The organism is Jeotgalibacillus aurantiacus (assembly GCF_020595125.1).
Classification (GTDB): Bacteria; Bacillota; Bacilli; order Bacillales; family Jeotgalibacillaceae; genus Jeotgalibacillus; species Jeotgalibacillus aurantiacus.
The window spans coordinates 225,652-279,646 of sequence record NZ_JACNMS010000003.1; the positions used below are offsets into that span (position 1 = coordinate 225,652).

Here is a 53,995-nt window from a genome sequence, read left to right on the forward strand (position 1 = left end):
AATTTGCCGAGGAAACATCAGCAGCAAGTGTCAGTCTGAGCACTGCGCCGGATAACGAGAAAGCGCAAAGACTGTATGAGCGAAATGGTTATGTTCGGGATGAAGAATTCCTGCACTATGAACTCAAAATTTAAGGAGGGGACATCATGCCTTACGTAAATATTAAAGTAACAAGAGAGAACGGCGGCCTCACAAAGGAAGAGAAAGCGGCACTCGTAAAAGGTGCAACGGATCTTCTTCAAAACACCCTTGGTAAAAACCCTGCTTCGACTGTGGTTGTGATTGATGAAATTGAGACGGATAATTATGGGTTAGGCGGGGAACTCATTACGGAGAGAAGGAAGCGGGAGAATGGGTGAATTAACAAAAGTTCATTCTCCAGCTGTTTCCCGAGAAGCAGTGAAAATGAACGATCTTATCACTAATGAACAGGAATTAAGAGACTACCTCGGTGAGCCGAGTATCAATGCTACAAGTAAAGTCATTCCTTACATCGATGAACATGTGAAAGCATACATAGCAAAATCACCGTTTTTGACGATGTCTACGGCTGATGAAAATGGAATATGTGACGCTTCTCCCCGTGGGGATGCGCCTGGCTTTGTCCAGGTTCAGGATGAAAAGCACCTGCTGATCCCGGAGCGGCCGGGAAATAAACGGGCCGACTCGCTGATGAACATTTTGAAAAATCCAGGGATCGGTCTGTTATTTATGATTCCCGGGTTAGGCGAAACGCTTCGGATTAATGGCAAAGCGCGCCTGGTCAAGGATGCTGAATGGCTGGAGAAGATGGCAGTTCAGGGGAAAGCGCCGCTGCTTGCGATTCAGGTAGAGGTAGAGGAATGTTATATTCATTGCGCCAAAGCCTTTATTCGTTCGGGACTCTGGAAACCGGACTCCTGGCTTGAAAAAGAAGATTTGCCAAAGCCTTCTAAGATTCTTCATGCCCACACGAAGCTGCCCGACACAACACCTGACAGTATTCAAAAGAGGCTTGAGGAAGGGTATCGGGAGCGTCTTTATTAAAATTTTATGGATTCAGCCGGATCATGGCTGAATCCTTTTTTTATTGTAATGGGTGTTACTTTTTCAGACGACAAAGATGATTTGCCGCGAAGCTCATTCAGGGTGATCAGGAATATGGCTCCACGTCCAGGCGTAGCTGGATTGAAGGAATCATGTTCAGAAGTGAAGGGAATCTGTTTAAGAGTGAAGGAATCGAACCCATGGAATGAAGGGAATAGAGTGCGTGAAGAGGCTAGTGAAGGAATAAAGTGACGGAAAGAAGGGATTCAATTCTGGAAAGAAGGATAAAAAAACCAGAACGATTGAATACCTGAACTGAGTGAAGGAATCCCAGTGACGCGCCAAAAACACCCTATGTCCACCCCCGCACAATTTATTCCAAAACCCGTCACCAATCCACTCCTCTTTGCATTCACTAAACTAAACCAAACCATGCCCTCGTTAGAAGGAGGCACAGCGTATGTCGTATCCTTTATTTCCATTTGACCCGGGGAATAACATTGGCAGTAACAGCAGCAACAGTGGCAGTGGCCTGTCTTCCTCGAGGCTTGCGGTGGTGGCTGCTGTTCTGACAACGATAGCGGACGCGATTGGTACGGTTGCCGCAGTCCGCGCAGTAGAAGAGGAAATTCAAAGTAATATTGAAGACCAGCAAAGGCAGGATGAGCAAAATAGAATGCTGCAGGAGCTGCAAAATCAGATTGGAGAGCTTCAGAAGCAAATCGAATCATCGACTCAGTCAGGTCAATCGGCCTCGACGCCATCTTATTCAATTACAATTGAATCGCTCAACATCACACTTCCATCTTCTGAAGCCAACAATGATAAAAATACCTGAAGCGCCTTGGTCTGAAAGGAAGAAGCGGTGACGATTGAAAATTCTCTTTTAAACGGTAACCCTTTGACAGGCAACATAACAAGTTCGCCGCGGGCCAGCTCTTTTTTGATGGCCCATTTCGATAACAGAGTGACGCCAAGTCCGGATTCAACCGCTTCTTTGATCGCCTGCGTGCTACTGAAGATCATCATGTCAGATGGGGTAATATCAAGCTGCTTGAAAACATGCTCTGCTGCTTCACGCGTTCCTGAACCTTCTTCCCGGCAGATCCACAGCTGATCAGCCAGCAATGAAGCCCCCAGTCTTTTTCTTTGCGCTAAAGGATGCCTGGATGATGCGACAATTACCATTTCATCTTCGGAATGTTTAGCTGAGGTTAATACTTTTTCCTGTTTAAAATGACCCTCGACGATCCCGATATCAAGCTGATTGCGACTGACCAAATCAGCGATGTGAGCCGTATTGCCGATTTCAACGGATGGCTGTATATCAGGATAAAGCTGATGCAGCTTTGCAATAATTGGCGGCAGCACATATTCACCAAAGGTATAGCTCGCTCCGATCGTCAGTGGGCCGCTTGCCTGATTGGTGACGTCATCAACCAGCCGTTGCATGTGCTGATAAAGACGGTCCATTTCTTTTGCGTGATGAAAGACGATTTCACCAGCCTGATTCAACCGCACATATTTATTCGTGCGTTCGAGCAGTCTTGTACCCATTTTCTCTTCAAATGATCTGATATGCTGACTGACAGCGGATTGTGTCATGTGAAGCGTTTCTGCTGCTTTTGAAAAGCTTTTTTGTTCAGCGACCGTGATAAAGATTTGCATTTGCTGATCCATCGGAATCACCTCAATTATCATTTTACTTATTGTTATTATTATAAATATTAATTTTTCTTATGAACAGTTTAGGCGTATGATGTGCAATAGAGGAGTGACGCATCATGACGTTATCATCAAAACAGGCATGGCTTAGCGGCGTGCTTTTTACTTTTTTTATCGCCCTTCTCGGGTATTTACTTGCTTTGGTCCCAGGGTTTGACCGTGTGGGTCAGCTGGCTGGAGCGATTGTACTGGCGGTTTTTTACCGGCAGATTTTCGGTTATCCGGATAAAATCCGTTCAGGCATCACGTTTTCCACGAAACGCCTGTTGCGTGTGGCGATCGTGTTATATGGATTGAAGCTGAATATTGAAATTGTGCTGAATGACGGGCTGGGATTGCTCGTGCGGGATGCTGCTGTTATTATCTTCGCGATTTTTGCGACGATCTGGCTGGCGAAAAAGCTCCGTGCTGATCGAAGTATTTCGCTGCTGGTGGCGGTTGGAACGGGCGTTTGTGGTGCGGCAGCGATCGCAGCTGTAGCGCCGATTATCCGTGCAAAAGAAAGGGATACTGCGATCGCCGTTGGCATGATCGCTTTACTCGGCACGATTTTTGCGTTGGCTTATACATTGCTGCGCCCTATTCTTCCTTTAGATGATGTGCAGTACGGCACGTGGGTGGGATTAAGTCTTCATGAGATTGCCCATGTAGCGCTTGCCGGAGAACCTGCGGGTGAAGAGGGGCTGGCGATGGCGCTGCTTGCAAAGCTTGGGCGCGTATTTCTATTAATCCCACTTTGTCTAATTCTCGTTTACTGGGTCAACCGCAAAACAGAGGCTTCAGAATCTGCTGAAGCTAAGATTGTTTTTCCGTGGTTTTTAGTAGGATTTTTATTACTAAGTGTGATTGGAACGTATGTGATTGGACCCGTTATCCCGGTGTCCGACCAGGTATTAGCTTTCATTTCTGACCTTACTACATGGCTGTTGACTGCCGCGATGGTGGGGCTTGGATTGAATGTCAGTCTGCAGGACATTCGTGACCGCGCCATGAAGCCATTTTTAGTTATTTTGACAGTCTCAATCGTGCTATCTGTGTGGACTTATTTTATTGTGTGAATAATCGAAAAAGGTAGTGTATGGAAACCCTGTCCGTTACAATAAATGTAATGGACAGGGTTTTTTATGTGGAGAGGATGCTGTAAATGTGGATTGATGTGTTAGCAGATTTAGGTATGAGCATACAAATGTTTTTTCGCAGTACGCCGTCAGATGATGTCGTAAACCTGAACCGCAACATGCTGAGCCGGAGTGCCCGCTTTCAGTCTTATCTTCAGGAGCATTCGAAAAAGGTTGAGAAGGATGACGCGGTAAGATATGTGATTGGCAAAGCGAATCCGGATCGGGCTTTGAAAGATGAAAGGTATGCAGAGAAGCTTGAAAGGAAGCTGATTAAGGCACTTAAATGAGGTGAATCGGATGGGATGGGCTCTCTTACTTGCTCTATTTTATGCACCGATGTTTTATCAAATCCATAAGCGCCTTCGCTATCTGGAAAACCGTGTGGCGGAGCTTGAAGGTGAGAAAGAAGGGAGGGTGACTAAATGAAAATCCAGACAGAGGCAGTTCATGCATTAACGGAATCTTTGATCGGGAATCCGTTAGTGAAAGCCATCATTTTAAAAGGCTCGCTGGGAAGAGGAGAGGGAGACGATTTTTCAGATGTCGATCTGTATTGCTTTGTAGAGAAAGAGGATACGGAACGATTTCTAAAGGACCGTATCCGGCACCTTGAAGCTTATAGACCGATTCTTTTTTATGAGGATTGCTTTATTATCGCCCCTCAGATCATTGCTGTGTATGACAATCTTCTGCATGTTGATCTGTTTACAGTGACAGAGGAAACGTTTAAAACATCAGATTTTTTTGAGGTGCTGTATGACCCGCACGACATCATGGGTCCGTTTGTTTCGAGGCAGCATTTGACGCTATCTGAGGAAGAGTTTGAGGAGGAGGCTTACGGTGTAGCGTGGTTTCTTTTTCAATACAGAAAAGCCTGCAAGCGCGGCAATGACGTGTGGGCGGTTGAACTGTTACATGCGGCTACGAAAAGTCTGGCAAAGGTCGTGCTGCATCAATACAGGCCTGACCGGGCCCAGCTCGGATTGAAGTGTCTGGAGAAAGAACTTCCGGATGCTCAGCTCTCAGAGTTTCGTTCTATTTTGTCGAAGCTGACACCTGTTCATCATAAACAGGCAGCTGATGAGATTCTTTTATATTTAGAGAGAGAAGGCGACTGGCTGGAGGAGACATTGGGTGAGCGTTCGTACGCCAAACGATTTTTAATGAAAATACAGGAGGTGTTCCGTGAAGAATTCATCGTTGGACAACGGGAACAGCGCTAAGGTGCGCCTTGACCATTATTCAGACAAATATGCTGAAGATTTAAAGCGATATGTATTGCCTCCTGAACAGCTCCCGTTTACGGCAATGCCGCTTCGGAAATTGGAGGAGCTTAAGGCAGGTCAGCATCCAGTCGTAATCACAGCCGGGGAGCAGGCGGTTGGATTTTTCATTTTACATACGAATGAGTTTGTGAGGACATTAACGGATCATCCGGCAGCCATTCTGCTGGGGTCCTTTTCAGTGTCGGCTGATCAGCAAGGGAAAGGATATGGTAAAGCGGGCTTACGGCTGTTATCTGACTGGGTCAAGCAGGCGTTACCGGGTTATTCAGAGATCGTGCTCTCGGTGAACCTGAAAAACGACCGCGCATTTGATTTGTATTGCAAAGTTGGATTTCAAGACACAGGAAGACGGATCGGCGGACCCATAGGTGATCAGCGGGTGATGAGGATGGAGGTGTGAGGTTGGATCAAAGGGTGAAGGAGATCAGAAAAGAAGAAAAAGCCTATCATGACAAGGTTTACGAGGAATTGGTTTTATTTGAGCCTGGTTCCTGGCTTCGGAGTCCAGTTCGATCTGTTATTCAGACAGTAGATTTGTTTGAACATAAGAATATCCATGTATTGGATCTCGGTTCAGGTGTAGGGAGGAACAGTATTCCCATTGCACAGAAGGTTCAAAGTTCAGGTGGTATGGTGACGTGTGTAGACCTCTTGGAATCAGCAATTGTTAAGCTGCGTGATTACAGGCTTCAGTATGGAGTAGAGAATCAAATCAAAGGTTTTGAGTCCGCGATCGAAGACTTTAGGATCGATGAAAATACATATGATTATATTGTGGCAGTCTCGAGCCTTGAGCATTGTGCCAGTTTGAATGATTTTAAAGAAATCCTTTCTAATATGAGAGCTGGTACAAGAGAGAGAGGTATACACTATTTGGTGATTAATACGGATATGGAAGAGATTGATATGACCACAGGGAAACGGTTGAATGTCCAGTTAGAAGTCGATTTGTCTACCAGAGATTTAGATGCTATTTTGACGAGCGGTTATCAGGGATGGGATGTATTAGATCATCACATAAAAGAGTTAACGTTTGAAATTGAGAGAAACGGTCTGGCCGTTCAACTTAATACAAAGGCCGTTACATTTGTGGTGAGAAAACCATGAAATTCTACATCGCATCCGGCTTTCAAAATAAACATGCAGTTCAGCACGTAAGTCAATCACTGAAAACAAATGGCTGGATTCATACATATGACTGGACAAAAAATGAGCGGGCGAGCAGTTATGACATGCTGCAAGAGGTTGGGGAGCTGGAACGTGAGGCGGTTTTAGCGGCTGATTTGTTGATCGTGCTGTTACCTGGCGGGAAAGGAACACATATTGAAATGGGGCTTGCCCTTGCTCAAAGAAAGAAGATTTATTTAGTTGCGCCGGATGAACGTGCGTGGGATTTTGACCAGACCAGTACGTTTTATCATTTGCCGGAGGTTGAACGTTTTACGGGAAGTGTTGAGGAATTTATCTTTTACATGTTAGGGGATTTAAAATGAAGATTCTAAACTATGACAAACAATTCGAGCAGAGCTGGCTCAGATGCAGGCTGCTTTCTTATTTCTACTCTGCCTTTTATGAAGATGTTTTGCGTGAAAAACCGGGATTTTCAAATCGAACGATTGAGCTGATCGCGGTACAGGATGACGAGGTCATTGGGTTAATAGATGTGGTACTCGATGATCCTGAGAATAAGCTTACCTTTTTGAGAAAAGAACATGGTGCTTTTATCGCTACAATCGCTGTGCATCCTGATCACCAAAATAACGGGATTGCGCAGGCGTTATATGACGAAGCGATGAAGAGATTAGACCAATATGAGGGCTTGTCCTTTATTGAACTTTATACGCGTGATGATGAGGCGGCAAACCGCTTTTATGAAAAACAAGGGTTTATTCAGTCAGTGAAATATTATGATGTTTTTGGTGTAGAAAAGGGTCTGAGAAAACCAGTTAGCGTAAAGCTGGGAGAGGGAAGAGTGCTGGCCGAAAGTGATGGAAAACCGGTTGGATTTGCATTGGTGGACAGCATTTATGAAGCCTATGACGAGAAGGGTGTTGACCAGATAGACCATGACCGGGTTGTGCCGGTTTATGGGTATTTGAAGGAGCTTTAATCGACCATTTCATTCCTTGATGGGAGGCTTGGGTGATGAAGACACTGCGTGTTGCATCAATCATCGAGTGGAGAAAGTGGCTAGAGCAAAATCATCTAAATGAACGGGAGGTTTGGCTTGAAAATCCACGCATAGAAAATGGTTATATGCTTGATTATATTGAAACAGTGGAAGAAGCCATTTGCTTTGGCTGGATTGATGGCATTGCAAAAAAATCAGAAGAGGGTCACATGCTTCAGAGGTTCACTCCAAGGAAAAAGAATAGTAACTGGACTGAGCTAAACAAAGAAAGAGCCAGAAGGTTAATCCGCCTTGGAAAAATGCATCCATCAGGATATTCAGTATGTCCAAATTTAGATGAGAAGTCTTTTGTTATCCAGCCTGAGGTGTACAAAACAATAATCGAAGATGAACATGTAAAGAGCCGATTTGAAGCACTGCCTGACCTCTACAAGCGGGTGAGAATTGGTTATATTCAGGAATTCCGGCCGGGATATCCTGAGTTTGAAAAGAGGTTAGCAAACTTTATTCTTAAAACAAAACAGGGCAAAATGTATGGGAATTGGAACGATGGAGGGAAGCTGACAGATGAAAATTAATGGGATCAATCATCTATTATTCTCTGTATCAAATCTGGATGCATCTATTTCATTTTATGAAACAGTATTTGATGCAAAACTTCTTGTGAAAGGAAATACGACAGCTTATTTTGACCTGAACGGAATTTGGCTTGCGTTAAACGAAGAAAAAGAGATTCCGCGTTCTGAGATACATGAATCCTATACTCATATTGCTTTCAGTGTGGATGAGCAGGATTTAGAAGGTGAAATGAAAAGGTTGAAGGATCTGAATGTCAATGTCCTGGCCGGAAGAAAAAGAGATGACAGGGATCGGGAGTCGGTCTATTTTACAGATCCTGATGGTCATAAGTTTGAACTTCATACAGGCACACTGCAGGATCGGCTTGATTATTACAAACAGGATAAAAAACATATGAAATTTTATACATAATGGAGTGATGACATGACTTCGAATCATAAGTGGCGGGCTCCGGGTCTGCTTTTAACATCAACCGGCATCTCGTCACTGGGAGATTTTATTTATCTGGTTGCGATTAATCTGATTGTCTTTAATATGACAGGCTCGGCTGCGGCAGTTGCCGGGTTATGGATCGTTGGACCGCTGACGAACATTGTTATGAAATTCTGGACAGGTAGCTTCATTGATTACAGAAGTAAACGAAAAGTGATCATCACAACTTATTGGGTCAGAGCATTACTCATTGCACTGATTCCATTTGCACCAAATGTAATGATCGTTTATTTATTGTTGATTTTGTTAAGTGTAGCGAAATCATTTTTTGGTCCTTCCTCTGTAACTTACATCACCATGCTTGTTCCTCATACGATGAGAAAAAGGTTTAATTCAATCCGCGCACTCACGATGTCAGGGGCATTTATTTTAGGGCCGGCGTTGGCAGGTGTCATGATTTTGGTTTCTTCCGTTGATCTGACTATCTGGCTCACTTCCATTCTTTTTATGCTGGCAGCTTTACTGTTTATTGGTCTGCCTGACAAGGAGGAGATTGATCGGGCATCTATCCCGAAACTCACGCTGAAACAGGTTGGAGCTGATTTCAGTGTGGTGATGGAGTTTGTCAAAGCGCATTCTTATGTTGCGATGGTCTATATGAGCTTTCTCACAGTGATGCTTTTCACGTTTGCGATGGATGCGCAGGAGGTTGTTTTCTCACAGGAGGTGGTGGGGTTGTCAGAGTTTGAATACAGTATGCTGATCAGTATTACCGGGGTTGGTGCTATTGTTGGAGGATTTGTTCTTTCTGTGCTTGCTGACCGGCTGTCAATTCGGATGATGATGACGATCGGAATTTTGATGGTTACAACAGGTTATCTCGTCTATTCGTTTGCCTGGTCGTTCGCATCGATCGCAACCGGCTTTATCATTCTCGGATTTTTCATGTCATTCCTGAACTCGGGGATCGAAACATTTTATCAGAGTAATGTGCCCGTTGAGATCATGGGCCGTGTGACCAGCGTGTTCGAATTAATCCAGAGTGCTTTCCAGGTAATGTTTGTGTTACTGCTGGGACTTGCTGCAGATTTCTTTTCGCTACGGGAAGCCATTGTCACCGCTTCATTGCTCATGCTCGTGACTGCTTCAGCCTTTTCCATGCTCGTGTGGAAGCCAGGCTATACGTTTGCATTTGTGGAGGGAAATGAAAGGAGTTAACGAAGAAACGTTTATATGGTTTTAAGAAATTCGAGACGTGGTGACTTCAGTTCTTTCAGACGAATGTTTAAATGGATTTCCGACTTACGGCTGAAAAGAAACATTGTCAAATTTGATATGGTAAGGGTGAGGTGATCAAGATGATAAAAGGATTGTACGAAGCGCATTTACCAGTCAGTGATTTGAAGGTTTCGATTGCATTTTATCAAAAACTTGGGCTGGAGCTTGCGCATGAGCAGGAGAAAATTGCATTTATGTGGATTGTGAAGGGTGAGAGTTGGCTGGGGTTATGGGAGACGGAACAGGTGAAGATTCCTTATCATGCCTCTATCCGCCATGTTGCGTTTCAGGCTGAAAAAGGAGATATCCTGCGGGCGAAACACTGGCTGAATGAACGTGGAATGGAAGTCAGAACCATGTTTGGCTTTGATGAAACACGTCAGCCGCTTGTGCTGCCAAATAACCCGCAGGCACATGCTGCCATTTACTTTGACGACCCGGACGGAAACTCACTTGAATTGATTACGCCAATCCGGCTCGATGTTGAAGAGGATTTTAACATGATGAGTTTTGAGGAGTGGGAGGCAAGAGGTTGAGTGCTGTGATTACTTATCAAATGCAGGGGCCACGCGTGTGCAGTCAGATGAAGGAGGTCTATGAATCAGTGGGCTGGATGAAGCACACTGAGCTGCAGATTGAACGGGTATTTCAGGCGAGCACGCATTACATTCTTGCCAAACATGATCATCGCATTATTGGCTTCGGTCGAGCGCTGTCAGATGGTGTTTTTAATGCAGCGATTTATGATGTGGTGGTACATCAGGAATATCAGGGTCAGGGGATTGCGCAGGAAATGATGGAACGTCTCATCCATGAGCTTGGTGACCTGTCTTGTATTCATCTGATTTCAACCACAGGTAATGAAAAATTTTATAAGAAAACCGGGTTCCAAAAAGTGGTGACGGGAATGGCTCGTTATAGAGATCCACATTTAAAAGAAGAATATCTGGAAAAAGGAGAGCAAGTATGAACATAGAAGAGACCGTGAAACAGGCGGTTCAGTTACGTGATGAACGGAAGCTGAAAGAGTCTAATGAGCTGTTGATCCGGCTTGCAGAAGCCTATCCTGAGAATCCGGAGGTCCGTTATCAATGTGCGTGGAGTTTAGATGTGTTGGGACTTGAAGCCGCTGCAGTGCCACATTATGAAAAAGCGATCGAAGCAGGGTTGACTGGTGACCAGTTAAAGGGAGCTTATCTTGGATTAGGCAGTACTTACCGGACACTTGGGGCATATGATAAGTCAAAAAAAGTCCTGTCGGAAGGCATCAAACTTTTCCCGAATGAGCATGCCATACGCGTTTTTTATGCGCTAAGTCTATATAATCTCGGGGAACATCATGATGCGATGGAGCTTCTGTTGACCAGCTTACTCGAAACGACAAGTGATGAGTCAATCAGAGTCTATGAAAAGGCACTGACCTTTTATAAATCAAGGCTGGATGAGGTATGGACCTGATCATTCCTCATCCGGCTCTGTCCGTAAATGAATAAATGTGACAATCCTGCCGTCCTCAGAAAGCAGTTGCATAGAAAATCGATCATTGCTTTGAACCTCTCCAAGACTTTTACTCTCAAAAACGATGACCTGTCCAATAGATTCGGGATCCTGTGTTCTTTCCACTTCATCCGCATCAGAAGGCGCAAAGCTGAGCGCGTATTCGCCCGCATCTTCAATTGATAATAACTCCTGGCCTTCAGATGTTAAGTCAATAGTGATTACGGAAGCCTGATCCTCCATAAAGACCGCAGCTACACCTTCATCTGAAATATAATCATAAAGCAAATCATCTTCAGCTTTTTGATTTTCCCCATACGCCTCCACAAATGAAGCCAGCGACCCGCCAAGCTTGCCGTCCATAGAGACGGGCTCACTGCAGCCGGTAAGAAAAATGGAAAGCACCAAAAACATTCCCAAAATCTTCATGAAGACCTGCCCCCATTCTGTTAAACTGAAAAAGAGTACTTGTGGTTATTATTTCCTTTGTGGGAGATTTGAAACGCATCTTGAGTTGATTGCTTTAGGATTTTAAAGGGGTGGTGAAGTGAACCATTACATCCAAACGATGAGACAAATGATTGGCTCCTCAACACTGCTGACGGTTGGATGTGGTGTTTTACTGGAGGATGAGAATGGCCGGCTTTTGCTTCAAAGAAGATCCGACTTTTCTGAATGGGGCATTCCTGGTGGCATTCTTGAAATTGGTGAAACGTTTGAGGAGACAGTGAGGCGTGAGGTGCTTGAGGAAACAGGGCTTAACCTTGCAAAGATCAAATTATACGGTATTTATTCCGGTGTAAATGGATTCTCAGAATATGAAAATGGAGATAAGGTGTACAGTGTGCAAATTATTTTCCAAGCAACATTGAACAATCCCAAACCGGTTAAGAACCTTGAGAGTAAGGAGCTTGTCTTTTTTCATCGCGGACATCTGCCAGAAGGCATTAATCCTCATCAGGCACCGTTCATTGAAGATTGGCATTTGGGTGTGAAAGGGCCGGTGGTGAAATGACTGAGCAAGAGCTGAAAGAAATATTAATGATGACATTGAAAAACAAGGGTGAACTATCGGATAACCTTATTTTACATATGATTACTCATATAGGTTCAACGGATCCGGTTTTAAGGGATGAACTAATTTATCAGGTATTTGGTAAATACGTAACAGAAAATAGATTGAGTGATTCACAGCTGAATTTAATCACTGAGCAACTGCTGACACAGAAGAAGTTGCTGAGCGGAATAAATCAACCTGTCTCTGATGACGTATTTACCCGTTCATTCAGTGCGCTCGTTTTTGCGTTATTGCTAAAGCAGGATCATGAAAGCAGGTTCCTTTCTAAGGATTACTTTAAGCGGATCATCAAAGAGGTCCATGACTATGTTGTATTTGAAAATGATTTAAGAGGATATGTCCGGGATAAAGGCTGGGCTCATGCGGCAGCCCATGCAGCTGATCTGCTTAAGGCGATTGTTTTGCATCCGTTAACGGGTGATGGCGAGCTAAGGTTGGTAATCAAAGGTGTTGAGCATTTCTTAATTTTCGCTCCTGGTTATCATGATGAAGAAGAGGAAAGACTGGCAATCGCATTTTTAGCATACACAACAAGATTTGAGTTAGACGGATGGTTAATAGATTTGCAGGAGCTTATCAGAGAGGTGCTTTTTCATTCAGGTTCTCTACCAGATTTGGAGCGCTACCGTGTTAAAACGTCTTTAAAATTTTTTCTCCAGGCACTGTTTTTTAAGATAGATGAAGACTCAGCGAGATCATATCTTGAACATCAAATCGTTAATCTAATGAATTAGTGTACCCGGTTGATTGATTAATAGAAAGATAGATGCCAGCCGGAAAAATTCATTTCTGGATTCCTTCACCTTTTTTAAAGGATTTCTGGAACCTTTTCCAATCCTGCACGTACATATAGTTGGAATAATCAATTTATTTTAAGGAGGAATACATAAATGGAAATTTTAGCAGCGTTATCGATCATCATTCCGATTTTGGTCGTGCTTGCGATCATTGGTGCGGTTGTGTTTGTTTATTACAAGATCCGCTACAGAACGGCGCGTTCCAACCAGGCACTTATTATTACAGGACCTAAACTAGGTGATCCGAAGAAAGAGACGAATATTTTTACAGACAATGAAGGCCGTTCGATGAAAATCATCCGTGGTGGCGGGCATCTTCTCCGCATGCACCAGACAGCAACACCGGTTGAACTGACATCGTTTCAGCTGAAGCTGACAACGCCACGTGTTTATACAAATGGTGGTGTGCCGATCGTGGCTGATGCGGTTGCGATGGTAAAGGTGGCAGACACGCTGAAAGGGATCGCCAACTATGCCGAGCAGTTCCTTGGGAAGAAATCAGCAGAGCTTGAAGAAGAAATTGCAGAGGTACTCAGTGCGAATCTTCGTGCCATCCTTTCGAAAATGACTGTTGAGCAAATCAACGAAGACCGCGAATCATTTAACGCACAAGTAACAGAGGTTGCGCAAAAGCAGCTCGATGACATGGGGTTCCGTATCACATCCCTTGGGCTGACTGACCTTCGCGATGCTGACAGTGAAAATGGTTATTTAGAGAACCTCGGCCGTCCACGTATCGCAGAAGTTCGCAAGCTGGCTGAAATTGCAGAAGCCAATTCAGAAAAAGAAACACGTATTCAGCGTGCAAACTCTGATAAAGAGGCGAAAGAAGAAGAATACAAGCGCCAGACTGAAATTGCCGCTGCTCAAAAAGAGAAGGATCTAAAAGATGCAGCGATCAAGGAAGAAACAGAACGTGCCCGTGCGAAATCGGAGCAATCGTATACGCTAGAAAAAGCTAAGCTTGATAAAGAGGTTCAGGAAGAAGAACTGATGCTGGTCGCAAAACGAAAAGAAGAAGAGCTGAGAATCCAGCAGCTTGAGCGTTCACGTCAGGTACAGATTGAAGAGGAAGAAAACAAGATCCGTAAGGCGAAAGCCGATGCAGATTACTACTCTGTTACCCGACAGGCGGAAGCAGAAGCGCGTAAAGCGGAAATTGACGGGGAAGCCCAGGCACGTATCAAACGTGAAGCCGGTCTGGCAGAGGCTCAGGTTATTCTAGAGCGCGGTAAGGCGGAAGCCGAATCAAGACGTCTATTGACAGAAGCGATCGCAGAGCACGGTGAAGTCATCCTTGCCGAAAAACTGATCGACATGCTGCCGATTTACGCTGAGAAAATTGCGAAACCGCTTGAAAATATCGAATCCGTTAAAATTCTCGATACAGGTGGTGGGAACGGAGTCGCATCCTACGGAAAAAGCATCACCCAAACCATGGTTGAACTCCAGGAACCACTCAAAGAACTGACAGGGATTGACGTCTCCAAGCTCCTTTCCGACATGGTAAACCGCGGTAACACGCACACTGTGGTCAACAACAGTGGAGACACACCGGCTCAGAAAACAGTTACAACCCAAAAATCAGATGAAGCCGCAGCAACAAAGGATAAAGAGTAAAGTGTAGACTTAGGCGCTGTCCCAGTGTCTACACTAAAAAGCAGTCTTTCTCATGGAAGGCTGCTTTTACTCTATTCGCCTGACTTTCTTTAAATTAGACAGAATCGTTGTTTTCAAAGAGGCATAACTGCCAACCGCCGCATAACCATAGAACCAGCCCATAAAAATACCGGCAACCAGACTTTCGCGATGGGAAATAAAGATGGAAATCAGCAATGCAACCGCAAGTGCGATAAAAGGAACAGTAGGCTTAGATGGCTTAAATCTCATCTTAATCAGCTGAGTCAAAATCATGATAAGCGGAACCGCAATCACAGCATCCCAGATATTCGTATGAATCACAGGAAAGTCCATGTTTTCACCTTTTTATTAATAGCATGTGCATGATTAGCGATTTTATCCAATGACTATTCCCAAGGAGGTATTATGATGCAGGAAAATCACTTGGTAGCAGCAAGGCTTTGGGGGTTGTTTAGTATGATCGCAGGAGGTATTTTTCTCTTCTTCGCTCCTGGCATTGGTAGTGGAGTCGCAGACTGGTGGGTAGCACAAAGTAATTCCATGGGTTCGTTTGAATATGTATATCAGGGATATATTACCGTTTTTATCGTGTTCGGAGCGATCTTATTGGTTCTGGGTACCCTCATATGGATTACTTCTTTAGCAGTCAGTCTTTTTGGTCAGGAGCGTATGGAGCAGGAGGAAGAAAGTCGGGAAGAAACAGCATGACTAGATTCGATTCTCTTTTAACGTTCTTAAGATTTCTCCAACCGCAATCGCAATAAAACCATTTAAAATAGCAAAGAACGGGACGAGCATGTTCGTGTTACCTCCGGACGAAAAAAGGCTCATAATGAGAAAAAGAGCGCCAGCAGTGATAAATATACTTCCCAGTAAATAAAGTGCATTATGTACAAAAGTGGCCATGTCATCAACTCCTTGGTGTCAATTGGTAAAAAAATAATAACACAGTGAGGTAATACTGGGACAGACCAGATTAACAAAGCCTATCTAAAAACCAAAAATGCAGAACCACTTAACATGGGTTCTGCATTTTTCTATTGCGCAAGCTCATCACCAGTTGCCTCTATATGGGCTTCTCCCCAGCTGCACATGACATCAAGAATCGGCTTCAGTGACCAGCCGTATTCAGTGAGCGAGTATACGACCTTTGGTGGAACCTGGTCATAGACGGTGCGCTTCACAACACCATCCGCTTCAAGCTCGCGAAGCTGTTGGGTGAGCATTTTTTGCGTGATATTCGGCATCAGTTTTTTTAGTTCACTTGTTCGCTTATCCCCTTTGTCCAGGTGACATAGAATGACGACCTTCCACTTTCCCCCGATGACCTCGAGTGTGGCTTCAACAGGAATATTGTACGGCATATAGGTCTCCTCCTTTAATTTGTAAGTAGAATAGCACAGGCTAAATGCGTTGAAAAGATGATTGCGGTGAAACCGTCCGAAAGGCATGGTAGGGTACTTTTTGGTGCCTATCGCACTTTAAAGTACGTACTTCCCAAAAGAAATAAACGGGTTCATACTGACAATTGTTCAACATCACGAAAGGCGCCTTCGTGTTCATTTTCATAGGGAGGAATCAAATCATGACAACTAAAATGAATCAGCCTCCGCAGCAAAAAGGCGGAACGCTTGCTTTATTAGCACTAGCAATCAGTGCATTTGGCATCGGAACGACTGAATTTGTTCCGGTTGGTCTCTTATCATCCATTTCAGGGGATCTGCAAATATCTATTACATTAGCGGGATTATTGATTTCAGGATATGCGATCGGGGTAGCGATTGGTGCGCCGGTCTTAACGGCATTAACAGCCAAAATGAGCCGTAAAACATTGCTAATGGCCTTAATGGCTGTATTTATTGTAGGTAATGTGGCTGCTGCTATGTCAGACAGCTTTGCGCTGCTGATCGTGGCCCGCTTCATCACTGCATTTTCACATGGAATCTTCTTTTCAATTGGATCAACGATTGCAGCGGATCTGGTTCCAGCTCATAAACGTGCCAGTGCTATTGCTTTTATGTTCACAGGTTTAACCGTTGCCACTGTGACAGGTGTGCCGCTTGGAACGTTTATTGGTCAGGCATTTGGATGGAGAGCGACATTTTGGGGTGTGGCGATTCTTGGATTGATCGGGATGGCTGCCAGTGCCCTGCTTGTCCCGAAGAACCTGAAAGAAGCACCGCCATCATCATTTAAAGATCAATTAGCGATTTTGAGAAATAGCCGTTTAATGCTCGCGTTTGCCATCACGGCCCTTGGATACGGCGGAACCTTTGTTGCTTTTACGTATTTAACACCGTTATTGGAAAATGTCACAGGCTTCAGTGCGAAATGGGTCAGCGTGATTCTTCTTGCTTATGGTGTAGCGGTTGCGATTGGAAATATGATTGGCGGAAAAGCAGCAAATCGCAATCCGTTAAAAGCACTGCTTTGGATGTTTGTTTTTCAGGCAGTCGTGCTCGTTCTATTAAGTTTGGCAGCACCATTTAAAGTAGCGGGTCTGATCATGATCTTCATGATGGGGTTATTTGCTTTTATGAATGTGCCGGGTCTGCAGGTGCTTGTTGTCGATCTTGCTGAAAAATATGTACCATCAGCCGTCAACGTCGCATCAGCCCTTAACATAGCAGCATTCAACGTCGGGATCGCCATCGGTTCCTTCGTCGGCGGACTCATCGTCGACGGAATCGGTCTCATTCATACTCCCTGGATCGGTGCTGTTATGGTAGCGGGTGCCGTATTACTGACAGGAGCATTGCGCAAAATAGAAAGTGCAACAAGTAAAGAGACCAGAGTTTACGGAAGAACGGGAACAGACTCTGCTCTACGTGAATGACTTAATCACAGTCGCAGTCTTATATTGAGCATAGCTGCTCAGGTTTTCTAGAAAAGTATTCAGATCATCGTGGCTTGTGAATCTCGTTTCAAGCAGATAACAGGCTTCCCCGGTGGTTTTGACATGCTGAACAATGCTTGTTGACTGCTTTTCGATAAAGGCAAGATATTTTGTGTGATCAGGGCTTTGGGTAAATACCTGGATAAAGGCATGAACGGGAAAGCCGAGCTTCTCGTAGCTTTTTCGCACTGTGTATTTTTCGATCATGCCCTGATCCTCAAGTTTTTGAACACGCGCTGTTGCCGCCTGTCCGGTCAGGTGAACTTTCTGACCAAGCTCCTTCATGGTGATCCGGCTATTCCGTTCAAGCTCTTGTAAAATGAGGTAGTCTGTCTGGTCCATTCGATAACATCCTTTCAAAAATCAAGTGAAATCAACACATTACTTGATTTAGATTATGTACAGCATCCTTCATTAAAGTTTATCCTAAACAGGAACAATCCGAAAAGGAGAAGTGATGAGATGAAGCTGACGCACATTCGTAACGCAACGCTCGTAGTGGAATACGCGGGAAAAACGATTTTAGTGGATCCGTTTTTTGCGGAAAAAGGTTCACTGCCGCCGTTTCCGAACACACCGAATCAGGATATGAACAATCCGACTGTGGATTTACCGGTTAAGGTTGAGGATCTGTCAAAAGCCGATGCTGTGATCGTCACGCACCTGCATGCCGATCATTTTGATGACGCAGCAAAACAGATTTTGCAGAAGGAAACACCTGTTTTTGCGCAAAATGAAGCCGATGCTAAAGTGATACAGGAAGCCGGTTTTCAGCATGTTTCTGTTCTGGGAGATCGTTCAGATTTTGAAGGGATTCAGCTGAGTAAAACTGCAGGACATCACGGAAAAGGTGAGATTGAAGAGCGAATGGGAGCTGTATGTGGTGTTGTGTTCAAACATCAGGATGAACAGACGCTCTACATCGCAGGTGATACCATCTGGTGCGATGAAGTTGAAGCGGTATTAAAGGAAGTGCAGCCAGACGTAATTGTTTTAAATGCAGGTGCTGCGCAATTTCTTGAAGGCGGACCGATTATCATGGACCAGCACGACGTTCAAAAGGTAATCGATACAGCACCATCGGCAACCGTGGTCGCAGTCCATCTTGAAGCATTAAACCATTGTGTGCTGACACGTGACCAACTAAAAACACACATCCCGGATGAAAAACTCCTTGTCCCAGAAGACGGAGAAGCCTATACATTCTAGAAAAAGCACCGCTGCGGCGGTGTTTTTTTGTAGAGTTAGGGACAGACCCCCAACTCTACACACTATGGTACAATTATCCAAAGGATGTGATCGGATGAAGGCGGTTTTGTTTGATTTTGATGGAACGCTTTTGGATCGGGATGCTTCTGTTAAGAGGTTTGTTGCTGATCAATATGATCGATTGCCGCAAGTGAATATGAAGGTTGATAAAGATACATATATGAACCGTTTTATTGAATTGGATGCTCATGGATATGTGTGGAAAGATCGGGTTTATGAGCAGCTTACAGAGGAATTTCGGATTGAAATGACTGCAGATGCATTGTTGCAGGACTATTTAAAAGAATTCCCGAATCACTGTGTTCCTGTCAAAGGGTTGTATGAAATGCTGGAACATTTAAAAAGGAAATCTTATAAAATCGGCATGATTACAAACGGCTATGGGGATTTTCAGATGGCAAATATTCGTGCGCTTGGGATTGAAGGGGCATTTGATGTCATCCTGATTTCCGAATGGGAAAAGCTCCGGAAGCCCGACAGCCGTATCTTTCTGCGCGCACTTGAAAAGCTTGATGTGGAAGCTGAAGAGGCTGTGTTTGTTGGGGATCATCCTGAAAATGATAGTCAAGCAGCGAAGCGTGTTGGGATGAAAGCTGTGTTGGTTCAGAGTGCATTTCGACAGGATGAAGATGCGGGTGATGTGATAATGGATTTGAGAGAGTTGGAGGAAGTACTGCGTAAAGGTTCTTGTGGAGCATAATTAGTCCCAAAACTGGTCTTCTACACAAACCTAAGCGGGTTCTTGCAACTATCCCTATTAAATTGGAAATCATTAAAGATGGTGTAAATAATGATGTTGAAAAATAAAAACTTTCTCGTATTATGGCTGGGACAGCTGGCGACGATTTTTGGTAACCGTTTCAGTGATGTCGCAATCCCGTTAATTGTGTTAGAGCTTACAGGATCACCTTTGCAGGCAGCGCTCGTAGCGGTCTGCATGCAGGCACCTTCTTTTTTGTTCGCTTTGCCTGCCGGTCAGTGGATTGAAGGTAAGCTGAAAAAGTACGTGGCGATTGGGGCGGAGTCTATCAGCTTTCTTGTCATGGCTACACTTGCTTTTCTGGTCTGGGAAGATGGTTTGACTACGGGTGTGCTGGCTGTGGGTTTATTTATATTGGGTGTCTCCACCCTTTATTTTCGGATCGCTTTTAGTGCGATGATACCTGGTATTGTTGGTCGGGAAAATCTCTTGAGAGCCAACACTTATTTTGAAGGGGCGGATGCTGTCAGTACATTTGCAGGTCCGGTGCTCGCCGGAGGAGTGCTGACTTTGTATGGCACTGCAATGGCTTTATCCATTGATGCATTAACCTATTTGTTATCGTTATTCGGTGTCATACTTGTTGTATTTAAAGAAAAGAACCAGACAAGGCGTATAAAGACAAAGGTAATCGCTGAGTATAAGCTGTCTTTGAAAAGTATTCGGTTTTTATTCGCCAATCCATACCAGCGATTCATCTCACTTCAGCACATACTCCTTAATTTTACGACAGTAACGGTTACGCTGACAGTCATCTTTTTAACGGATCAGACGCTAAATTTTACGCCATTTGAAATCGGCATCGTCTTATCAGGAGCTGGTATTGGAAATATCATTGGAGTGTGGCTGATGGTACAGGTGGAAGGTTACTCCTGGCGAAGGCTATATAGCACGCTGCTCATCATATCGGGTCTCGGGCTCGTGCTTGTTTTCAGCGGATTGTCAGTGTGGCTGATGGCACTCGGTATGCTTATCTTCGACGGAGCGCTGTCGATGGCTTTTGTGGTTAATGGTTCAGCTCGTCAGGCTGTCACGCCGGATGCTTTTTTAGCGAGGCTGGCAGGTGGAAGTATTCTGCTGAGTGGCATTGTTGTGGTCAGCGGACAGCTTTTCTCAGGAAGTATATCAGAAGCGGTCTCACCTGTGATTCCGTTAATAATCTGCAGCATACTTCTATTAACCGGAGGACTTTATGCACTTCGTTTTCGCTATGGACGTGGTGCTGTATCTACACTTACTCCGGTTCATTCAGGTTTGGAAAATAAGTAATGTGGAGAGGTCACAATGAAGATAGAGACAATGAAATATATCCATTTAGAACAAACAGATCAGCTTTTTTCAGAATGTCTCCGCGATCTTTTAAATCGCGAGGGACTGCGTCATGATCAGCAGCTTTTTGATGAGGAGGTCGGGCGGCTTAAGCGAATGGCGCGTGATTCTTTGGAGGGTGAGCAGATAAGATTTTTTGCAGCTTTTGATGGGGATTCGGTTGTCGGAACGGTTGCGCTGTTTGAACCGGGCGAGCTGATGAAATGCGGATTGACACCTGAGCCTGGCAGGTTAGAGGTTGGTTGCGTTTATATCCACCCTGATCACCAGAGGCAAGGGGTCGCTCAATCCTTACTGGCATTTGCAGAAGAGGAGCTTTTACGTCTCGGGCACGACTTTTATTATCTCGATGCCGGGTTTAAAAGCTCTCAGCAATACTGGGTGAGTCGCTTTGGGAATGCAGATGTGTTGCTGAGGGACCACTGGGGACAGGGAGCCCATCATATGATCTGGAAAAGATGGCTTGGTGGGGGAGAAGTACGCTCATTTGGATGTGATGGAAAAGTGAGCGTGAATGAAGGGATTCGTGGAGTGGAATGAAGGAATCACCGGGCCTTGTGAAGGGAAAAGAGTCCGGCCAAGAGGTTTTGATGGAATTAATTTTCCATAAGAGTGAAATCATTTTTGAAACGAGTGAATAAAAATTTCAAACGATCGAATAACTCCCCCGAGTGAAGAAATTCCGCAAACATGTCCCACTAAAAGAAATTGGGGTCCGTCTCTATCTAAGACAGACCCGTTTCACATTGTTACCCCGCAATCATTCCACCATCAATAATAAATTCAGAGCCTGATGAGTAGCTGGATTCATCTGAAGCTAAGAATACGCATAGTGCGGAAACTTCTTCGGGTTCCGCTTGTCTGCCGAGTGGGATGCCTGCCAGCATTTGCTCGAGTACGGCTTCGAGTTCCGGTGTCTGTGTCATCGGTGTTTTGATGATGCCTGGATGGATGGAGTTGACGCGAATGCCGTGCGGTCCGAGCTCAACGGCTGCTGATTTGGTCATACCGCGCACTGCGAATTTAGATGCATTATAGGCTAGCGTCATGGCCTGGCCCACCATTCCAGATATAGATGAAATGTTAATGATGGAGCCTTTGTCAGCCTTTTTCATGGACGGGAGCACTGATTTCATCCCTAAAAATACGCCCACTTGATTGATGTCGATCACTTTCCGGTAGTTTTCGAGGCTTAGACTTTCAAGCGGCTCCTGGATCACGATTCCGGCATTGTTCACCAGAACACTGATCGGCCCGAAATGCTCCTCGGTTTTATGAACGATATCTTTCCATTCTTCTTCACTGGTCACATCGTGCTTGAAAAATACACAATGATCGCCTAGTGCATGTGCTGTTTTTTCACCCTCTTCTGTCAGCACATCTGTAATCACGACCTTCGCACCTTCTGCAATAAAGGCTTTGGCATGTGAAGCACCCATTCCGCGGGCACCACCTGTAATTAACGCGACTTTACCATCAAGACGTCCCATTTTTGAAACCCTCCCTTAATGTATTCGCTTTTTTTACAGCACGCCTGCCGAAATTTGTCGAATGCAGAAATGCTGTGTACTTATAGTATAATAAGAAATAAGAACGGGGACGATAGGCCTGTCATTTGTTATTCTACAGTTTGGCGTATTTTGTCGAATAAAATAACGGGAGGCGCACTGATGAACAATCTTTATCCGGACAAACGTGTCGTGCGGACACGTCAAAAAATGATGGATGCTCTTTTGCGGACGATGCAGGATCTTACCTTTGATGAACTGACGGTGACGCGTCTGACTAAACTGGCAGGTGTTGATCGCAGTACGTTTTATCACCATTACGACAGCCTGGACCATCTGATTGAACAGACCCTCTCCTATGAATTGACCCGTTTTGTTAAAGCTTACCGTGAGCCGTATGTGAACCTTCCATCCTTTCAATTAAAGGATTTATCATCTTCAGAAATAACGTTGTTTCGATCAATCTATGAACGTCGGGATTTTTTCACTAACGTTGTTTACTCATCTCTCCTTCCAGTCTTTCAGCAAAAACTCTCAGAAGCTATTCAATCCATGATTTTATCTGATTATCAGCTGCAGGCAATCGACATTGATCAGCAGCTCTATTCCATTTATCATTCAACAGCCATCACAGGACTCATCACACACTGGATCCAAACGAACTATCAGAAAACACCGGCTCAGATGGCTTCTCAACTCTTAAATATCCTCCGCTTTCAGCCCGACTGCACATACATCGTTAAGCCGCTGCTGCCGCCATCCATGCTTGAAAAAGCGAGATTTATCCCATTTGAATAACTGAGAAAGGAAAGAAAATGGTCTGTCTATAAGTCTCCCGTAGACTTTAGGGACAGACCCTTTTTCTACATAGGAAAAAAGCCTATTTTTAGAATTGTGCGGCATTTTCCTTTCGCTCTCCTAAAAAATACTGTTATAATGCATAATTATGAAAGCGCTTTAATAAAGGGGAGTGAGGATTTGGATACGGTTAAGAGATTGTGGGAAAGGTCATGGGATAGTCATGACCGGATTAAAGAACTGCTTTTATTTAGAATGAATATGAACCCGGGTGGTCCGAAAAGTGATGATCCGGATCGTATGGCGAAGGCGTCAGGTAAGCTGACTGGTACCTTTAGACAGCCATCACCTGAGGGAAGGGATTATTCAGCGAAACAGAAAGTCGGTCTATTTCTTGGACCTGCCTTGTTTATTATTTTGTTGCTGTTTTTCCGGGCGGAAGGGTTATCAGCTGAAGCACTTGGTGTTCTGGCCGCAACAGTATGGATCGCGACTTGGTGGATCACAGAAGCGATTCCCATTCCGGCAACGTCATTGCTGCCGATTATTCTGTTTCCGCTGGTCGCGGGTGTTGGTGTTGGTGATGTAACCCCAAGCTATGGAGATCCGCTTGTATTTTTATTCCTTGGTGGATTTATTATTGCTTTGGCTCTGGAGCGTTGGAATCTGCATAAACGAATTGCGCTCGGCATTATCTCATTTGTCGGGACAAGCACAAGCGGCATCATGCTTGGCTTCATGGCTGCAACAGGCTTTTTGTCTATGTGGATTTCAAACACGGCAACAGCGATGATGATGGTGCCGATTGGAACGGCCATCATTTTTCAAATGTCATCCCTAATTGATGATGGTTCTGTGAAGGATGCAGAACATCAAAAAAGCCTTTTTGCTAAAGGACTTATGATCGCAATTGCTTTTTCCGCTTCGATCGGGGGAATTGCAACCATAATCGGAACGCCGCCAAATACGATCCTGGCAGCCCAGCTCCGTGCCATTTACGGCATTGACCTGTCATTTGCCCAGTGGATGCTGTTTGGGGTTCCATTTGCCGTCATTATGATTTTGTTTGCATGGGTGTATTTAGTGAAATTTGCTTTCCCAATGACGCTGAAGAACATTCCTGGTGGAAAAGAAGTCATTAAAAGAGAGCGTGAAGCACTGGGGAAAATGAGTGCGGATGAAAAGATGGTCGCGGTTGTGTTCAGTGCGACTGCCCTTTCGTGGATCTTACGTTCGTTTGTGTTACAGGAGTACATCAGTCCGGCGATTGATGATACGATGATCGCCATTGCCGGAGCCCTTGTCCTGTTTTTAATTCCTTCTTTTCAATATCAGGGAGTCAAACTGATGAACTGGGATACCGCCAAAAATGTACCGTGGGGCATTCTGCTGTTATTCGGGGGAGGTCTAGCGATTGCAGGCGGATTCGGTTCATCAGGTCTGGATGTGTGGATCGGGGAACGCTTAACGGTCCTTGATGGCGTCCAGTTTATTGTGATTATTACTGTTGTATCGCTGGTTGTTGTATTCTTAACTGAAATTACGTCCAACACGGCTTCTGCCACGATGCTGATGCCGATTATGGCTGCATTGGCGCTCGCTGTTGATGTGCATCCATTTGCCGTCATGGTTCCAGCTGCCGTTGCCGCATCATGTGCATTTATGCTGCCAGTAGCCACGCCGCCAAATGCCGTGGTGTTTGGATCAGGCTATTTGAAGATGATGGATATGGTCAAAGCCGGGTTATGGATGAATCTTTTCGCGACAATCGCACTCGTTGGCTTTGTAACACTGCTGCTTCCGCTAGTGTTTGGCATAGATCTTACGTCGTTCCCGGATTCGTTGAGGTAGAGTGCGGGAGTGTTTCACCGAATTTTGCTGCTGGTTCGTAAAGTGTTAAGTGTGTTTCACAAAATGATAGCTATGGTTCGCAAGATTATGTACTCGGTTCGAAAAATATTAAGATTGGTTCGCGGGATTGTGAAAATAGACCTATGCGGGATGCGCTATGAATAACCAGCACAGCTTGCAAAATACTTGCGGCCGATTTCGATGTGAGGTTGGAATGAGAATTTGTGAGTTAGCGGGTAAAGTTCATGAGGTTAGCTGCCGGGTTTGTGAGTTCCGGTCACGATTTCGTGAGCTTCTCGCAGAATTTGTGAGTTCAGTGTCAAATGGACTATACGGGGCCGACAGTTTTCTGTCTATAAACAACACAACCCATCTAACAAAGCCATCCTGCTAAAGGGTGGCTTTTACATTGGCCATAAAATCCTTTTGAATAAAAGATTTCCAGCATAATGAAAATGGGGATTATAAAGAACGGACTTTTGTTGCATGAGACATATAACAAGCAGACTGGTCAGACCAATTTCTGAACGCAGAAGCAAGATGATATTTTATTGAAATAACATCCAAAAATAAGTTTTCGGAAAATTTAAAAATATTGTTGACGCAAAAATATGGTAGCGCTTACAATCAACTTGTTACAGAAATGTGAAGGAGGGTTGTTTGTATTTAAAAAATGAGCGAACGCTCGGTCGCAAGAATTGAACGAACGCTCAGTCGTCAAACGAACACAATGGGAGAAATTTTTACAACGGAGGGATGACATGAAAGCTTACAAAAAAGAAGTTCAGTTTACGATCTGGATGACAGCGGCATTTGTCCTCGTGGGGAATGTTGGATTGATCTTTTCGATTTTTCCAACAGAGGCAATGATGTTCGGTTTTCCTGTGAAATACATCGTGCCGATTCTGATGGGGTGGTTCGGCGTGTTTTTCTTAACGATTGTAGCCGGGAAGATTGGCAACCGGATTGATGATGAGATTGAGCAGGAGAATGAAGCAGCAGAGTCATCAAAGGAAGCAAAGGGGGCGTAAAGGATGCAATGGCAGCTATCTAATCCAGTCATGGGTATTATCGTTGTAGTGGCAACGTTCGTCATGTTTTATGCGGTCAGTTACATATCAAACAGAAAAAGCGCGTCTGCTCAGGAATTGTACGTTGGTAAATCCAATGTAGGGCCGATTACAAACGGGCTTGCAATGGCTTCAACGTATATGAGTTTAGCTACGTTCTTAGGCATTACTGCACTTATCTTAAATCTTCAGGCACCATTTATTTTATTGTGGATTCAGCTGATCCTGGCGATTCCGCTGATTACGATTATTTATGGAACGAGTCTCCGCCGGATGGGCGCTTTTTCGCCAACGCATTTCATCCGTAATCGTTATGGTGTAAAGGCGTCAATTATTGCCGCGTTGTTCATGATTCTTGTGTCGATCATGTATGCGCTTGGTCAGATGATTGGGATTGCGGTGACGTTTGAGACGCTGCTTGGTATTCCGTATATGACGGGTCTGATTGTCGGTGGATTGATTATTGTCGGTTACGTGACCATTGGGGGAATGGCCGGAGCGACGAATAATGCAGCGATTCAGATGGTGATCATGGCGCTGATGTTTATCGTTCCGCTTGCTGCGATTATGAAGGCTGTTGGTGGTAACGGATGGTATTTCCCGCCGCTACTGTATGCGGATATGGTGCCGGCAATGCTTGAAGCCGTGCCGACGTTTTTTGACTATCAATTTTCACCTAAATGGTACTTTGCCATTATTCCGGCACTGACAATCGGTGCGCTTGGGCTGCCTCACCTGGCAATGCGTGTTTACACGGCTTCAAGTCTGAAAAGTGCGCGCTCTGCGATGGTCTGGTTTGCATTTATTCTTGGACTTGTATTCTCAGCGACTTACGCGATGGGCTTTGTTGGTGTTTTTGCAACAGCCACGCAGGGACTTGAGGTGTCAGCTGCGGATGCGGATAAGCTGACGATTATTTTAAATCTTGTGTATAACCCTGAGTGGGTGACGGCACTTGTGATTGCAGGTGCGATTTCTGCCGGGTTATCTACGCTCAGCGGAAACCTGCTTGCGATTGGCGCTCTTCTTTCTCAGGATATCGTGGCTACGTTAAAGCCGAATATTTCTCAGAAAGCGAGTCTTCGTTTAGGCTATATCGCGATTTTTGTTGGCGGTGTGATCAGTATTATTTTAGCGATTGAACCTCCGGCATTTCTTGTTGTCAGTATTTTGTGGGCGTTTGGTCTTGCCGGTGTAACGAATGCACCGCTGATCATTGTGGGTGTATGGTGGAAGGAAGCGAATAAGTATGGGGCGATGGCTGCTGCTGTAGTGGGTGGTGCCATTTACATTATCGTATCGCCGTTTGTCTTCCCGAATATCGTGCTGACAGGCCACAGCGTCACGGATGGAATGGGGATTTCAGGTGCCCTGCTTGCGGTTCCGGTCAGCTTCATTCTGCTGATTGTCGTGTCTTATATCACGAATCGTATTCCGTCGCTTGAAAACCGTTTAACGAAAAAGCAGGACAGCGAGCTGATCGAACAGATTCATGGCTGGAAGGATGTTCAGCCTTACCGTTATAACAGCAAAATCGGTGCAGGTGTCACTGTAGTGGTGTGCTTTGCGGTTGCGGTGTGGGCATTGATGCCTTGGGGTATGTAACGTGTAAATAAAAAAGGGCTGGTGCGAACGCATCAGCCTGATTGTATGGGGGATGAAAAAGTGGTCGCAAGAATGATGATGTTAGATGAGGCAGCGTTTAAGACCTTTTTGCAGTCTCCGAAAGTAACGGTATGGAGCCGGCTGCTTTTGATTGCAGTTGGTCTCGGGTATGGGTTGATTTCGATTGCAGCAAACTGGGGCTACGTCAGTGACTTTGACTCGCAGGCGCTCAGGTGGGTGGTTGTGCCGGGGATCTTTTTATTGTTCGGATTGCTGATGGCGATTTTGACAAGGTTCGGTTTATCACTGTTGTTATGGGCATCCTCACGGGGACTCGGCGGCAAGGGAGTGCTCCGGGAGATCAGCAAAGCGACTTCTGTGTCACTGCTTCCGGGTATTTTAAGTGTTCCTTTTTTAACAGGCACGGCAAACGGACTGATGATCGTACTTTTAGTGGCAGGCCTGATCTGGATGTACTTAATGAGTGTCCAGGTCGTTAAGGCAACGCAGGGATTTGACGCGAAAAAATCTTACCTTGCCGTTGCGCTGGCCTTTGTATTCTTAGCGAGTATTTACTATATTGTGGTGCCTGCATAGGCGATAAAAGCATCTCATTGAAGAGGTGCTTTTTTAAATGGTGAGAGAATAGGATTTTAATGAATCTACCTATCCGTAAATGTGGTCAGTCCGATATAATGAAGTTATTGGAAATACATAGATAAAGAGGATATTCGAATGACAATTTTAATGGCAGTTGTGATTCCTTATTTGTTGGGGTGCATCAATGGCGCGTATTATTTAACAAAATGGTTGAAAAAGCAGGATATCCGGGAGCTTGAAAGTGGTAATGCGGGCGCGACGAATGCCGGGAGAGTGATGGGGAAGACGGGGTTTCTGTTGACCTTATTGATTGATGCGGTGAAAACGTGGCTGGCATTATGGCTGGTTACGGTCTGGTTTGACGGGCTGCTGTGGCCGCAGGTTGTGGCAATTGCTTTCGTATTATTAGGTCACCTATACCCTGCCCACCTGCAATTCAGAGGCGGTAAAGGCATCGTTGTCTTTCTGGCAGGGGCATGTTGGCTTCAACCGCTCATTCTGGCTGTTCTGGCAGGCACGATGGTCGTCGTCTATGGATTGTCCCGACGCTACACCATCTCAGGTTTCATCGCCATGGCCGCAGTGCTTGGTTTCCTGTTTTACGTTTTCGGTGTATCAGTCGTATCACTCGGCATGAGCGGCATGTTTATTTATATGCTGCTCGTTTATAACAAGTAGACTTGGGGTCTGTCCCTGAAGTCTACAGTAAGGGGGATTTGGATGGGGACGCTTGTGTATAAGGTGGCAACGGATGTGAATGAGTTGGAGCAGGTTCATTCGTTGAATTATGAGACGTTTGTGGAGGAGATTCCTCAGCATGATGTGAATGAGCAGAGGGTGCTGGTGGATCGGTTTCATGACGAAAATACATATATGATTGCGAAGGAAGGGCAGCAGGTGGTTGGCATGATTGCGGTGCGGTCGAGACGTCCGTTTTCGCTGGATGCGAAGCTTGGGCATCTTGATGCGTATTTACCTGAAGGAGCCCGGCCCTGTGAGATTCGTTTGTTGTCGATTCGCAAGGAGTGGAGGAGCACTCAGGTTTTTTACCGTCTTTGTGAACAGCTTTTGGCGTACTGTCTGGAAAAAGGGTTCACGATTGCCCTGATTTCAGGAACGGTGAGGCAGCTGAAGCTTTATAAAAGAATTGGTTTTGAGCCGTTTGCTGATCTTGTCGGCACTGAGGAGGCGCTTTATCAGCCGATGTATTTGACGAAAGAGAGCTTTGAACGGTCGACGAAAGCGTTTGAACGGCTGATGATTCGTAAGCAGAAGGAGTCATATTCTTTGCTTCCGGGCCCCGTTCAGCTCGACCCTGCTGTGGTAAAAGCTTTCAGCCAGACGCCGATTTCTCATCGGAGTACTGAATTCCGTGCGCAGCTGGGTGAGGTGAAGAAGCTGCTGTGTGACAGAACTCACGCACGTTTTGCCTCTATTGCGGTTGGCACCGGCACACTGGCCAACGATCTGATCGCAGCGCAGCTTTCTCTAAAAGAAGGCAAGGGACTCATTCTGTCTAATGGTGAGTTCGGCGAGCGGCTGATGGATCATGCTGCACGTTTTGATTTAAATGTGGATTGGGTCCCTGAAGATTGGAATGTGCCTTTTGATATGAAGAAGGTGTCTGAAAAGCTGGCTGATGATCCATCGATTACCTGGCTGTGGACAGTCCATTGTGAAACGTCAACCGGCTATGTGACGGATCTTAAAGAGTTAATCAGCGTGTGCAACTCTTTTAACGTAGATGTTTGTCTCGATGCATGTAGCAGTGTTGGTGTCGTGGAGACGGATTACAGCGATGTGCTTTTTGCATCAACGGTTAGTGGGAAAGGGTTTGGCTCCTATCCGGGTCTCGCGCTTGTATTGCATCGTGAGGAAATCAAACAGCATACAGGACTGCCGCGTTACCTTGATCTAGGCATGTACAGCGGAAAGGAAACACCTTATACGCATTCTTCAAACCTGGTGAGTGCTTTACGTACTGCATTAAATCTGGATAGTGCTACTGACTATGACGTCAGAGCTGCGTGGAAGGGGGGTGGCCTGGCTGTTTTAGGGGATGATACGTATTCACACGGAATCGTTACTGCACAGCTGCCATCAACCATTTCAAGCAGAGCATTTGGAGACCGCTGCAAACAAAAAGGCGTCCTGATCAGCTATGAGAGTGAGTACCTGTTGAAACGCAACTGGATTCAGGCAGCAGTCATGGGATCCCATCAGGAAAAAGGATTGAAACAGGCGATCGAAGTGACGGTAAAGGTGTTTAGGGAGCTGGCAGGGAGTGTAGAGATGGAGTCTGTCCATGAAGTCTACAGTCGAGAAGAGGAACAGGCCCACTTCTAGTTGAAGGAGTGATCATATGAAAATCCGTATTGTCGGGTCAGTTGGCAGTGGGAAGACGACTTTGGCAAGATGGCTTTCTGAGCTATCCGGGACGCCGTTTGTTGAGCTCGATCAGGTAGTGTGGGAGCGTAATAAGGAAGGGCTTGAGGATAGAAGGAGAACGGAAGAGGAAAGGGAATTGGTTTTAAGTGAGATTCTGGATCGTTCTTCCTGGATTGTGGAGGGTGTACATTCTGAAGAATGGACGCACAGCACATTTGAAAAAGCCGATGCCATTGTGTTTCTGGATCCGCCGCGAAATGTGCGTAAATGGAGAATTACAAAACGATTTATCAAACAGCGCTTAAAGCTCGAAGCCGTGCATTACGATCCAACCTGGACAATCTATAAAAAAATGTTCAAATGGGACCGCTACTTCGAGGAGAACGGGAAGCCGAATGTGATTCGGATTTGCGGGGAACTTCAGTGCTGCTTGATCACTATTAAGAATCAGGGAGACCGAAAACGCCTGGCAAAGAAACTACTGTAGAAATGGGGTCTGCCCCCTATATCTACAGTATTGATTTGAAGAATGGCGTTGTGCTATAATTTTGACAACTTATATGAACGGAGGTGAAAAGGAATGAATAAGTCTGCTGGATTAGCATGTGAAAAACAGGTTAGTTTCTTATATTTTACACATGCTCAAATTCATGATTTTGCGAACAACGGGACAAGTCTGCCCTTTTTTAGCAAAATACGAATAAAATCCAGCTGATGAACCATTCTTTTTCGCCGTGCGCAAAAGGACTGTCTGTTGATCAGGCAGTCCTTTTTTGTCTTGAAAAGATTGTTCTTTCAGCTGTACTGGAGGAACCGGGTATGTATATGAAAGCAGAACAAATCGCCAAAATGATGGGCGGTACAAAAATATTTGAATCATTGACAATTGAAGTGAAAGAGAACGAGGTCGTGGGGCTTGTCGGTCCGAATGGCTGTGGCAAAACAACGTTATTAAAGCTGATGGCTGAACATGAGCCGGTCGATGCAGGCCGTATCATCCGGAAAAAAGGGCTGTCAGTTGGCTACCTCAATCAGATTCCTTCCTTTCCGTCACACTGGACCGGTCAGGCTGTGTTATTAACCGCGTTCGAACAAGTTGTCTCGATGGAAAAGCAGATGAAGGAGCTGGAGCGGGAAATGGGTCAGGCAGATCCTGTTCAACTTGAACGGTTGCTTGTGAAATACGGTGATTTGCAGGAACAATTCACCGCTCTAGGCGGATATGAACGTGATGCCAAGATTCAGGCTGTTATCCAGGGACTAAAGCTGAGCCGCTTTATTGACCAGCCATTTTGTCAGTTAAGCGGCGGGGAGCAGACGAAGGTCATGCTTGGCTTCCTTTTATTGAAAAACCCGGATTTACTGCTGCTTGATGAGCCGACCAACCATCTGGATATGGACGCAATTGAATGGCTCGAGGGATTTGTGAAGGCACATCATGGAGCCATCCTGATGGTCTCGCATGACCGCCATTTTCTCAATCAGACAGCGACACGCATCGTTGAAATTGAGGATGGTGAAACCTACAGCTACAAAGGAAATTATGATGCCTATGTAAAAGAGAAGGAAGCGCGCATCATGCAGGAGTTCCACGAGTATGAGGAGCAGCAGAAAAAAATCAAGAAAATGAAAGAGGCGATCCGTCGTCTGCGTCAGTGGGCGAACGAAGCGAATCCGCCAAATCCTAAGCTGTTTAAAAAAGCAAAATCAATGGAGAAGGCACTTGAGCGGATGGAGCGTGTTAAGAAGCCGGTGACGGTTAAAAAGATGAATCTTTCGCTCGATGCAGGTGATCGCAGCGGGAAAGACGTTGTGACCTTTGAGCATGTTGGGAAGCGATATGAGCACTGGCTTTTCCGTGACGTAAATCTGTCTGTTAAATGGCAGGATCATATCGGCATCGTTGGTGGGAATGGGACAGGGAAGTCGACGCTGATCAAAATGATTACAGGTGATGTCCAGCCGGATGAAGGGCGCTGCCGGATTGGCAGTAATGTAAAAGTCGGTTATCTTTCACAGCTATTCTCCTATCGAGATCCATCCATGCGCGTTATTGACGTTTTCAGAGAACATGTATCGATGACAGAAGGGGACGCGCGCCACGTTCTGGCCAGGTTTTTATTCTACGGCTATGACGTCTTTAAAAAAGTTGAGAGTTTGAGTGGTGGCGAACGCATGAGGCTGCGACTTGCCCAGCTGATGCATGATGAAATCAACTTGCTTGTGCTGGATGAACCCACGAATCATCTGGATATTGAATCACGTGAGGTGCTTGAGGATACGCTTCAGCAGTTTGAAGGCACCATTTTAGCGATCTCACACGACCGGTATTTTTTAAATGCGCTATTCCACAAAACTGCCTGGTTGGAAAATGGAGAACTGACTTTATACGACGGTCACTACGACTGGGCGAAGTCCAAGCGGCCTGAGCTCAGAGATGAACCTTCAGTTGAGAAAAAACCTGCTCAGGAAAAGCCCAGACAGCAGGAAAAGCAAGAGATAGACATTGAAGCGAGCATTCAGGCGCTTGAAAAAGACATTCAGAACCTGGAGGCCGAAATCCTGGCTATTCAGGATGCCTGGGAGGCATATGAGCAGCTTTTAAATGATAAACAGCATGCGGAGCGTGAGTTGGAAGCGTTATATGATCAGTGGCTGCAGAGTCAGGAATAAACAGATTCAGGTTGCTGTAACTCAAAGGGAGATGGAGCGTATGAATGAATTAAAACAAAAGATATTATTTCACGAAAAAGAGCTGTTAAACAACGAAATTCGAACATCTCTTGAGGATCTCGACCGGCTGATTCACGAAGACTTTCTGGAATTCGGCAAGTCAGGCGGGACCTGGAGAAAAGAAGATCTGATGGGAGAAGAAGGAGCCGGGCATATTGACGTGACAGTAGAAGGCTTTGATATCCGGGTCCTTACTTCTGATACCGTGCAGGCAATCTATCAATCAAAAAATAACCAAACAAACGAAAAAGCCAACCGCTGCTCCATCTGGAAAAAAGAAAAAGATCAATGGCAGATGATTTTTCATCAGGGTACGGTTGCAAGGTAGTGTAGAGGCAGGGTCTGTCCCCAGGTCTACTGAAGACTTTAGGGACAGCCCCCCCTGTCTACAAAAGGAGGATTATGACGTGAGGAAAACAACGATTATGCCTTATACGGAGTCATGGGCTGAGGAGTTTGAGCGGGAGGCTGCCGCCATTAGGAATATATTTAATAGCGCAATTCTTTATCATATAGGTAGCACCTCAGTTCCGGCGATTGGTTATGCGAAGCCTGTCATTGACATTTTAGGTGAGCTGGAGGATATTTCAGAAGCAGACCGGCTGAGTGCTGACATGGAGAGGCTTGGCTATGAGGTCTGTGGGGAGAACGGGATCCCGGGACGCCGTTTTTTTACGAAGGGTGGAAATGAGCGGACGCACCATGTGCACCTTTATGAAAAGGGCAATGAACAAATTGATATTCACCTGAATTTTAAGCGGTACCTGTTGGAGCATCCAACTGACGCGAAAGCATATGGTGAGTTGAAACTTCAATTGCTACAAGAGTTCCCGGATCAGCACGAGGAATATCAAACCAGAAAGCAGCCTTTTGTAAGTGAACTGGCGAAAAAAGCGAATGAGTGGGCATTAAAGGAGAGATCTAAGGCTTAAGGCTGATCTTAATTTACAGCTTGAGCTACTTATATTTTGATACAACTGGGATTACACTTTTTTACGTGAACGAAAGTAAAGGAGTGTAAGTCATGAAAAAGGTCTTCATTGCTATATCAGGAATTACGTTGTTGATTGGTTTGTTTCTGTGGTTGAGGAGTGGACAAGCAGAAGTGATTTATCAGGAAAATGTGCCTGAAATTCCTTTGCCTAATGAAGTCAGTTCAAAGATCGTATGGCCTCGCGAAGCAGATGATGTGGAAGATGCAGGTGAAGCAAGCGCGGTTGCTGTAAATTCAGATGGTGATCTTTATTACCTCCATCGGTCAGCTGCTGGTTTTGCGGATGATCAAATCATTGAAGATCCGGTTGTAGTCGTAATTGATGGAGAGACAGGTAAGGTAAAAGATAAGTGGGGAACGGGTATTTTTAAGTCCCCACATGGAATGGAAATCGATCATGAGAATCGAGTATGGGTGACTGATATTTCATTAAATAAAGTATTTACATTCTCATCAGATGGACAGCTGCTTCAAAGCTTTGGTGATGACTATCCGTTTTATCTTGAGCCTATATTGCAAATGCGAAATGAATTACCTCAAACTCCGGTTTCGATGAGTGAAACGACTTTTGCGAGGCCTACAGATATTACAGTATTTGAAGACGGATCTTTTGCGGTAAGTGATGGATACCGCAATAGTCGTGTAGTGAAGTTTACTGAAAATGGAGAAGTTGAGTGGGAGCATGACCGCCTGGGAAATAATCTTCAATCTTTTTATCTGCCACATGGAATTACGCACGATAAGGAAGGGAACATTTATGTTGCTGATAGAAGTAACGCACGGATTCAAGTGCTAAACAAGGAAGGTAAGATTATTGACACTTGGGATCAGCCAGAACTCGGTCGTCCCTTTGGTTTAGAGGTCAGTCATGATCAGGAGCTATATGTAGTGTCTGGTGGCAACACGCTTTATCCTGAGGGAGGAGATGGACTCCATCAGCTTGTTAAAATGGATTTATCGGGACAAATAGTAGAACGATTTGGTGTTCATGGTGAGGGTGCCGGAGAACTTGGTCTGCCCCACGATGTTGCTGTTGGAGTAAAGGGAGAAGTTTATATAGCGGAGCTTAGAAATAAGCGTGTTCAAGCTTTTGTATTTGAAGACTGAGGGTCACCCAGTCTTCTTTTTTATACGTCGTGCAAAAAGAAGTGAATGAATTGAAATATGTATCTGTGCTTTTTTATTCAAGGAAGTCACATTATTAATGTTACTCTGTCAGTTTCAATTCCCTCTGAATCTCATGCTTATAGTCAACATAGCCCTGATCAAACCCTGGACTGATTCCTTCAAATTTGCTCATCTTCTTACCCCACTCTTTAAATTCATAGCTGAAAACACCGCTTATCACTGCGGGATCATTTTGAATAAATGTATGTAATTCATTTTTTGATGCAACGTCTATCAGCACTGCTCCACCTGTTTCATCTCCGAATGCCCCTGCCAGAACAACCATTCCGACATCAAAATGTTCCTGGACATACACTGCGTGTTCCGGAATAGATAATTGATTGTGTAAGGCGATCTGCTCCATCCATTGGTCGCCCTTTGAATATAAAATCAGGAACCTCATTGTTATGCACCTCATTAAATATGATTTGTGAATTAATTCACAAATAAATCCTACTATAAATTTACTTATTTAGTAAGATGAATTTTCAGAAAACTGATATAATGTTAGATATTACCTACTTGGAAATGAGGGTTATGATGAAGAGTTGGCAGGGGGCAGCGGGCGTTTGTGTGAATGAAAAGAATGAGCTGTTGATGGTATTACAGGCGGCACCAGGTGAGGATAAAAAGTGGACGGTTCCATCTGGTGGAAAAGAGCTAACGGAAACTTTTGAAGAATGCTGTGTAAGAGAAATTTTCGAAGAAACCGGTTATACGACAAAGATACAATCCTTTCTCCATACAAAAGAGACCAGGTTTGATGATGTTGATGTCCTCGTCCATTATTACACTGTCAAATGTACAGGAGGCAGTGCTGTCATTCAGGACCCGGATGAACTCATTTATGACATCGCATGGAAATCAGCAGGTGAAATTGGGCAGCTGACACTGGCATTTCCGGAAGACCGGGAATTTTATTTGCAGATGCTGCAGGGGAAGATTAAACCCGGGACAGACGCTGCTTTTAAAAAATAGGAGGTGTAACCATGGAGAATATTTTGAGAAGAGTTTTTCTCATTCTTCAGTTCGGGGCTATTTTCTTTTTGTATTTTTCGGTTATGCAGTTGTCGATCGGCAGGTGGTTTGTGTTTAGCGGCTTTGCTAATCTTAGTCTATCTATTTTAATCTTAGTGATCCTGGTTTTTCTGACACAGCTGACAACCGCCAAAATTAAAGATATTTATCGATCAAATCCGTAAAAGGGGTGTGGAAAATGACGAAGATTATTTCGATTGCGGCTGTTTCAGGTGGAGGGAAAACGACATTAACTCAACGTTTGCTTCATGCACTTCCTCATTCTGAGGCGATACATTTTGATGATATTGATTTCGAGCAGGCTCCTGAAGATTTAACGAAGTGGGTAGATGACGGAGCTGATCCTCTTGCATGGGATGTCAGCCCGCTGTCTGATCAGATTGAACAGGTAATCGCAGGAGATCACCCGCCTTCTTATCTCATTCTTGATTACCCATTCAGTTACCTTCACCCTGACATCTCAGCCCGCATTGATATCTCGATTTATGTACATACACCACTGGATGTTGCGATGGCCAGAAGGATCATTCGGGATCAGCGGGAAAAGAAGGATATCGTAGAAGAGCTTGCGCATTATTTATCAGATAGCCGAAGGGCCTATGTATATATGGAAGAGCAGGTCATACCAACGGCTGATCTTGTGCTTGACGGGACAGAGGATCCGGCACTTCTTGTTTCCAGCGTGTTGCGCCATCTTTACTATGGATCTGCTGTTACAAAATAAAACAGCCGGCTTTATCGAAAAGCCGGCCTCTATTAGCAGGGGGGTACAATCATTATGACCGAAACGAAAAGAATTCAAACCAATGCCTGGCTTATGTTGTTATTTATTCCTTTGTTAATTGCGGGCTACATGCTGGCCGCTTATGAGGAAAGTCTCTTTGGTCTATTTGAATGGGGATATGGGGGACTAATATCAGCATTGTTTATTTTCGCCGTTTGGAATACGACGGTTACGAAAGGTCCATCTAAATGGGCTGCGGCGTCTATGGCGGCTTTTTTGTTACAGCTCGCAGTGCTTAGTTTATTTCTGGGCCCGTTCAGTACTTATAGCATGTTTTTTGTATTTTATGCTGTCACAGCAGCCGTTTTAATCACATTCATATTCGCTTTGAACAAAACAGATCGATTCAGAGGATTGATCGGACTATTTCTCGGATTGAGTATCGTAATGGTTGTTTATATGGTTTTGATTCAAAGTTTATGGGGTGTGAATTGGATGTAAGGACAAAGCACCGCGTCCAGTGACGCGGTGCTTCTTCTATTTACTGTGCTTTTAGCCGGTCAGCTGCGGTCTCCATCTTCTTTCCCACTGGCTGCACGCCAATCGCTTTCGATAATCCAAAAGCAGGCATGCGGTTATAGATCGTTTCATAAGTGCCCGGAGCAACGGCATATGTCTCATGGAAAATGCCGACCGCCTCTGATTTGGCAGCCTTCTGATAAAAGTTTTTCCAGGCTTTCATATGCTCCTGCCCTTTGGCATAGGCGTAAAGCTGATCTTTAGAGTTCCAGTACTGAACAAGCGTGATCGTTCTCCATCCCATTAAGGTTTCAGTTGATAAAAAGCCGAGCTCCTTATGCGTATAGAGCTCCCGTAGCATTGGACCCATTGTCATAAAAACCGGAAACCATTTATGAACCGCCCAGAACTTATTGACCCGCATTCCAATCATAAAAACTGTCATTTCCTGTCCGTGTGTGGCCATAAACCGTCCCTGCTCAAGCTTTTTACCCATTGTTATTCCTCCTCGTTTTGAAGTTCTTCCGTGACTTCCCGGCACCATTCGATGGCAGCATTCGTTGTTTTAAAGCCGTGGCGGAGAGTAAATAACCAGAATTGTTCATCCTCGGAGCGAATGGAGGAACTTTTAATCATTTGTTCAATCTGACGGTAAACAGAGAGCCTTTCCTGAAGTTGAGCTTCGTACTGCTTAATCTTTGCGATCGCTGTATGGGCCGGCTCATGACGACTGAAAAACAGTTTGAGCAGCCATTCATTTTTTTGAACAGGAAGCCCGCTGTCAACAGGGGAAACGAGCCATGTTTCAAGTGCCTGACGTCCTTTATCTGTGATTTCATAAAGAATCTTGTCCGGTTTATCAGCCTGCGGTTCTTTTTTTGAAAGGGCTAAGCCTTCATCTGTCAGCTTTTTTAATGAAGGATAGATCTGACCGTAGCTGATTTTCCAAAAATGACTCAGGCTGTTATCAATCATCTGTTTCATTGAATAGCCGGTGTTGCAGCCGGTTGTCATCATACCAAGCAATACATAAGGTGTATGATTTTCTTTTGCCAAATAGACACCACCTATATCTTTTAGTTATATATCTTAAAGATATAATAAAACCTTTTGCTTTTAAAGTAAAGTGTTTTTTGAAATAATTTTACAAACGAAAGGGGATCTTAATGTGAGAGAAAAATCTCTTGCACAGACGATCAGCTTTTATATCATTGCTTTTATTGCGATTATTCTGGTGCGCGCGATCCTTTCAGAAAAATCGGACATCATGGAGTCGATCTGGTTTTCAATTTATATGATCGCGGCATACTTTTTTATAAAGTGGCTGCGAAAACCTCATGTATACAAAAAGAAGGAGTGACGACGTGGATTCTTCAAACTCAAGAGAATTTCTCAAAGACTTTAACGAAATTGAAAATTACCTTAAGAACAAGCACAATAAAGGAAATTACATGAGCTTTCATGCACTTGTTGATAAGGCGTCTCAGCGAAATGACAGAATTGTGAAGCGTTATTTACAGGACTTGAAGGAAATTGCGGAGCTGCGTAACGCGATTGTCCATACATACACAGAGGAAGTGCTTGCTGAGCCGACTGATTATGTGGTCGAATTAATTGAAGAAATCCGCAGCCGTCTGGTCGTGCCGCCGACAGTGGAAAGGTTCATAAAAGATGTTGTAACATTTCATGAAGACACGACGTTACGGGAAGTGCTCCGTAATATGAAAAATAAAGAGTATTCACAGTTTCCGGTGGTCGATCAGCAGAAGCTTGTTAAGACACTGGTCACAGACAGCGGTGTAGCCAACTGGCTTGCTTCCCATTTAAATGAAGAGTCCATTTCAATTAAAGGTGTTCAGGTGAAAGATCTGCTCCCTTTTGATAAACGAAAACAAAACTACCGTTTTATTCCGAAAGAAATGAGTGTATATGAAGCGCAGGATCGATTCGCACAGGCGGCAGAGCGTGGGGAGAAGCTGGTTGCGCTCATTATTACGAAAAACGGAGCCAGTACCGAACGGATTCTTGGCATCGTTACGCCGTGGGATGTCATGGAAACATAGAAAGAGGAGTCGATTTTTATGGCAGAAAAACTATTTTATCAAGATGTCTATGTAAAACAATTTGAGGCTGAAGTTGAAAAAACAAATATAGATGAGCAGGGAAGACATTACGTTGTTCTGAATCAGACGGCCTTTTATCCGACTGGAGGCGGGCAGCCTTTCGACCAGGGGACACTAAATGGGGTCCGGGTTGAGGACGTGGAAGAAGTCGAAGGTGAAATCCGTCATTACACCGAATCAAAAGTTACCGGTCACGTAACTGGCGAGATCGATTGGCAGCGCAGATTTGATCATATGCAGCAGCATGCAGGACAGCATATTTTATCGGCTGTATTTGAAAATCAGTTTCACGCAAAAACCATCAGTTTTCATTTAGGGCAGGATATCTGCTTCATTGATCTTGAAGTGGATTCACTTCCTGAAGATACCTTGCTGCAGGCCGAAGAAGACGCGAACCGGGTGATCCTTGATAATCATCCGATTGAAACGAAATGGGTGGCCTATGATGAGCTGAGTCAATACCCGCTTCGCAAAGCGGTATCAGTAAAAGAAGATATCCGGCTCGTCATCATCCCTGACATTGACTATAACGGCTGCGGAGGCACACATCCCGGTTCAACAGGTGAAGTGGCTGCGCTGAAAATACTTCACACCGAAAAGCAAAAGGGGAATATCCGGGTTTATTTCGTATGCGGACAACGTGTGCGAAAGCAGCTTGGTGAAAAGCATACAGTGATGCAAAGTCTGACGGCAAAATTGAGCGCACCACAGGATCAGCTGCCTCAGGCTGCGGACCGTCTGCTTGAGCAGGTCAGAGACCTTGAAAAGGAAAGGGAAGAGCTGAAGAAACAGCTTGCAGAAATGCAGGCAGACCGGTATATCTCAACTTCCGATCACGTGATAAAAGAGATCTTTCACGATCAGGCGATTGCCGATCTTCAGCAGCTGGCAAAAAACATTACAACAAAAGCAGACGACCGGATCGTTCTCTTTGTCAATGAGACTTCAGATAAACTTCAGGTCGTATGCGCCCGGGGAAGCAGCATTGATCTGAACATGAATCTTCCGCTGAAAAAAGGGCTGTCTCTCATTAATGGACGAGGCGGCGGAAAGCCTGATTTTGTCCAGGGTGGCGGAGAAAAGCTGATGACTGCTGATGAACTGCTCAGCGTCCTGGAGGCTGAAGTGTAGAGGTTTGTGTAAGGACTGTTTTGCGCGGAGTGTGGCCCGTTAATCGGGATGGAGGCTCTTTTCGCGGCAAAAAGTGGGGTTTGGAGGTGGACAGTGGTTTTGCTTGCCTCAAATGTGAACAGTACAATTATTTTTTGATTCGATACAATTCCGTTTCGGATCGTTACAATCCTTTGTTGAAACAGAACAAAAAAGGGACTGTATAACTTGAACAATACAATAAAAAATTGAAACGATTGAATGAAAGCACCATTCAGTACAATAAAAATCTGAATCGATGAAAAAACTCATTGGAACAGTACAATTCCTCATCCAAGCCACATGCCCGAATGACCATCACAACACTCGCGCGGAGCCATCCAACATCCACAAACCCTATCTCTCCGCGTCAAACCAAAGAAAAAAGCTGTCCACTGCGGACAGCTTTTTTCTTATTCATGATCCTGAGAGATAATGTACTGAATCCCGTCATAAGTCGTTGTAAATATTCTCACATCGCGATCCAGGTTATTCATCGCCATTGCGAGCTCTGGTGTGACCCCTACGATCATGCAGTTTGTGCCGATCAGGCGAAGGCAGTCAATCAACTTTTGGAAAAGGTGTGTCGTATGTTCCCTTTCATTGAAGTAAACCTTATTTAAATTAATCAAGACATAGTCAATCTGGTTTGATGCACATTCCTCTAACACATTGGTTACGAGAAGGTTAAAGCGCTCACTGTCAAAGGCTCCGATCAGCGGGAGAGCGATGGCATTGTGCCAGACTTTCATCATTGGAGTGGAAAGTGAGGCGATGAGCTTTTCTTTTTCCTCTTCTTCAGCTGCCTTTGTGGTTACATCCATCAGCATCACAATATAGCCGTCAATTTGTTCTTCGTTTGACCGGATGGGTGTGACGACGATATCTGTAACGACCAGATTTTTAATCGTGATTCTTGTTCTGTGCGGGCCTTTGAGCCGTTTCATCATTTCATTTTGATGGGGAGGAAAGCTATGGAACAGGTCCATATTTTGCCCAATCATTTCGAGACTGCTGTTGAGGCCATAAGCAGCTGCAACGCCATTTAACAGATTGGCTGCAGATGAATTCATCCAGACAATATTATATTCGTGATCCGCTAATAAAATCGTTTCGCCGATGCTGTCCAGTGCAGCAAGCGGTGAAATTGCTGCGGGAATAACGCCATATGCTGTCATGGGGATCTCCTATCCTTTACGTAAAATTAATCAGCCTATATTATACGATATTCTTTCCCTTTCCACCTAATCGGAGCTGTTAATCCTTTTCAGCTAAAATAATTCAAAAAACAGGGATTTTGTTCACTTCCTTCAAAAGTCTGTTAATTAAAAAATGTCCACATGGCAGATGACAAAGTTGAATTTTCTATTCATTGTTTTGCATAAGTAAGCGCTTTATTATTAAATTAACAACATTGGAAAGTCAGTGAAAACAACTAAAGGAGGAACAAAAATGGAAGGGAACAAGTCAGGTGTGAAGGCGAAAATTCAGAAGTTTGGTTCGTACTTGAGCGGCATGATTATGCCAAACATCGGTGCATTTATCGCTTGGGGACTTATTACTGCTTTATTTATTCCAACAGGATGGGCGCCTAACGAAGATTTGGCAACTGTCGTTGGACCGATGATTACGTACCTGCTGCCTTTACTGATCGGGTTTACCGGCGGACATATGATTTATGGCATGCGAGGCGGGGTGCTTGGTGCGACGGCCACGATTGGTGCGATTGTCGGAACGGATATCCCGATGTTTCTCGGTGCGATGATACTCGGACCGCTTGGTGGTTTCCTGATCAAACAGATCGATAAGCTATTTGAAGGAAAAGTAAAGCAAGGCTTTGAAATGCTGATCAATAACTTTACTGCAGGGATTCTTGGTGGTGCATTAACGCTGATTGCCTACACGGGAATTGGACCGGTTGTGCAGGGATTGAACGAAGTCATGGCTTCAGGTGTAAGAGTGATCGTGGATGCCAACCTGCTGCCGCTGGCAAGTGTTTTTGTTGAACCAGCGAAAGTACTGTTTTTAAATAATGCGATCAACCATGGCATTCTCGGACCGCTTGCACTCGATCAGGCAGCCGATGCAGGTAAGTCGATTCTGTTTATGGTTGAATCCAACCCTGGACCGGGTCTTGGAATCCTGCTTGCTTATATGGTATTTGGAAAAGGGATGGCACGTCTATCTGCTTCAGGCGCGAGTGTGATCCACTTCCTTGGAGGGATTCACGAAATTTACTTCCCTTATATCCTCATGAAGCCTGTGCTGATTGTGGCAGCGATCCTTGGTGGTGCGAGTGGTATTTTGACTTTCACACTATTGGATGTAGGTCTTGTGGCAACACCATCACCGGGTAGTATCTTTGCTTATCTGGCCATGACGCCGCGTGGTGACTACCTTGGCATGCTGTCCGGTGTGTTCATTTCAGCAGCAGTATCATTCGGTTCTGCAGGTTTCTTACTGAAAGTGACGAAGTCTACCGAAGAAGACGATGCGCTGACTGAAGCAACAGAGCGTATGCAGGATATGAAAGGGAAGAAAAGTGCTGCTGCCGCTCATTTAACAGGCGGAGCGACACAGGAGCCTGTTGCTGCTGACACATCAACGTTTGTTGCCGGACCTGTTAATAAAGTGATCTTTGCCTGCGATGCCGGTATGGGTTCGAGCGCAATGGGTGCTTCTCTTTTGAAAAACAAATTCAAGAAAGCGGATATTGATATTTTTGTGACAAACACAGCAATTAATCAGATTCCTGAGGATGCGGATATCGTAATTACGCACAAAGACTTAACGGAACGTGCAATAGCAAAACGTCCGGATGCACGTCATATCTCGGTTGACAATTTCCTTGGCAGTCCAAAATACGACGAGCTGGTCAATGAATTAAAGCGGAAAGATGAATCTGCATAAACGTTATCGGGGAATCCGCTTGTACCCTCAAGACGGATTCCCTGTGTTTTTGTTCAGGGAGGATATAGCAGGTTGAACGGGGAAAAGAATAAATGAAAAGGAGGTGCTGATGTGTGTACGTAACAGGACGTGAAAGAAAGATGCTTCATATACTGCTGACCGCTCAGCACCAGTTTACGACACTTGGTGAGCTTGCGGATCATTTACAGGTCAGTCAGCGCACGGTTCAGCGTGAATTAAATAAGCTGGATGATGTGCTGCAGCAATTTCATTTAAACATGGACAAACAGGCTGGAAGAGGCATCAGGCTGGCAGGGCCGTCGGACGGTTTCGAAAGGCTTGAGTCTGCCTTACTGCAGGTGCCCACCGCTGAACTCGATGCAGGGGAAAGAAAAATTCTCCTGCTGCATTATTTAATGAAACAAAACACGGTTGTGAAGCTGGTGGAGCTGGCGAATGAGTTTCAGATGCCGACTGCTGCGCTCAGTCAGGCACTTGATGAATTGGAGGATTTTCTGAGACCTTATGCAGTATCCATCATCAGGCGCAGGGGTTACGGAATCGAACTGTCGGGGGATGAAAAAGCAAAGCGCAGGTCTCTTGCTAACCTGATGATGGAAGAGCTTGAGAGTTCCTCCATTTATTCGATTCATGGAGGGCAGCTGTTTAACCAGCGGACACTCGATCATCAGGTATTCACGATCGTGAACCGGGAAGAGTTTGATCAGGTTGATCAGCTGATCAAACCTTTTATTGAGGAGCTGCCATATCCTTTGACGGATAGTGCATACGTTTCATTGTTATTGCATATTTGTCTGTCGCTTCAAAGAATTCGGGATGGAGCGACAGTGGAGCATCATGATCAGCTGCTGGAGGAATTACAGGCACTGCCGGAATATAGGATTGCCGATCAAATTATACATGCATTGTCGAAAGCCTTCGATATGAAGATTGAAGAACAGGAAACGGGTTATATCACAATTCATTTAAAAACAGCCAAAAGACGTTTTCAGGAGCAGTTTGTGGACCAGCTCATTAATCCTGAGCTGGCCGTGACAGTCCATCAGCTTGTCCGGGCTATTTCTGACCGGCTGAATGTGAACCTGCTGGATGATCCGGATTTAATTGAGGGACTGATTGCACACATTGAGCCTGGTATTCAGCGGGCAAAGGAGAGAAATTTCACTTACAATCCTCTGACAAACCGTATTAAGAGAGAGTATCCCGAGCTGTTTGAGGCGGTTCGCTCAAGTGTGGCGGAAGTGCTTCCGGGCTATGACTTTCCGGATGGTGAGCTTGCCTTTCTCGCTCTGCATTTCGGCTCGGCTTTAGAAGGACAGGCTGAACCTGGACATCTGTCTGTCCTCGTTGTGTGTGCAAGCGGAATCGGCACTTCAAAAATGATTGCCAGCCGTCTGCACAAGGAATTTGATGAGATGAAATCAATTACGCTATCATCCATTCGTGAAGTGGAAAAACATTTAGAGGAAAGTCACTTTGACCTGATTGTTTCAACAGTGGGATTAAGTGGACTCACGGAGGATTACCTGCTGGTGAATCCGCTGCTTCCCCAATCGGATGCTGAAAAAATCCGAAAGGCCATTCAGGACATCAAACCAATGAAAAAACCTTCTGCCTTGAAGCAGAAGCCGAGTGATGAGACGCCATTTCTCCATCGCTTAAAGCAGATGAATCAATATGCCAATGCGGTAGAGCAGGTATTGAAACAATTTAGACTCGAACGAATTGAGGAAGGCATAAGCTTTTCAGACGTGCTGAAAAAGATTGATCTCACGCTTTTTGAGGAAAAGCTGATTGACGAATCAGGTTCCGTATACAAGAATCTGATGGAACGTGAATCCATTGGTGGTATGGGTATTCCGGATACGGGACTCGCGCTTTACCATTGCCGGGATGACATGATCCGGCAGCCGGTTTTCAGATTGTATGACCTGGCGGTGCCTTATGAGCTGAAGGGGATGGATGGTGATTTCATGCCTGTCAGCCGCCTGATTCTGATGGTGTCACCTGATGATCAGGAAAGCCGGGGGGCAGAGGTGTTGAGCACGATCAGCGGGAGCCTTGTAGAAGAAGAGTCAACCATGCGTCTGATTCGGAACGGTTCAGAAAAAGAAATTTTTCAGTTTTTACAAAAAACCTTACATGATTTTTATACCGAAAAGTCAAAGAATTTAATGGAGGGAACATCATGAGCGACATCTTTAAAAAGGAAAACATTTATCTAAACGAATCAGCAGGAACGAAGAAGGAGGCGATTGAAAAGGCAGGGGCTGTCCTTGCTGAAAAGGGCTATGTGGACGAGGATTATATAACAAGCATGCTTGAGCGTGAGGAAATCTCCACGACCTATATCGGAAACAAAATTGCGATCCCGCACGGCACGGAGGATTCGAAAAAGCTTGTGAAGAAGTCAGGCATTTCGGTTCTTCAGCTGCCAGAAGGGGTGATGTTTGATGACAATGAAGTAAACATTGTGGTCGGCATTGCCGGAAAAGACGGAGAGCATTTGGAGATCTTATCAAAAATTGCGATCGCCTGCTCCGAAGAAGAAAACGTTGAGCGGCTAATCCAGGCAAAATCGGAAGAGGAGATCATCGCGATTTTTGAGGAGGCTGAATAATGAAGGCTGTTCATTTTGGGGCTGGTAATATCGGGCGTGGATTTATCGGAGCGATTTTGCAGCAATCGGGCTATGATGTCATCTTTATTGATGTTAATGCAGAACTGATCAACCGTATGAATCAGGACCGTCAGTATGAAGTGGTATTGGCTGATGAAACGAAGGAATCTTTTACGGTTAGGGGCGTCAGCGGAATTAATAGTCAGGAGAATCCTGAAGCAGCCGCCGCAGCTGTTGCAGATGCGGCGATGGTGACGGCCTCAGTCGGGCCTGGCGTGCTGCCGTTTATTGCGCCAGTGATTGCGAAAGGGCTGGCTGCACGACCAGAAGGAGCAGCAATCAATGTCATTGCCTGTGAAAATATGATTGGCGGCAGTGATAAATTGAAAAGTGAAGTGGAGAAACATCTATCTAAAAAAGAAGCTGAACACGTTTTTGCTCAAAGCGGCTTTCCGAATTCAGCAGTGGACCGGATCGTGCCAATTCAAAAGCATGATAATCCACTGAAGATTGAAGTAGAGCGCTATTTTGAATGGGTGATAGAAACGAAGGATCTGAGAGGGGAGCATCCAGCCCTTGAGGGTGCAATCTTCGTTGATGATCTCGTCCCTTTTATCGAGCGTAAGCTGTTAACGGTTAACACAGGACACGCGTCCATCGCCTATAACGGTTTATTAATGGGCTATCAAACAGTAAAAGAAGCGATGGGCGATCAGCGTGTTGTCGATCTGCTAAAAGGGGTACTTCATGAAACGAGTCTATTTTTAACGGATAAGTTTGGTTTTGATCAGGAGGACCACCAGGAATATGTACGCAAAATCATTGAGCGTTATCAAAATCCGTACATCTCAGATGGACTTGACCGCGTGGGGCGTGCACCGCTCCGTAAGCTGTCAGCAGGTGACCGTCTAACCTATCCAGCTGTCGAATTGAATAAGCACGGCATTGAACCGGTCAATCTTGAGCGGACCATTGCAGCGGCTCTTCATTTTGATCTGCAGGATGACCCTGAGGCGGTTGAACTGCAGGGATGGATCCGTGAATACGGTGTGGAAGCAGCCTATGAAAAAGCTTCGGGTGTTGCGGTTAGCAGCGAGATGAATCTTCGGATAAAGGATTATTATGAGACGGCACGTTGAGGTCGTTTGAAACCACAGCTTTCGGGCTGTGGTTTTTCTAATGGGGAGGAGTCTGGCGGTTCGCAGGGTTTTGGTTGAGTTTCGCAGAATGCAGGTGGGTGTTCGCAGGATTCCTGTGAAGTTTCGCAAAATGTTGCCTGGGTTTCGCAAGATTATCCTTGAGTTTCGCAGAATCATGCCAAAGTACCCATCATACTCTGCAAGGCCGTCTGCTTCTATTTGGGAGTCTGGCGGTTCGCAGGGTTTTGGTTGAGTTTCGCAAAATGTTGGCTTATGTTCGCGGAATTCAGCTGGTGGTTCACAGAATGCAGACCGTGTTTCATGAGATTTTGTCCATGTTTCGCAAGATCGTGCCAAATGACCCAGCCCAGCTTCCTCATCAGTTCAGTTGCCAAAAGAAGGTGTCCACTTTCAAATAAAGGTATAATAGTACCAACATAAAATGATCCAAGGAGGCGTCTTATGAGAATCACAACAAAAGGAATGGTACACCAGATTTCGTTTTTGCCAAGTGCTTTCCCCGTTAATATGTATCTTGTCGAAGAGGAAGAAGACCTGACACTCGTCGATACCGGAGTGAAAATGTGTCATAAAGGCATTTTAAAAACAGCCGAAGAAATCGGAAAGCCGATTAAACGAATCATTGTCACGCATGCCCACTCTGATCATGCCGGCGGGATCGATGAATTAAAGAAAGCCATTCCCGGCGTTGAGTTTCTTTTGCCTGAACGTGAGTTGAAGCTCTGGCAGGGTGATAAGTCGCTTGAATCAGGAGAAGGTTCGCGCAAGGTGAAGGGCGGGATTCCGAAGGGGCTGAAGTCGAAGCCAGATTTTCTGTTGAAGGATGGAGACAAGGTTGGCTCTCTTCTTGCCATCAGCTCGCCTGGTCACACACCTGGACATATGGCTTTGTTTGATGAACGTTCACGAACGCTTTTAGCCGGAGATGCGTTTCAGGTAAAAGGCGGGCTTGCTGTGGCCGGTGATACGCGACGGTCATTTCCATTTCCGGCGATGGCGACTTGGGATTTTGGCAGGGCCATTAAGTCTGCTGAAAAGCTGACAGCCTTAAAGCCTTACGTGCTTGGGGTAGGACACGGTGATTTTCTGGAGGATCCGGTTGAAGACATGAGACAGGTGATTGAACGCGCGAAACAGGTGAAGCGGAAGCGGTCTTAATCGCTGTGGATGTGCTGGGCAACCCGGTCCGTGCGATACAATAAAACCATGAAAAATCAGGAGCTGATACCATGGTCAACGTTGTTTGGTTAAAAAGAGACCTGCGTCTGCATGATCATGCAGCCCTCAGCAACGCACTGGAGAGCGGGGAGCAGATTGTGCTGATGTACGTGGCTGAGCCTTCTGTCTGGCAGGGGACCGAGCTGTCGTCACGGCACTTCCAGTTTGTAAAAGAGAGTCTGGCTGATCTCGAAGAACAGGTCATACAAAAAGGTGGTTATCTTACATATGCCATTGGCGAAATGGAGGAAGTGCTCGCCAGTTGTCTTAAAGCCTTTGGTCCTTTTACGCTCTATGCGCATGAAGAACATGGAACCCCCCACACATTCGCAAGGGATTTGCGCGTTCACAAGTGGATGAAGGAAAGAGGGCTTGTTTTCAATGAGTATCCGCAGTTTGGTGTCGTTCGCCGGCTGAAATCACGAGAGCAGTTTCAGGAGAAATGGGCGTCATTTATGTCTGCCCCTGTGCACCCGATTCCCACATCCATTAACTGCGTAGAGCAGGAGCGTCTGCCTGAGGATTTAACTCCTGATCTGAAAAGCCTTCATTCTTTTGAAACGGGAGACGATCTTCCGGCTGCTTCTCAAAAAGGAGGAGAGCGGACCGGTATTGAGGTCTTTAAAGATTTTTTAAATGGACGATATCAGCGCTATCAGTTCCAGATTTCCAAACCGATGGCGTCTGCAGTGTCATGCAGCCGGATTTCTCCTTACCTTGCCTGGGGGAATCTGTCCATGAGGGCAGTTGTGCAGAAGACGCGAAAAGTGATGGCATTACTGGATTCTGATCAGCAGCGACAGCATCTTGAATACTTTATGTCCCGCCTCCACTGGCACTGTCATTTTATTCAGCGGCTTGAAGATGATCCGGAGATTGCCATTCAAACGATGAATCCTGCTTTTGATCAGGTGCGCAGTGAGTGGAATGAAGAGTGGTTTACTGCATGGGAGAATGGTCACACAGGCGTTCCAATGATTGATGCAGCGATGAGAGCTTTACTTGAGACGGGGTGGGTCAATTTCCGCTCACGTGCGATGCTTATCTCGTTTATCTGTAATACGCTTCTGCAGGATTGGCGTCAGCCGGCAGAGCATCTCGCAAAATTATTCACCGATTATGAGCCCGGTATCCATTACAGTCAGGTTCAGATGCAATCCGCCTCTACAGGCTTTAATACGATCCGGATTTATCACCCTGTCAAACAGGGGTTTGACCACGATCCAAAGGGTGCGTTTATCCGGCGGTTTATTCCTGAACTGAGGGGTGTTCCGAATGAATATATACATGAACCGTGGAAATGGGGTCGCTTTGATGAGCTGGATTATCCAGCGCCGATCGTGAATGTTGATGAAGCGAACCGGTATGCAAGAGCCGTATTATGGGGTGTGAAAAATTCAGCTGAGTCGAAGAAAACCGCAGCTGAAAAATTAAAGAAGCACGGCAGCCGCAGGGATCGCAAGGCATCCTCGGAGCAGCTGTCTTTATCACTGTTTGACGGGGAGGAAGAATGAAGGTAGAAGAAGTGTTGCACCAGATAGACATAATGAAAGACTCATTGCTGCAAATCATGGAGCAGATCACAGAGGAAGAATGGGTGTACCGGCCTCATCCGGATAAATTTTCAGTTGGAGAGCTTGTTGAACACATCGCGGTTCTTCCTGCTGCTGATCTGAGGATTGCAGAGGAGACAAACCTGCAAGGAATGAACGATTTTTATCAACAGCATGAGGTTCACGGGCTGAATCGATCAATGGAAAAACTGACAGTCACTATTGATAAAGTGCGAACTGATTATTTATCATTTACAGAAACACAGTTATCTGAGCGTAAAACTGCTTATTGGGGTGTCACCTACAGCCGTTTTGAATGGCTGCTTGAAATTCTTGTGCATCTGACTCATCACAGAGGTCAATTGTATGCCATGCTCGTATTCGGACTTGGAAAGGAGTTAAAGGTACGTCTTTTTGAATAATCAGCTGTTAAACATCGGAAAACACATCGAAAATAGTAAAGGAAATTTTGGGAAGTTATACTTATCTGCAGGTGCATATCTCGAATTCAAAACATTTGCAGAGGAGAATGGATGATGAACGAAGCCAACGTTCGGACAATATTAGAAACAATGAAACAGTATAAAGAAAGTGGCATCACACAATCGTTTAACGCAGGGCAGGGAGTGATGCTTCTTGTCAGCTATGCACCGGAAGAGGATTTATTCGTGTTTGCGAACCCTCAAATCGAGCTGCAGCAAAAGATTGCAACCATCACAGATGCAGTAACAGAGATCATCGCATTTACCAAAGACAGTTTCCGTTCATAATACATATATGCAAGCCGTCCAGTTTATTGATGGAGGGCTTTTTTATTTACTAAAAGGAATTTTTGTGGCGGTTAGAGAAATAGTAATTATCACTAGTTCGCATAGGGAGGTGCTGTTTTGACTTCATATAAACCGATTACGGCTGAAAATGTCCGGCAGGCTGCGCAGGTATATTGTGATGTTTTCACAGGTGATCCGTGGTACGAGGACTGGTCTTTAGAGGATGCTGAACAGCGGCTGAAAGAGATTTCTGAAACGCCGCGATTTACGGGGTTTATCGTATTTGAAAAAGAAGCGCCAGCAGGTCTTATTGCAGGAAATGCCCGTCATTCTTATCAGGGACCGGCCTATTACCTGGCTGAATTCTGTATTCATCCGGATTTTCAGGGGCAGGGGCTTGGAGCAGGTATGCTTCAGCATTTAGAAAAAGAATTGAAGAAACAGGGGATCGTCTCCATCTTTCTATTAACGGCTGATAACAGCGGAGCAGAGCGCTTTTATAAAAGGCAGGGCTATGAGGTGAATGAGAAGAGGATTGTGATGCGGAAAGGGATTTGAATGTGGGGGCTTTGGGCAGGGTGATATTCACATAAAACCGTGTTCTATCCACATAAATGGTCGTGCGATGATCAGTTGATTGTCGTCTATCAACAGAAAACAGCATCTAATTAACAGATTCAGGTGGATATGTTAAGTTATCAACATCAATGGGGCTGCTATCAACAGTTACAGACGTTCGATCAACGACAAATCGAAACTTATCAACAGTTGCGCCCAGGCCAATCAGTCTGAAATCAATCTCGCGTAACATGCACGTATGTATGCAAAAAAGCTGATCGCTAAAAATAGCGGTCAGCTTTTGTTCAATTATTCGCGGTCAAAATTCCACTCCGCGCCATCACGTTTTTGCGCCATCTCATACATGCGCTCAGCGATATTATCCGGTGAAAAATGCGTATCTTTTTTTACAAATCCATTAATCGTCAGTGTGCCAACATAAATCCCTTTTGACTTAAGTTCCTGATGAAGAGTCATCGCAAGAATCCGCATCGCTGCTTTTCCGACAGAGACGGAAGCGAAGTTTTTCATCGGTTTGACGCCAAGCACGCCGCCTGTCAGAAGGATAGTGCTGCCTTCTTCTAAATGTGGAAGGGCAGCCTGAACACTTGCTAATGCACCAACAGCATCTACCTGCAGATCAGCAGCCAGATCATTCGGGTCGAGCTCCGACGGTGGACCCTGACGGAAGGTGTAGGCATTGTACATTAAAATGTCAATGCGGCCGTAAACTTCTTTTGCATAATGAATCGCTGTCTTCAGGCTTTCATTTGAATGAGCATTGGCATGGAACGCCTCTGCTTCAATGTCCAATTCTTCTAACTCATCCACGTATTCAAGCAGTTTATCTTCATTTCTCGCAACAAGGGCAATCGCATACCCTTCTTTTCCGAATTTTTTTGCTGTGCTCAGGCCGATGCCGGGACCGGCGCCGACAATTACCATTACTTTTTCAGCCATTTGAGGTCATCTCCTTTAGATGTCAGATCAAAAAAGAAATGCTGACATTTCCTCTTTGTTTCAAGCTATCACGCCGTTTGAATAAGGGTCAATTTTCAATCTTCTGGGAGTGTTTGATTTGATTACTGACACGGAGACAGGTGCTTCCTGAAAAAATGTATTAAACATCGCCTATTATGCGCGAAAGATGTAAAATCATGTTAAGAACCTCTTTTGTCACTCAGTCGATGGTACGCTCTTCAAAAGGAGGAATTCATATGGCAAGTGAAGGTAAGCTTTACACAGGTGAGGAAATTGATGTTCGCTTTTATCCGGAGCGGTGTATTCATGCGGGCAGATGTGTTAAAAATCTTCCGACTGTTTTTGATACGAAAAAGCGTCCATGGGTGGAGCCGGATCAGGCTGAAGCGTCAGATGTAGCCTATACGGTAGAGCAGTGTCCAAGCGGTGCATTGGAGTATGTCCGTAAGGATGGTGGCTTGAGCGAACAGCCGCCAGATCATACTGTAATCGAAGTTCAGCCGGACGGTGTGTATTTTGTTCGTGGTGATTTAACGATTCGCCATGGAGATGAAACGATTCACTGCACAAGGGCTTCACTATGCAGCTGTGGATTGTCTGGCAACAAACCGTTCTGTGATTTAAGCCATGCAAAGAAATCCTGATTGGAATGGGTGATGAAATGGAGATTAAGCAGACTGTGAATAAGTTTTATGTCGGAGAAGAGACTCAACCGTCAGCTGAGATTACCTTTGTGCCGGCAGGTGAACAGCGTTTTATTATTGACCATACTTTTGTTTCTGATGATTTAAGAGGACAGGGTATGGGTCTTCAACTGGTGGAACGCGTGGTGGAGTATGCAAGAGAGCAGGGGAAAATGATCGTACCACTCTGTCCGTTTGCGAAAAAGACGATTGATCAGCATCAGCATTTACAAGACGTGCTGGTGAAATAAGTGCTGAGAAGTGCCGGGGCGTGATTCCGGTGCTTTTTTGTTGGAGCGGGAGAATTCCTTCATAAAAGGGTAACATTTCCTCACAACTGGACATTATTCCGTCATACACGCGCGGGTAAATGCTGCTTACTAATATTGTCATTAAGTGGTAGTATCAA

The 53,995-nt window shown here is 45.1% G+C and carries 71 protein-coding genes (1 of these 71 cut by a window edge); 59 read left to right on the forward strand and 12 right to left on the reverse strand.

Annotation, left to right across the window (positions count from 1 at the left end; genetic code table 11):
• The 5 genes from H7968_RS10720 to H7968_RS10740 form a co-directional block, all read left to right on the forward strand.
• Window positions 1–134: the final stretch of a GNAT family N-acetyltransferase gene (locus H7968_RS10720; protein ID WP_227396147.1), read on the forward strand. It extends 307 nt beyond the left edge of the window; 134 of the gene's 441 nt are visible here — the last part of the coding sequence; its start codon lies beyond the left edge, outside the window; the stop codon is at window positions 132–134.
• Between the two features lie 12 nt (window positions 135–146).
• Entirely contained in the window at window positions 147–359 is a 213-nt protein-coding gene (locus H7968_RS10725) for a tautomerase family protein (protein ID WP_227396148.1), read from the forward strand.
• The gene (locus H7968_RS10730; RefSeq protein WP_227396149.1) at window positions 352–1,026 is read left to right on the forward strand and encodes a pyridoxamine 5'-phosphate oxidase family protein; all 675 of its coding nucleotides are present in this window, start codon (window positions 352–354) and stop codon (window positions 1,024–1,026) included. The genes H7968_RS10725 and H7968_RS10730 overlap by 8 nt, the downstream gene beginning before the upstream one ends.
• A gap of 114 nt (window positions 1,027–1,140) precedes the next feature.
• Window positions 1,141–1,278, forward strand: a complete 138-nt coding sequence (locus tag H7968_RS10735) for a hypothetical protein (RefSeq protein ID WP_227396150.1) — start codon at window positions 1,141–1,143, stop codon at window positions 1,276–1,278.
• Window positions 1,279–1,486: 208 nt separating this feature from the next.
• On the forward strand, window positions 1,487–1,864 hold the full coding sequence (locus H7968_RS10740) for a hypothetical protein (protein ID WP_227396151.1): 378 nt from the start codon (window positions 1,487–1,489) through the stop codon (window positions 1,862–1,864).
• Here the strand turns inward: H7968_RS10740 and H7968_RS10745 are convergent.
• Window positions 1,792–2,706, reverse strand: coding sequence for a LysR family transcriptional regulator (locus H7968_RS10745; RefSeq protein ID WP_227396152.1), 915 nt, complete (start codon window positions 2,704–2,706; stop codon window positions 1,792–1,794). The genes H7968_RS10740 and H7968_RS10745 overlap by 73 nt on opposite strands.
• Window positions 2,707–2,810: 104 nt before the next feature.
• Between H7968_RS10745 and H7968_RS10750 the strand changes: the two genes are divergently transcribed.
• From H7968_RS10750 to H7968_RS10810, 14 genes are all read left to right on the forward strand, one after another.
• Window positions 2,811–3,809 carry a YeiH family protein gene (locus H7968_RS10750; RefSeq protein ID WP_227396153.1) on the forward strand — a complete coding sequence of 333 codons (999 nt, stop codon included), beginning with the start codon at window positions 2,811–2,813 and terminating at the stop codon, window positions 3,807–3,809.
• An 86-nt stretch (window positions 3,810–3,895) separates the two neighbouring features.
• Window positions 3,896–4,159: a hypothetical protein gene (locus H7968_RS10755; protein WP_227396154.1), complete on the forward strand. Its 264-nt coding sequence runs from the start codon at window positions 3,896–3,898 to the stop codon at window positions 4,157–4,159.
• 10 nt (window positions 4,160–4,169) lie between these two features.
• Entirely contained in the window at window positions 4,170–4,298 is a 129-nt protein-coding gene (locus tag H7968_RS18035) for a hypothetical protein (protein ID WP_264476702.1), read from the forward strand.
• The gene (locus tag H7968_RS10760; protein WP_227396155.1) at window positions 4,295–5,095 is read left to right on the forward strand and encodes a nucleotidyltransferase domain-containing protein; all 801 of its coding nucleotides are present in this window, start codon (window positions 4,295–4,297) and stop codon (window positions 5,093–5,095) included. Before H7968_RS18035 ends, H7968_RS10760 begins: the two co-directional genes overlap by 4 nt.
• Window positions 5,058–5,558: a GNAT family N-acetyltransferase gene (locus H7968_RS10765; protein ID WP_227396156.1), complete on the forward strand. Its 501-nt coding sequence runs from the start codon at window positions 5,058–5,060 to the stop codon at window positions 5,556–5,558. The genes H7968_RS10760 and H7968_RS10765 overlap by 38 nt, the downstream gene beginning before the upstream one ends.
• Window positions 5,559–5,560: 2 nt before the next feature.
• Complete coding sequence (locus H7968_RS10770) at window positions 5,561–6,265, forward strand: class I SAM-dependent methyltransferase (protein WP_227396157.1); 705 nt, start codon at window positions 5,561–5,563, stop codon at window positions 6,263–6,265.
• The gene (locus tag H7968_RS10775; protein ID WP_227396158.1) at window positions 6,262–6,651 is read left to right on the forward strand and encodes a nucleoside 2-deoxyribosyltransferase; all 390 of its coding nucleotides are present in this window, start codon (window positions 6,262–6,264) and stop codon (window positions 6,649–6,651) included. Before H7968_RS10770 ends, H7968_RS10775 begins: the two co-directional genes overlap by 4 nt.
• The gene (locus H7968_RS10780; protein ID WP_227396159.1) at window positions 6,648–7,268 is read left to right on the forward strand and encodes a GNAT family N-acetyltransferase; all 621 of its coding nucleotides are present in this window, start codon (window positions 6,648–6,650) and stop codon (window positions 7,266–7,268) included. Before H7968_RS10775 ends, H7968_RS10780 begins: the two co-directional genes overlap by 4 nt.
• Before the next feature lie 35 nt (window positions 7,269–7,303).
• Window positions 7,304–7,867, forward strand: a complete 564-nt coding sequence (locus H7968_RS10785) for a YdeI/OmpD-associated family protein (protein WP_227396160.1) — start codon at window positions 7,304–7,306, stop codon at window positions 7,865–7,867.
• Complete coding sequence (gene fosB / locus H7968_RS10790; protein ID WP_227396161.1) at window positions 7,857–8,279, forward strand: metallothiol transferase FosB; 423 nt, start codon at window positions 7,857–7,859, stop codon at window positions 8,277–8,279. The genes H7968_RS10785 and fosB overlap by 11 nt, the downstream gene beginning before the upstream one ends.
• A 12-nt stretch (window positions 8,280–8,291) precedes the next feature.
• Window positions 8,292–9,518, forward strand: coding sequence for an MFS transporter (locus H7968_RS10795; RefSeq protein WP_227396162.1), 1,227 nt, complete (start codon window positions 8,292–8,294; stop codon window positions 9,516–9,518).
• A 140-nt stretch (window positions 9,519–9,658) separates the two neighbouring features.
• A complete protein-coding gene (locus tag H7968_RS10800) occupies window positions 9,659–10,114 on the forward strand; it encodes a VOC family protein (RefSeq protein ID WP_227396163.1) in 456 nt (151 codons plus the stop codon).
• Between the two features lie 20 nt (window positions 10,115–10,134).
• Window positions 10,135–10,548: a GNAT family N-acetyltransferase gene (locus tag H7968_RS10805; RefSeq protein ID WP_227396523.1), complete on the forward strand. Its 414-nt coding sequence runs from the start codon at window positions 10,135–10,137 to the stop codon at window positions 10,546–10,548.
• Complete coding sequence (locus H7968_RS10810) at window positions 10,545–11,036, forward strand: tetratricopeptide repeat protein (protein WP_264476703.1); 492 nt, start codon at window positions 10,545–10,547, stop codon at window positions 11,034–11,036. Before H7968_RS10805 ends, H7968_RS10810 begins: the two co-directional genes overlap by 4 nt.
• On the opposite strand, the gene H7968_RS10815 is transcribed toward H7968_RS10810, so the two are convergent.
• Window positions 11,037–11,504, reverse strand: a complete 468-nt coding sequence (locus H7968_RS10815; RefSeq protein WP_227396164.1) for a hypothetical protein — start codon at window positions 11,502–11,504, stop codon at window positions 11,037–11,039. It lies immediately after the preceding gene.
• 118 nt (window positions 11,505–11,622) lie between these two features.
• Between H7968_RS10815 and H7968_RS10820 the strand changes: the two genes are divergently transcribed.
• The 3 genes from H7968_RS10820 to H7968_RS10830 all read left to right on the forward strand — a co-directional run bounded on the left by H7968_RS10820 (window position 11,623) and on the right by H7968_RS10830 (window position 14,570).
• Window positions 11,623–12,090 (forward strand): NUDIX hydrolase, encoded by a 468-nt coding sequence (locus H7968_RS10820; RefSeq protein ID WP_227396165.1) that lies wholly within the window; start codon window positions 11,623–11,625, stop codon window positions 12,088–12,090.
• On the forward strand, window positions 12,087–12,887 hold the full coding sequence (locus H7968_RS10825) for a DUF2785 domain-containing protein (protein WP_227396166.1): 801 nt from the start codon (window positions 12,087–12,089) through the stop codon (window positions 12,885–12,887). The genes H7968_RS10820 and H7968_RS10825 overlap by 4 nt, the downstream gene beginning before the upstream one ends.
• A 156-nt stretch (window positions 12,888–13,043) precedes the next feature.
• Window positions 13,044–14,570 (forward strand): flotillin family protein, encoded by a 1,527-nt coding sequence (locus H7968_RS10830; protein WP_227396167.1) that lies wholly within the window; start codon window positions 13,044–13,046, stop codon window positions 14,568–14,570.
• Between the two features lie 66 nt (window positions 14,571–14,636).
• On the opposite strand, the gene H7968_RS10835 is transcribed toward H7968_RS10830, so the two are convergent.
• Window positions 14,637–14,924, reverse strand: coding sequence for a hypothetical protein (locus tag H7968_RS10835; RefSeq protein ID WP_227396168.1), 288 nt, complete (start codon window positions 14,922–14,924; stop codon window positions 14,637–14,639).
• Between the two features lie 75 nt (window positions 14,925–14,999).
• On the opposite strand from H7968_RS10835, the gene H7968_RS10840 reads away from it, so the two are divergent.
• On the forward strand, window positions 15,000–15,299 hold the full coding sequence (locus H7968_RS10840; RefSeq protein WP_227396169.1) for a hypothetical protein: 300 nt from the start codon (window positions 15,000–15,002) through the stop codon (window positions 15,297–15,299).
• On the opposite strand, the gene H7968_RS10845 is transcribed toward H7968_RS10840, so the two are convergent.
• Both H7968_RS10845 and H7968_RS10850 read right to left on the reverse strand, forming a co-directional pair.
• The gene (locus H7968_RS10845; RefSeq protein WP_227396170.1) at window positions 15,300–15,497 is read right to left on the reverse strand and encodes a hypothetical protein; all 198 of its coding nucleotides are present in this window, start codon (window positions 15,495–15,497) and stop codon (window positions 15,300–15,302) included.
• A 131-nt stretch (window positions 15,498–15,628) separates the two neighbouring features.
• Window positions 15,629–15,955 carry a winged helix-turn-helix transcriptional regulator gene (locus H7968_RS10850; protein WP_227396171.1) on the reverse strand — a complete coding sequence of 109 codons (327 nt, stop codon included), beginning with the start codon at window positions 15,953–15,955 and terminating at the stop codon, window positions 15,629–15,631.
• A gap of 221 nt (window positions 15,956–16,176) precedes the next feature.
• Here H7968_RS10850 and H7968_RS10855 point away from each other — a divergent pair, with 221 nt between their 5' ends.
• Complete coding sequence (locus H7968_RS10855; RefSeq protein WP_227396172.1) at window positions 16,177–17,427, forward strand: MFS transporter; 1,251 nt, start codon at window positions 16,177–16,179, stop codon at window positions 17,425–17,427.
• Here the strand turns inward: H7968_RS10855 and H7968_RS10860 are convergent.
• Window positions 17,416–17,829: an Lrp/AsnC family transcriptional regulator gene (locus tag H7968_RS10860; RefSeq protein ID WP_227396173.1), complete on the reverse strand. Its 414-nt coding sequence runs from the start codon at window positions 17,827–17,829 to the stop codon at window positions 17,416–17,418. The genes H7968_RS10855 and H7968_RS10860 overlap by 12 nt on opposite strands.
• A gap of 120 nt (window positions 17,830–17,949) precedes the next feature.
• On the opposite strand from H7968_RS10860, the gene H7968_RS10865 reads away from it, so the two are divergent.
• The 4 genes from H7968_RS10865 to H7968_RS10880 all read left to right on the forward strand — a co-directional run bounded on the left by H7968_RS10865 (window position 17,950) and on the right by H7968_RS10880 (window position 21,385).
• A complete protein-coding gene (locus tag H7968_RS10865) occupies window positions 17,950–18,696 on the forward strand; it encodes an MBL fold metallo-hydrolase (RefSeq protein ID WP_227396174.1) in 747 nt (248 codons plus the stop codon).
• A 94-nt stretch (window positions 18,697–18,790) separates the two neighbouring features.
• Entirely contained in the window at window positions 18,791–19,456 is a 666-nt protein-coding gene (locus H7968_RS10870; protein ID WP_227396175.1) for an HAD family hydrolase, read from the forward strand.
• A 93-nt stretch (window positions 19,457–19,549) separates the two neighbouring features.
• The gene (locus H7968_RS10875) at window positions 19,550–20,785 is read left to right on the forward strand and encodes an MFS transporter (protein ID WP_227396176.1); all 1,236 of its coding nucleotides are present in this window, start codon (window positions 19,550–19,552) and stop codon (window positions 20,783–20,785) included.
• Between the two features lie 15 nt (window positions 20,786–20,800).
• Complete coding sequence (locus H7968_RS10880; protein ID WP_227396177.1) at window positions 20,801–21,385, forward strand: GNAT family N-acetyltransferase; 585 nt, start codon at window positions 20,801–20,803, stop codon at window positions 21,383–21,385.
• A 209-nt stretch (window positions 21,386–21,594) separates the two neighbouring features.
• Here H7968_RS10880 and H7968_RS10885 read toward each other — a convergent pair whose 3' ends face one another.
• Window positions 21,595–22,335: a glucose 1-dehydrogenase gene (locus H7968_RS10885; RefSeq protein ID WP_227396178.1), complete on the reverse strand. Its 741-nt coding sequence runs from the start codon at window positions 22,333–22,335 to the stop codon at window positions 21,595–21,597.
• Window positions 22,336–22,515: 180 nt separating this feature from the next.
• On the opposite strand from H7968_RS10885, the gene H7968_RS10890 reads away from it, so the two are divergent.
• From H7968_RS10890 to H7968_RS10945, 13 genes are all read left to right on the forward strand, one after another.
• Window positions 22,516–23,151, forward strand: a complete 636-nt coding sequence (locus H7968_RS10890) for a TetR/AcrR family transcriptional regulator (protein ID WP_227396179.1) — start codon at window positions 22,516–22,518, stop codon at window positions 23,149–23,151.
• Window positions 23,152–23,331: 180 nt separating this feature from the next.
• Entirely contained in the window at window positions 23,332–25,002 is a 1,671-nt protein-coding gene (locus H7968_RS10895) for an SLC13 family permease (protein ID WP_319799493.1), read from the forward strand.
• Window positions 25,003–25,763: 761 nt separating this feature from the next.
• On the forward strand, window positions 25,764–26,033 hold the full coding sequence (locus H7968_RS10900; protein ID WP_227396180.1) for a hypothetical protein: 270 nt from the start codon (window positions 25,764–25,766) through the stop codon (window positions 26,031–26,033).
• Between the two features lie 3 nt (window positions 26,034–26,036).
• Complete coding sequence (locus H7968_RS10905) at window positions 26,037–27,677, forward strand: sodium:solute symporter family transporter (RefSeq protein WP_227396181.1); 1,641 nt, start codon at window positions 26,037–26,039, stop codon at window positions 27,675–27,677.
• Between the two features lie 60 nt (window positions 27,678–27,737).
• The gene (locus H7968_RS10910; protein WP_227396182.1) at window positions 27,738–28,274 is read left to right on the forward strand and encodes a hypothetical protein; all 537 of its coding nucleotides are present in this window, start codon (window positions 27,738–27,740) and stop codon (window positions 28,272–28,274) included.
• A gap of 138 nt (window positions 28,275–28,412) precedes the next feature.
• Complete coding sequence (locus H7968_RS10915) at window positions 28,413–28,955, forward strand: glycerol-3-phosphate acyltransferase (RefSeq protein ID WP_227396183.1); 543 nt, start codon at window positions 28,413–28,415, stop codon at window positions 28,953–28,955.
• 42 nt (window positions 28,956–28,997) lie between these two features.
• The gene (locus tag H7968_RS10920; protein ID WP_227396184.1) at window positions 28,998–30,623 is read left to right on the forward strand and encodes an aminotransferase class V-fold PLP-dependent enzyme; all 1,626 of its coding nucleotides are present in this window, start codon (window positions 28,998–29,000) and stop codon (window positions 30,621–30,623) included.
• 16 nt (window positions 30,624–30,639) lie between these two features.
• Window positions 30,640–31,152 carry an AAA family ATPase gene (locus H7968_RS10925; protein ID WP_227396185.1) on the forward strand — a complete coding sequence of 171 codons (513 nt, stop codon included), beginning with the start codon at window positions 30,640–30,642 and terminating at the stop codon, window positions 31,150–31,152.
• 93 nt (window positions 31,153–31,245) lie between these two features.
• The gene (locus H7968_RS18110; protein WP_319799494.1) at window positions 31,246–31,380 is read left to right on the forward strand and encodes an RAxF-45 family protein; all 135 of its coding nucleotides are present in this window, start codon (window positions 31,246–31,248) and stop codon (window positions 31,378–31,380) included.
• Window positions 31,381–31,484: 104 nt separating this feature from the next.
• On the forward strand, window positions 31,485–33,338 hold the full coding sequence (gene abc-f / locus H7968_RS10930; RefSeq protein ID WP_227396186.1) for a ribosomal protection-like ABC-F family protein: 1,854 nt from the start codon (window positions 31,485–31,487) through the stop codon (window positions 33,336–33,338).
• Window positions 33,339–33,378: 40 nt separating this feature from the next.
• Entirely contained in the window at window positions 33,379–33,726 is a 348-nt protein-coding gene (locus tag H7968_RS10935) for a nuclear transport factor 2 family protein (protein WP_227396187.1), read from the forward strand.
• A gap of 79 nt (window positions 33,727–33,805) precedes the next feature.
• Window positions 33,806–34,330: a GrpB family protein gene (locus tag H7968_RS10940; protein ID WP_227396188.1), complete on the forward strand. Its 525-nt coding sequence runs from the start codon at window positions 33,806–33,808 to the stop codon at window positions 34,328–34,330.
• Window positions 34,331–34,422: 92 nt separating this feature from the next.
• Window positions 34,423–35,499, forward strand: a complete 1,077-nt coding sequence (locus H7968_RS10945; protein WP_227396189.1) for a peptidyl-alpha-hydroxyglycine alpha-amidating lyase family protein — start codon at window positions 34,423–34,425, stop codon at window positions 35,497–35,499.
• A gap of 100 nt (window positions 35,500–35,599) precedes the next feature.
• Here the strand turns inward: H7968_RS10945 and H7968_RS10950 are convergent, their stop codons facing one another.
• A complete protein-coding gene (locus H7968_RS10950; RefSeq protein ID WP_227396190.1) occupies window positions 35,600–35,962 on the reverse strand; it encodes a YciI family protein in 363 nt (120 codons plus the stop codon).
• A 137-nt stretch (window positions 35,963–36,099) separates the two neighbouring features.
• Between H7968_RS10950 and H7968_RS10955 the strand changes: the two genes are divergently transcribed.
• The 4 genes from H7968_RS10955 to H7968_RS10970 are packed head-to-tail and all read left to right on the forward strand — an operon-like array spanning window position 36,100 to window position 37,822.
• Window positions 36,100–36,537, forward strand: coding sequence for an NUDIX hydrolase (locus H7968_RS10955; protein WP_227396191.1), 438 nt, complete (start codon window positions 36,100–36,102; stop codon window positions 36,535–36,537).
• An 11-nt stretch (window positions 36,538–36,548) separates the two neighbouring features.
• Window positions 36,549–36,761: a hypothetical protein gene (locus tag H7968_RS10960; RefSeq protein WP_227396192.1), complete on the forward strand. Its 213-nt coding sequence runs from the start codon at window positions 36,549–36,551 to the stop codon at window positions 36,759–36,761.
• A gap of 14 nt (window positions 36,762–36,775) precedes the next feature.
• The gene (locus tag H7968_RS10965) at window positions 36,776–37,321 is read left to right on the forward strand and encodes a nucleoside/nucleotide kinase family protein (RefSeq protein WP_227396193.1); all 546 of its coding nucleotides are present in this window, start codon (window positions 36,776–36,778) and stop codon (window positions 37,319–37,321) included.
• A 54-nt stretch (window positions 37,322–37,375) separates the two neighbouring features.
• Complete coding sequence (locus H7968_RS10970; RefSeq protein WP_227396194.1) at window positions 37,376–37,822, forward strand: hypothetical protein; 447 nt, start codon at window positions 37,376–37,378, stop codon at window positions 37,820–37,822.
• A gap of 40 nt (window positions 37,823–37,862) precedes the next feature.
• On the opposite strand, the gene H7968_RS10975 is transcribed toward H7968_RS10970, so the two are convergent.
• Window positions 37,863–38,336: a DUF4188 domain-containing protein gene (locus tag H7968_RS10975; RefSeq protein ID WP_227396195.1), complete on the reverse strand. Its 474-nt coding sequence runs from the start codon at window positions 38,334–38,336 to the stop codon at window positions 37,863–37,865.
• Between the two features lie 2 nt (window positions 38,337–38,338).
• Window positions 38,339–38,896 (reverse strand): PadR family transcriptional regulator, encoded by a 558-nt coding sequence (locus H7968_RS10980; protein ID WP_227396196.1) that lies wholly within the window; start codon window positions 38,894–38,896, stop codon window positions 38,339–38,341.
• A 112-nt stretch (window positions 38,897–39,008) separates the two neighbouring features.
• Between H7968_RS10980 and H7968_RS10985 the strand changes: the two genes are divergently transcribed.
• Genes H7968_RS10985 through H7968_RS10995 form a run of 3 tightly spaced genes read left to right on the forward strand, consistent with a single transcriptional unit; the run spans window position 39,009 to window position 41,094 of the window.
• Window positions 39,009–39,200 carry a hypothetical protein gene (locus H7968_RS10985; protein ID WP_227396197.1) on the forward strand — a complete coding sequence of 64 codons (192 nt, stop codon included), beginning with the start codon at window positions 39,009–39,011 and terminating at the stop codon, window positions 39,198–39,200.
• 4 nt (window positions 39,201–39,204) lie between these two features.
• Complete coding sequence (locus H7968_RS10990) at window positions 39,205–39,903, forward strand: CBS domain-containing protein (RefSeq protein ID WP_227396198.1); 699 nt, start codon at window positions 39,205–39,207, stop codon at window positions 39,901–39,903.
• 18 nt (window positions 39,904–39,921) lie between these two features.
• Window positions 39,922–41,094 (forward strand): alanyl-tRNA editing protein, encoded by a 1,173-nt coding sequence (locus H7968_RS10995; RefSeq protein ID WP_227396199.1) that lies wholly within the window; start codon window positions 39,922–39,924, stop codon window positions 41,092–41,094.
• 431 nt (window positions 41,095–41,525) lie between these two features.
• On the opposite strand, the gene H7968_RS11000 is transcribed toward H7968_RS10995, so the two are convergent.
• Entirely contained in the window at window positions 41,526–42,290 is a 765-nt protein-coding gene (locus H7968_RS11000) for an STAS domain-containing protein (protein WP_227396200.1), read from the reverse strand.
• A gap of 274 nt (window positions 42,291–42,564) precedes the next feature.
• On the opposite strand from H7968_RS11000, the gene H7968_RS11005 reads away from it, so the two are divergent.
• The 9 genes from H7968_RS11005 (at window position 42,565) to H7968_RS11045 (ending at window position 51,922) form a co-directional block, all read left to right on the forward strand.
• Complete coding sequence (locus tag H7968_RS11005) at window positions 42,565–44,022, forward strand: PTS mannitol transporter subunit IICB (protein ID WP_227396201.1); 1,458 nt, start codon at window positions 42,565–42,567, stop codon at window positions 44,020–44,022.
• Window positions 44,023–44,135: 113 nt separating this feature from the next.
• Complete coding sequence (locus H7968_RS11010) at window positions 44,136–46,235, forward strand: BglG family transcription antiterminator (protein WP_227396202.1); 2,100 nt, start codon at window positions 44,136–44,138, stop codon at window positions 46,233–46,235.
• Window positions 46,232–46,663, forward strand: coding sequence for a PTS sugar transporter subunit IIA (locus H7968_RS11015; protein WP_227396203.1), 432 nt, complete (start codon window positions 46,232–46,234; stop codon window positions 46,661–46,663). Before H7968_RS11010 ends, H7968_RS11015 begins: the two co-directional genes overlap by 4 nt.
• Window positions 46,663–47,802: a mannitol-1-phosphate 5-dehydrogenase gene (locus H7968_RS11020; RefSeq protein WP_227396204.1), complete on the forward strand. Its 1,140-nt coding sequence runs from the start codon at window positions 46,663–46,665 to the stop codon at window positions 47,800–47,802. Before H7968_RS11015 ends, H7968_RS11020 begins: the two co-directional genes overlap by 1 nt.
• A 462-nt stretch (window positions 47,803–48,264) precedes the next feature.
• Window positions 48,265–48,981: an MBL fold metallo-hydrolase gene (locus H7968_RS11025; RefSeq protein ID WP_227396205.1), complete on the forward strand. Its 717-nt coding sequence runs from the start codon at window positions 48,265–48,267 to the stop codon at window positions 48,979–48,981.
• Window positions 48,982–49,052: 71 nt separating this feature from the next.
• Window positions 49,053–50,555, forward strand: a complete 1,503-nt coding sequence (locus H7968_RS11030) for an FAD-binding domain-containing protein (RefSeq protein ID WP_227396206.1) — start codon at window positions 49,053–49,055, stop codon at window positions 50,553–50,555.
• Window positions 50,552–51,016 carry a DinB family protein gene (locus H7968_RS11035; RefSeq protein ID WP_227396207.1) on the forward strand — a complete coding sequence of 155 codons (465 nt, stop codon included), beginning with the start codon at window positions 50,552–50,554 and terminating at the stop codon, window positions 51,014–51,016. Before H7968_RS11030 ends, H7968_RS11035 begins: the two co-directional genes overlap by 4 nt.
• A gap of 114 nt (window positions 51,017–51,130) precedes the next feature.
• Complete coding sequence (locus H7968_RS11040; protein WP_134373441.1) at window positions 51,131–51,364, forward strand: hypothetical protein; 234 nt, start codon at window positions 51,131–51,133, stop codon at window positions 51,362–51,364.
• Window positions 51,365–51,481: 117 nt separating this feature from the next.
• On the forward strand, window positions 51,482–51,922 hold the full coding sequence (locus H7968_RS11045) for a GNAT family N-acetyltransferase (protein ID WP_227396208.1): 441 nt from the start codon (window positions 51,482–51,484) through the stop codon (window positions 51,920–51,922).
• 309 nt (window positions 51,923–52,231) lie between these two features.
• On the opposite strand, the gene H7968_RS11050 is transcribed toward H7968_RS11045, so the two are convergent.
• A complete protein-coding gene (locus H7968_RS11050) occupies window positions 52,232–52,882 on the reverse strand; it encodes an SDR family NAD(P)-dependent oxidoreductase (protein WP_227396209.1) in 651 nt (216 codons plus the stop codon).
• A gap of 257 nt (window positions 52,883–53,139) precedes the next feature.
• On the opposite strand from H7968_RS11050, the gene H7968_RS11055 reads away from it, so the two are divergent.
• Together H7968_RS11055 and H7968_RS11060 are read left to right on the forward strand one after the other, a co-directional pair.
• The gene (locus H7968_RS11055) at window positions 53,140–53,547 is read left to right on the forward strand and encodes a (4Fe-4S)-binding protein (RefSeq protein ID WP_227396210.1); all 408 of its coding nucleotides are present in this window, start codon (window positions 53,140–53,142) and stop codon (window positions 53,545–53,547) included.
• A gap of 17 nt (window positions 53,548–53,564) precedes the next feature.
• A complete protein-coding gene (locus H7968_RS11060; RefSeq protein ID WP_227396211.1) occupies window positions 53,565–53,837 on the forward strand; it encodes a GNAT family N-acetyltransferase in 273 nt (90 codons plus the stop codon).
• The last annotated feature ends 158 nt before the right edge of the window (window positions 53,838–53,995 follow it).

What these genes read in the sequence shown, in the direction of transcription:
- H7968_RS10725 (WP_227396148.1), top strand. Translation starts at nt 147, where the DNA reads ATGCCTTACGTAAATATTAAAGTAACAAGAGAGAACGGCGGCCTCACA.
- H7968_RS10730 (WP_227396149.1), top strand. Translation starts at nt 352, where the DNA reads ATGGGTGAATTAACAAAAGTTCATTCTCCAGCTGTTTCCCGAGAAGCA.
- H7968_RS10735 (WP_227396150.1), top strand. Translation starts at nt 1,141, where the DNA reads ATGGCTCCACGTCCAGGCGTAGCTGGATTGAAGGAATCATGTTCAGAA.
- H7968_RS10740 (WP_227396151.1), top strand. Translation starts at nt 1,487, where the DNA reads ATGTCGTATCCTTTATTTCCATTTGACCCGGGGAATAACATTGGCAGT.
- H7968_RS10745 (WP_227396152.1), bottom strand. Translation starts at nt 2,706, where the DNA reads ATGGATCAGCAAATGCAAATCTTTATCACGGTCGCTGAACAAAAAAGC.
- H7968_RS10750 (WP_227396153.1), top strand. Translation starts at nt 2,811, where the DNA reads ATGACGTTATCATCAAAACAGGCATGGCTTAGCGGCGTGCTTTTTACT.
- H7968_RS10755 (WP_227396154.1), top strand. Translation starts at nt 3,896, where the DNA reads ATGTGGATTGATGTGTTAGCAGATTTAGGTATGAGCATACAAATGTTT.
- H7968_RS18035 (WP_264476702.1), top strand. Translation starts at nt 4,170, where the DNA reads ATGGGATGGGCTCTCTTACTTGCTCTATTTTATGCACCGATGTTTTAT.
- H7968_RS10760 (WP_227396155.1), top strand. Translation starts at nt 4,295, where the DNA reads ATGAAAATCCAGACAGAGGCAGTTCATGCATTAACGGAATCTTTGATC.
- H7968_RS10775 (WP_227396158.1), top strand. Translation starts at nt 6,262, where the DNA reads ATGAAATTCTACATCGCATCCGGCTTTCAAAATAAACATGCAGTTCAG.
- H7968_RS10780 (WP_227396159.1), top strand. Translation starts at nt 6,648, where the DNA reads ATGAAGATTCTAAACTATGACAAACAATTCGAGCAGAGCTGGCTCAGA.
- H7968_RS10785 (WP_227396160.1), top strand. Translation starts at nt 7,304, where the DNA reads ATGAAGACACTGCGTGTTGCATCAATCATCGAGTGGAGAAAGTGGCTA.
- fosB (WP_227396161.1), top strand. Translation starts at nt 7,857, where the DNA reads ATGAAAATTAATGGGATCAATCATCTATTATTCTCTGTATCAAATCTG.
- H7968_RS10795 (WP_227396162.1), top strand. Translation starts at nt 8,292, where the DNA reads ATGACTTCGAATCATAAGTGGCGGGCTCCGGGTCTGCTTTTAACATCA.
- H7968_RS10800 (WP_227396163.1), top strand. Translation starts at nt 9,659, where the DNA reads ATGATAAAAGGATTGTACGAAGCGCATTTACCAGTCAGTGATTTGAAG.
- H7968_RS10805 (WP_227396523.1), top strand. Translation starts at nt 10,135, where the DNA reads ATGCAGGGGCCACGCGTGTGCAGTCAGATGAAGGAGGTCTATGAATCA.
- H7968_RS10810 (WP_264476703.1), top strand. Translation starts at nt 10,545, where the DNA reads ATGAACATAGAAGAGACCGTGAAACAGGCGGTTCAGTTACGTGATGAA.
- H7968_RS10815 (WP_227396164.1), bottom strand. Translation starts at nt 11,504, where the DNA reads ATGAAGATTTTGGGAATGTTTTTGGTGCTTTCCATTTTTCTTACCGGC.
- H7968_RS10825 (WP_227396166.1), top strand. Translation starts at nt 12,087, where the DNA reads ATGACTGAGCAAGAGCTGAAAGAAATATTAATGATGACATTGAAAAAC.
- H7968_RS10830 (WP_227396167.1), top strand. Translation starts at nt 13,044, where the DNA reads ATGGAAATTTTAGCAGCGTTATCGATCATCATTCCGATTTTGGTCGTG.
- H7968_RS10835 (WP_227396168.1), bottom strand. Translation starts at nt 14,924, where the DNA reads ATGGACTTTCCTGTGATTCATACGAATATCTGGGATGCTGTGATTGCG.
- H7968_RS10840 (WP_227396169.1), top strand. Translation starts at nt 15,000, where the DNA reads ATGCAGGAAAATCACTTGGTAGCAGCAAGGCTTTGGGGGTTGTTTAGT.
- H7968_RS10845 (WP_227396170.1), bottom strand. Translation starts at nt 15,497, where the DNA reads ATGGCCACTTTTGTACATAATGCACTTTATTTACTGGGAAGTATATTT.
- H7968_RS10850 (WP_227396171.1), bottom strand. Translation starts at nt 15,955, where the DNA reads ATGCCGTACAATATTCCTGTTGAAGCCACACTCGAGGTCATCGGGGGA.
- H7968_RS10855 (WP_227396172.1), top strand. Translation starts at nt 16,177, where the DNA reads ATGACAACTAAAATGAATCAGCCTCCGCAGCAAAAAGGCGGAACGCTT.
- H7968_RS10860 (WP_227396173.1), bottom strand. Translation starts at nt 17,829, where the DNA reads ATGGACCAGACAGACTACCTCATTTTACAAGAGCTTGAACGGAATAGC.
- H7968_RS10865 (WP_227396174.1), top strand. Translation starts at nt 17,950, where the DNA reads ATGAAGCTGACGCACATTCGTAACGCAACGCTCGTAGTGGAATACGCG.
- H7968_RS10870 (WP_227396175.1), top strand. Translation starts at nt 18,791, where the DNA reads ATGAAGGCGGTTTTGTTTGATTTTGATGGAACGCTTTTGGATCGGGAT.
- H7968_RS10875 (WP_227396176.1), top strand. Translation starts at nt 19,550, where the DNA reads ATGTTGAAAAATAAAAACTTTCTCGTATTATGGCTGGGACAGCTGGCG.
- H7968_RS10880 (WP_227396177.1), top strand. Translation starts at nt 20,801, where the DNA reads ATGAAGATAGAGACAATGAAATATATCCATTTAGAACAAACAGATCAG.
- H7968_RS10885 (WP_227396178.1), bottom strand. Translation starts at nt 22,335, where the DNA reads ATGGGACGTCTTGATGGTAAAGTCGCGTTAATTACAGGTGGTGCCCGC.
- H7968_RS10890 (WP_227396179.1), top strand. Translation starts at nt 22,516, where the DNA reads ATGAACAATCTTTATCCGGACAAACGTGTCGTGCGGACACGTCAAAAA.
- H7968_RS10900 (WP_227396180.1), top strand. Translation starts at nt 25,764, where the DNA reads ATGAAAGCTTACAAAAAAGAAGTTCAGTTTACGATCTGGATGACAGCG.
- H7968_RS10905 (WP_227396181.1), top strand. Translation starts at nt 26,037, where the DNA reads ATGCAATGGCAGCTATCTAATCCAGTCATGGGTATTATCGTTGTAGTG.
- H7968_RS10915 (WP_227396183.1), top strand. Translation starts at nt 28,413, where the DNA reads ATGACAATTTTAATGGCAGTTGTGATTCCTTATTTGTTGGGGTGCATC.
- H7968_RS10920 (WP_227396184.1), top strand. Translation starts at nt 28,998, where the DNA reads ATGGGGACGCTTGTGTATAAGGTGGCAACGGATGTGAATGAGTTGGAG.
- H7968_RS10925 (WP_227396185.1), top strand. Translation starts at nt 30,640, where the DNA reads ATGAAAATCCGTATTGTCGGGTCAGTTGGCAGTGGGAAGACGACTTTG.
- H7968_RS18110 (WP_319799494.1), top strand. Translation starts at nt 31,246, where the DNA reads ATGAATAAGTCTGCTGGATTAGCATGTGAAAAACAGGTTAGTTTCTTA.
- abc-f (WP_227396186.1), top strand. Translation starts at nt 31,485, where the DNA reads ATGTATATGAAAGCAGAACAAATCGCCAAAATGATGGGCGGTACAAAA.
- H7968_RS10935 (WP_227396187.1), top strand. Translation starts at nt 33,379, where the DNA reads ATGAATGAATTAAAACAAAAGATATTATTTCACGAAAAAGAGCTGTTA.
- H7968_RS10945 (WP_227396189.1), top strand. Translation starts at nt 34,423, where the DNA reads ATGAAAAAGGTCTTCATTGCTATATCAGGAATTACGTTGTTGATTGGT.
- H7968_RS10950 (WP_227396190.1), bottom strand. Translation starts at nt 35,962, where the DNA reads ATGAGGTTCCTGATTTTATATTCAAAGGGCGACCAATGGATGGAGCAG.
- H7968_RS10955 (WP_227396191.1), top strand. Translation starts at nt 36,100, where the DNA reads ATGAAGAGTTGGCAGGGGGCAGCGGGCGTTTGTGTGAATGAAAAGAAT.
- H7968_RS10960 (WP_227396192.1), top strand. Translation starts at nt 36,549, where the DNA reads ATGGAGAATATTTTGAGAAGAGTTTTTCTCATTCTTCAGTTCGGGGCT.
- H7968_RS10965 (WP_227396193.1), top strand. Translation starts at nt 36,776, where the DNA reads ATGACGAAGATTATTTCGATTGCGGCTGTTTCAGGTGGAGGGAAAACG.
- H7968_RS10970 (WP_227396194.1), top strand. Translation starts at nt 37,376, where the DNA reads ATGACCGAAACGAAAAGAATTCAAACCAATGCCTGGCTTATGTTGTTA.
- H7968_RS10975 (WP_227396195.1), bottom strand. Translation starts at nt 38,336, where the DNA reads ATGGGTAAAAAGCTTGAGCAGGGACGGTTTATGGCCACACACGGACAG.
- H7968_RS10995 (WP_227396199.1), top strand. Translation starts at nt 39,922, where the DNA reads ATGGCAGAAAAACTATTTTATCAAGATGTCTATGTAAAACAATTTGAG.
- H7968_RS11000 (WP_227396200.1), bottom strand. Translation starts at nt 42,290, where the DNA reads ATGACAGCATATGGCGTTATTCCCGCAGCAATTTCACCGCTTGCTGCA.
- H7968_RS11005 (WP_227396201.1), top strand. Translation starts at nt 42,565, where the DNA reads ATGGAAGGGAACAAGTCAGGTGTGAAGGCGAAAATTCAGAAGTTTGGT.
- H7968_RS11015 (WP_227396203.1), top strand. Translation starts at nt 46,232, where the DNA reads ATGAGCGACATCTTTAAAAAGGAAAACATTTATCTAAACGAATCAGCA.
- H7968_RS11020 (WP_227396204.1), top strand. Translation starts at nt 46,663, where the DNA reads ATGAAGGCTGTTCATTTTGGGGCTGGTAATATCGGGCGTGGATTTATC.
- H7968_RS11025 (WP_227396205.1), top strand. Translation starts at nt 48,265, where the DNA reads ATGAGAATCACAACAAAAGGAATGGTACACCAGATTTCGTTTTTGCCA.
- H7968_RS11030 (WP_227396206.1), top strand. Translation starts at nt 49,053, where the DNA reads ATGGTCAACGTTGTTTGGTTAAAAAGAGACCTGCGTCTGCATGATCAT.
- H7968_RS11035 (WP_227396207.1), top strand. Translation starts at nt 50,552, where the DNA reads ATGAAGGTAGAAGAAGTGTTGCACCAGATAGACATAATGAAAGACTCA.
- H7968_RS11040 (WP_134373441.1), top strand. Translation starts at nt 51,131, where the DNA reads ATGAACGAAGCCAACGTTCGGACAATATTAGAAACAATGAAACAGTAT.
- H7968_RS11050 (WP_227396209.1), bottom strand. Translation starts at nt 52,882, where the DNA reads ATGGCTGAAAAAGTAATGGTAATTGTCGGCGCCGGTCCCGGCATCGGC.
- H7968_RS11055 (WP_227396210.1), top strand. Translation starts at nt 53,140, where the DNA reads ATGGCAAGTGAAGGTAAGCTTTACACAGGTGAGGAAATTGATGTTCGC.
- H7968_RS11060 (WP_227396211.1), top strand. Translation starts at nt 53,565, where the DNA reads ATGGAGATTAAGCAGACTGTGAATAAGTTTTATGTCGGAGAAGAGACT.